Raw genomic sequence first — 57671 nt, 5'->3', positions numbered from 1 at the left:
CGAAATTGGCAAAGCATCATATGGAGCGCAGTGACGGTTGTTTCATTGCTATCTTTAATGACGCCTTTTATTATTTTCACATTTAGTTTTTTAATCATTCCAGTTCTAATGTTGTACGTGAAATCAAGCACGAGACGGTTCGTTATCAGTTATGTCGTTAGCTTGCTCGTCGTTTATTTATTAACCCAGTGGCATGGCATTACGCTGATCTCATTATCGTTGTTTCTGCTGCCGCCAGTTCTTGTCATGGGTAACTTATATAAACGCAAAGCAGCTGCAAGATCGGTGCTGACAGCCGGTATTATTACGATTCTGGCTGAATCGCTTATGAGTCTCCTGATCGGGTTCTCGCTAGGATTTAATCCGGTTGCCAAATTCAAGACGTTCATGATGGATAGCATTGCTAGTATGCCAGCAAGCATTCAAGAAGTATTGCCTAAGGACCAAGACTGGTATGTAAGTTTCATTGTGCAAGTAATCCCTCTGTATTTGATTTTTGTAGCTCTGTTCTACACCTTTGTCACCCATGGGATTACCCGGTGGTTGCTCAATAAGACAGGGGAAGGAATTCCCGGACTGCGCCCAATGCGCGAGTGGATGCTGCAGAAATCGCTTGTCTGGATCTACCTGGTTGTGTTTGTTTTAGACTTATTTACGGATCCGAATTCCAACTCTTTGATTTCCACTTTGTTGATGAATGCGATGCCGCTGCTTATGTTGGCTTTCACGATTCAAGCGATTTGCTTTTTATTCTTTGTCGCGCACGCCAACAAGTGGAAACCGATTTTGCCGATTGTGGGAATACTTATCGTTTGTTTCATGCCTCCACTTTTTATCGTATACAGCTTATTAGGGGTATTTGATGTTGCGTTTCCAATCCGTGAACGGTTCAAGAAAAATTTATAGGATTAGGAGCTAGTTTCGAATGCCGAAGTTCCTTTTAAAGCGATGGCACGGTCAACACATCGTGTGGATTTTTGTACTGCTCATCGTCATGACAGCGACTATTTATATGTTCAAATGGTGGTTGGGCCTTACAGCCTTTCTAGTTTGCGGGATCATGGCGTACTTTACGCTGCAAGCAGAGACGGCTTTTCGTAGAGAGCTGAACACATACGTCGGGACGATCACACATCGAGTGAAAAAAGCAGGCAATGAAGTGATGAGCGGCCTTCCTATCGGAATTATTTTATATAATGAAGAGAAGCGCATTGAGTGGCATAACCCTTTTGTGGCTAAAATGCTGGAGCAGGATTCGGTCATCGGAGAGTCGCTATACGACTATTTGCCTGACTTGAAAAGCAAAAAGGAAAAGACCGACAAGCTCGAGATGTCCATCGGCAAGTTTATCTATCAAGTATGGATTAAGCCTGAAGAGCGGCTGCTGTATTTCCGGGAAATAACGGAGCAAGCGAATTTGGCGAAGAAATACGAAGATGAGAAAACAGCGATTGGCATCGTAATGATGGATAATCTGGAAGAATCGACACAAGGATTGGATGATCAGACGCGCAGTATTATGCTCGCTAAGGTAACTGGTGAGATTACGGAGTGGGCGCAGAAGCACCAAGTTTATTTGCGCCGAACGTCCTCCGATCGTTTCCTGATTCTGCTCGACCAGAAGGCACTGCGTTCTCTGGAGCAGACGCGTTTTGAGATTTTGGATGATGTGCGCGATTTGACGATTGAAAATAAACTGCCGATGACACTAAGTATCGGGATTGCCTCAGGCACCGAACAGCTCATGGAGCTTGGACAAATGGCTCAAATGGGTCTGGATATGTCACTGGGCCGCGGCGGCGATCAAGTGACGGTTAAGGTTGGACAGCGGCTGTCGTTCTATGGCGGTCGAACGAATGCCGTGGAGAAAAGGACACGCGTCAGGGCGAGGGTCATCTCGCATGCGCTGCGCGATCTGATGAAAGATAGTGACAAGGTGATCATTATGGGTCACCGGTTTCCGGATATGGACTGCATTGGGGCATCCATTGGTGTCTTAAAAGCGGTGCAGGTTGTAGGCAAAGAAGGCTACATCGTGCTGGAGGGCGTCAATCCGTCCATCCAGAAAGTGATGGAGACGATTGCCGCGGATGAGCGGCTGCATCGTTGGTTCATCACACCGGAGCAGGCTATGCAGATTACGACCCAGCGCTCTCTGGCGGTAGTCGTAGATACGCATAAAGCATCGATGGTTGCCGAGCCCAAGCTGCTGCAGCAGACGCACAGGGTCGTGGTGGTCGATCACCATCGCCGCAGTGAGGAGTTCATCCATGACGCAACGCTCGTCTATATGGAGCCCTACGCGTCGTCTACGTGCGAGTTAGTAACGGAACTGCTCCAGTACATTAACGAGAAGTTGACGATGGAAGTGCTGGAGGCGACGGCGCTGCTCGCAGGTATCGTGGTCGATACGAAGAGTTTCAGTCTCCGCACAGGGGCCAGAACCTTCGAAGCCGCTTCGTATCTACGCCGCAACGGCGCGGATTCGGCGCTCATTCAGCGACTATTGAAGGAAGATCTCGATTCCTATCTCGAACGCGCGGAAGTCATTAAACATACAGAAACGATCTATGAACACGTCGCGCTGGCTGTTGCGGAGTCAAATCATAAATATTCTCAGTTGATGATTGCGCAAGTTGCTGATACATTGTTGAATATGACGAATATTATGGCTTCCTTTGTCATTGCGGAACGACCAGATGGATTAATTGGCATTAGCGCCAGATCATTAGGGCAAATGAATGTCCAATTGGTCATGGAGCGTCTGGGCGGTGGGGGCCATTTAACGAATGCGGCTACTCAGATTGATGGCACCATAGAAGATGCAACGAGCCGATTGAAGAAAGTATTAGCGGATATAGAAGAAGAGGAGGGACTTTTCGAATGAAAGTAATTTTTCTGAAAGACGTGAAGAGCCAAGGTAAAAAAGGTGAAGTGAAAGAGGTATCTGAGGGTTACGCACAGAATTTCCTGATCGCCCAAGGACTTGCAGCTCCTGCAACAAACGGCTCTGTGAAGGTGCTTGATAACCAGAAGAAAGCCGAGCAGCGCCGCAAGGATCAAGAGAAAGCAGACGCACAAGCATTAGGCGAGAAGCTAGGCGAAATGACCGTTCAAATCAAAGCCAAAGCTGGCGAAGGCGGGCGATTGTTCGGAGCGATTCCTAGCAAGCAAATTGCTGAAGTTCTGGAAAAACAATATAAAATCGTGATTGATAAACGTAAAATTGTTTTGGAAGATCCGATTCGTACGCTAGGCGTAACGAAAGTTCCCGTTAAACTGCACAGTGAAGTAACAGCTAGCTTGAACGTACAAGTGACGGAAGAGAAGTAAGAAAAGATAGATGGATAGATAAGAGTCCCTAAGGGGGCTCTTATCTATTGTCAGCCAAATATCCAGCAAGATATGATAGAATAAGAGAGTTAGACGAACATTGAAATGAAAGGCGGGTATAACAGCATGAGCGGAGATAATATGTTTGTGGATCGTGTACCCCCTCAAAATATAGAGGCTGAGCAGGCGGTACTCGGTGCTATTTTGATAAATGGCGATGCTTTGATTACAGCCATGGAGCGGATCTCCAGCGATGACTTCTATCGTGGGACGCATCAACGTATCTTCGAAGCGATTGTCGAGCTTGCTGAAGATCAGGAGCCTGTCGATCTCATTACGCTCACAGCGCTTCTTCAAAACAAGCAGCAGTTGGAAGAGATTGGCGGCGTAACCTATCTGTCGGAGCTGGCAAATGCCGTGCCAACGGCCGCCAACATTGACTATTACGCTGCGATTGTGGAAGAAAAGTCGATGCTTCGCCGGCTTATCCGCACGGCGACGCAGATCGTCTCCAACGGCTATGCCAATGAAGACGATGTAGGATCCATGCTCAGCGAGGCTGAATCCAAAATCCTTGAGATTTCGCAGCGCCGCAGCTCCAACGGATTCGTCGTCATTCGCGATGTGCTGATGGAAGTTTTCGAAAAGGTTGAGCTGCTCTACTCCAATAAGGGGAGCTCAACCGGGATTCCTTCGGGGTTTATTGATCTCGATAAGATGACATCCGGCTTTCAGCGTTCTGACCTTGTCATCCTGGCCGCTCGTCCTTCCGTAGGGAAAACCGCGTTTGCGCTAAATGTAGCGCAGAACGTCGGGGTCCGGGCGAAGGAAACCGTCGCGATCTTCTCTCTGGAGATGGGCGCCGCACAGCTCGTACAGCGTATGATCTGCGCGGAAGCCAACGTCGACGCCAACCGTATGCGGACGGGTTACCTGGAAGGCGACGATTGGGAGAAGCTGACGATGGCGATTGGCGCTTTGTCCGAAGCGAACATCTATATCGATGATTCACCATCGATTACTGTCGCGGACATTCGCGCCAAATGCCGACGTCTGCAGCAGGAGAAGGGGCTCGGCATGATCCTCATCGACTACCTGCAGCTGATTGCCGGCCGCGGCAAAGGCGACAACCGTCAGCAGGAGGTCTCTGAGATCTCCCGTACGCTCAAGCAAATTGCGCGTGAGCTCAACGTACCGGTCATCGCGCTCTCGCAGCTGAGCCGGGGTGTAGAGCAGCGGCAGGACAAGCGCCCGATGATGTCTGACCTTAGGGAATCGGGTTCCATCGAGCAAGATGCCGACATCGTCGCGTTCCTATACCGTGACGATTACTACGACAAAGAATCCGAGAAGAAGAACATTATCGAGATTATTATTGCCAAACAGCGTAACGGGCCGGTAGGCACCGTGGAGCTGGCTTTCTTGAAGCAGTTCAATAAATTCGTGAATATGGATCGAAGTCATCAGGAAGCAGCAGCCGGTCAGTACTGACGGCTGTTTTTTCTTTCACATTTTCCTCACAGATTCGCAGAGTGAATCGCTTAGTATGTGCAATATCCGAACAATTATACAGGCGCCTGTGGAATCGTTCGTTTTTCATTGACTTTGCTTGGGGGGACTGCTACACTAGAGACGGTGAAAAAAACCTTGTCGAATGCCTGCTTTCCAGCAGGGCAAGTTCGAAGTAAGGTCGTTTTTCATGCCGAAAGGTAGGTCCACTCCTGCAGATCACTGCCGAAGAGACCTGGTGTTCCTTCGGTGAGTAAGCCTTTGACCCGCGATGAGCGGTGTGCAGGGGGATTTGCATCGCCAGAGGGAAGTATGATGGACGCTGAATGCTTTAGCGCTTTAATGAAGTCCAACTTTTCTCTGTGGAATTACAGCCAACAAGGCTCATTATGGGTGACTCGTCACCGTACGGAGGTAAGTGCATATGTCAACGGTTGTTGTTGTCGGTACGCAATGGGGAGATGAAGGAAAAGGGAAAATCACGGATTTCTTAGCGGAATCTGCTGAGGTTGTTGCTCGTTACCAAGGTGGTAACAATGCAGGCCATACGATTATCATTAGCGGCAAGAAATATAAGCTAACAATGGTTCCTTCCGGTATTTTTTACAAAGATAAAGCATGTGTAATTGGGAATGGGATGGTTATCAACCCAGCTGCACTCATTGAAGAAATTAATTACATTCATGATAATGGTTTTACGACGACGAATTTGAATATCAGTGATCGCGCGCATGTCATTATGCCGTATCATCTGGTGCTTGACGGTCTGGAAGAAGATCGCAAAGGCGACAGCAAAATTGGTACGACTCGCAAAGGGATCGGACCTTGTTATATGGATAAAGCAGCACGTAACGGAATTCGTATCGCTGATTTGATGGATGCAGAAGAGTTTGAGTTGAAACTTAGACGCATTGTTGCTGAGAAAAATGTGCTGATCGAGCAAGTCTACGGTTCCACGGGTCTTGATGTTGAGCCTATTCTCAAAGAATACTTGGCATTCGCAGAAGTCCTTCGCCCTTATGTGAAGGATACATCCGTGATTCTGAATCAATACATTGATCAAGGCCGCAGAGTGCTATTCGAAGGCGCACAAGGCGTTATGTTGGACATCGACCAAGGTACATACCCGTATGTAACTTCTTCGAACCCAACGGCAGGCGGCGTCTGTATCGGTTCCGGTGTAGGACCAACGAAGATCCACAACATCATCGGTGTGGCAAAAGCTTACACAACTCGTGTTGGCGATGGCCCGTTCCCTACAGAACTTGATAATGAAATCGGTGCTTGGATTCGTGAAAAAGGCTTTGAATATGGTACGGTTACAGGGCGTCCGCGCCGTGTAGGCTGGTTCGACAGTGTTGTTGTTCGTCATGCAAGACGCGTTAGCGGAATCACGGGTCTTTCCTTGAACTCCATCGACGTGTTGACAGGGCTTGAAACTGTGAAAATTTGCACAGGTTACATGTACCGCGGCGAATTGATTGAGCATTACCCTGCTAGCTTGAAAGCTATCTCCGAGTGTGAAGCGGTATACGAAGAGCTGCCAGGTTGGACAGAAGACGTATCCGAAGCGCGTACGCTGGGAGATCTGCCTGAGAATGCGAGACATTATGTGGAGCGCGTATCCCAGTTGACAGGTATTCCAATCGCGATTTTCTCGGTTGGCCGTAATCGTGAGCAAACGAACTTGGTTCGTCCAATCTACGCATAAAATGAACAGAGAAGCGTTCTATTGCGCTTAATAAACAAAATCCTCTAGACTGCTGCGGCAGCTTAGAGGATTTCTTTTGTATATAGGGATTTAATGGCAATGATTTCGTCAATACTGGGGAGGAGGATCATGATTATGTGCCAGGAGTGATACAAAGGAATGAAATTAGTAGCGTGGTTGAGCAAAATCGTCATTGGAACCGTCCTTATTACATCCATAACGATGTTTACGACATGGTATGTTGTGAATATGTACGTGGAAGATATATTTCGACAATATCAGATTCCAGCCTTAGGTAAAAAGATTCAATTTAGTGAATTTGCTGCAAGATTGGGAGGCGAGCTGAATATAGTTATGCGTAGAGACGGGGGGAAGCAAGCTGCTCCAGTGGATGTACCCACCGATGCGAAGCCTGTTCCCAGTCCCAGCCCGTCAGGAAGCCAGCCTAGCGACGCTAAAAGCACACCCGGCACAGCAGTGGGAGCAAGTCCGTCTCCTGGCAAAGAGGATGCCCTGGCCGTGATGGGGCGTGTGCATAGCGATGCCAACGAGAAGAAAGAGTTGGTCATGTCGACCGAAGATTTCGCCAAGAAGAAAGAAGCCCTCTCCAGCGAGGATAAGATGAAAATATTTTCGCTTGTGGTCGCTAAGCTTCCGCAAACGGAAGTCCAACATCTATCTGCGATCTTGGAGGACGGAATTACCGCGGATGAGTTGGATCAGGTGAATGCTACGCTCAAGAAGTATTTAAGCGAGAAGGAGCAGAAGCAGCTAAGCGACATTCTTGGCAAGTATTAAGGGTGTACTAGTGCAGTTGGCCGCCATATTTCAAAATGGTATCTTCCGCTTGACGGTAGCGTGATTTCTCAACACTTACGGATAACCCATAGGTGGGCTCAGCGGAGGAAAGTTCCGCGGATTGCAGGTAGCTGTCTGCTTGAGAGTCTGCCTCCGTGGTGAAGCGGATATCGAGAACACCCTGCGAGCGAAGAACTTCAGCTGTCTTTTCCAAATGGTAGCGATCTGAGAATGTAGCTTCTAGATTAATTTCCATAACGGAAGTGCCCCTTTCTGTTTTCCAGAATTTTCGTCAAAAATAGGTAACATGTGCAGAAATCAATTGGATTTATGAACAAAAAAGTGACTCTTTAGCGTCTTCTTTTGGTGGTGGACACGAATCTATCACATGGATATCGAGTATTTTGTTGAAATAGGCAGAGAAAGTGTGTTAAATTTAACAAAAGGAAGACATCCTTAATGGATATTATGTCTAATCAAGGTTTATTTATGTATCTGTGGATGCAAAACCGTTCAAAGGGAGAAGATCATGACAGGTTTCAGGGGTATGCGCTTTGTGAAGGATCTCATCAAGAGATTTACACCTCAGCGAGAAAGCTTGACCGGAAATGAATCAGTATCAGACAAGCAGCTGGAAGAAGTAACACCAACACCAACGACGCTAACGGTAATGAAACGACATAAATGGTCTCTTGCATTGGGAGTTAGTGCAATTGCTCTAACAGGGGTAATTACATTTACTGGACATCAATATGTAGAAGCGGGCATGAATGACGTCTATCATGTTATGTTGGATGGCAAAGAAGTTGGTATCGTAAGCGATAATAAGATCATCGATGACTATAAGCAGCAAAGACCTATAGCAGTTCAGAAAGATTTTCCAGAAGTGCATGTTGTACTTGAAACAAATGGAGTCACCTACACGTCTGAAAGGGCTTACAATGTGAAAACAGATGATGAAGGCGTTTTGGCGTCTTTGAATCAACTGTTGATACCCCAACCGGTCGGGGTCGCATTGAAAGTGGACGGGAAGACGATGGCTATTGTTAAGGATAAGCAAACGGCTGATCTGATTCTTGATCAAGTAAGCGCGCCTTTCGCGCCCAAAGCCAAGGAAAACGCGAAAGTTGCTGCCCTGTCAGCGAGTATGGGCGAGGATATTGCTACGGCCCCATCTGAGCTGCAGAAGGTAGAGTTTGTTCAGCAGGTGGATCAGGTCGAAGTGTCGATTGATCCCAAGGATTTGGCTAAGCCCGAAGATGTGGTCAAGAAACTGCAAACCGGTGATGTTCAGCCAGCGAAGTATACGGTTGTCGAAGGCGATTGCGTCTCTTGCATCGCGAAGAAATTAGGTATTACGAAGCAATTCATTTATGATAAAAATCCTGGACTTCAGGATGATAAATTGAAGATAGGCAATCAGTTGGACGTGACGGTGTTGAAGCCGCCGCTTTCGGTCAAAACAACAGAAAGTATTGTGAAGAATCAGGAGATTCAATACGATACAGAGTACGTGAAAGACGATTCGCAACGCGTCGGGGTCGTAGAACCGATTTCGCCAGGCAAGAACGGGCTGAAGAAGGTTACAATTCAAGTGACGAAGGTCGATGGTTTATTGACCGAAGAAAAGCTCGTGGATGAAGAGATCATCGACAAACCGGTCACAGCCAAAGTGAAAAAAGGCACCAAAGTGGTTCAAGGCGAAGGCACTGGCAAATTTGCATGGCCTGTCGTTTCCCCTAGTATTTCGAGTACATTCGGCGTACGTTGGGGCAAACTCCACAAAGGGATTGATATAACGGGCAATAAGAACATTATGGCTGCTGATAATGGCAAAGTCATCGAAACCGGCTACAAATCCGATTACGGCAATTATGTTATCATTAATCATTTGAATGGCTACGAGACGTTATATGGTCATATGAGCAAGGTTACAACTACCGAGGGCACCATCGTTGAGAAAGGTGACAAAATCGGTATTATGGGAAGTACAGGCGATTCCACAGGCGTCCACTTGCATTTGGAAATTCATAAGAACGGCAGTTTGGAGAATCCATTAAAGTATCTAAATCGCTAAGAATACATAGGGGCAAGGTCAAACCGGACAACTCGGGAGGCCTTGTCTCTTTTTAGTAAAATATATGATAAAATAAGTGGTAGTATGCACGCATGTCCCAGAAGGACAGCGAAGAAGTTTGATCCTTGAGTAGGCGGTGGTAGGTTTGTTTGGCAAAATTCTCGTGGTGGATGACGAACAACCGATTGCAGATATTTTGAAGTTTAATTTGGAAAAAGAGGGCTATCAGGTTATTTGTGCCTATGATGGTGGAAGTGCGGTAGAGCTTGCGTTCTCAGAGCAGCCAGATCTAATCCTATTGGATCTTATGCTGCCTGTGAAGGACGGCATGGATGTGTGCCGGGAAGTACGCTCAAAGCTGAATACACCTATCATTATGCTGACAGCTAAAGATACAGAACTGGATAAAGTGCTTGGCCTAGAGATGGGCGCTGACGACTATGTGACCAAGCCATTCGGGACGCGGGAACTGCTTGCCCGTGTGAAGGCGCACCTGCGCAGACAGACCAAAGCACAGTCGGCGCCGAGCGAGTCGGACACGCAGCGCAATGGGATGCGGATTCATGCGCTTTTCATCGATAACGACATGTACATGGTGTATAAGGATGGCACGCCGCTCGATCTGACCCATCGGGAGTTCGAGTTGATCCAATACTTGGCCAAGAATTCGGGCAAAGTGATGACGCGCGAGCACCTGCTGCAAGCGGTGTGGGGCTTTGAATATTTCGGCGACGTGCGGACGGTGGATGTAACGATTCGTCGGCTGCGTGAGAAGCTGGAGACGGACCCGAGCCGTCCGGAGTATATTATGACGCGCCGGGGTCTCGGCTACTTAATGCGCAGCCCTAAGGCCGGAGGCTTCTAAGCATGAAGGGCATTCGCTTCTTTCAATCCATTCAGGCGAAGCTGATTATTATTTATGTCCTGCTCATTCTGATTGCGATGCAACTGATCGGCGTTTATTTCTATAAGACGGTCGAGACCTATTTCAAGAATGATTTCTTGGCTTCGCGCAACAGTCAGGTGACGCTGCTCGCCGGCTTCGTAGGGTCTTACCTCACCGGCGATCAAGACAGCAAGAATGTGGCCGAGGGTAAGAAGACCTATGCGGATTTGAACGAGTTCGTCAGCAATTTATTCTCGATTAATAACGCAGAGATTCAAATTATAGATGCGAACGGGAACGTTATCAGCACATCGGTTGCCAATCATTTGAAGCAAAAGAATACACAGCCGGAGGTTATCCGAGCGCTGCAAGGGATTAAGGATAACCAACGGATCTTCACGGACGAGGATGGTTATCGCAAAGTGATCATTGCCAAGCCTGTAGGCAGTGGTGTGCGCGTTTTGGGAGCCGTTTACATTATTGCGTCCATGGAGGACGTATATAAGACGATCCGTTCTATTAACCGTATCCTGATCTCAGGCACATTGATTGCCTTGGGACTGACAGCGATTCTTGGCGTGCTGTTGACCAGTACGATTACGAATCCGATCAAAGAAATTACGAAGCAAGCAACCGCTGTTGCCGAAGGGAAATTCGATCAGCAGCTCAAGATACAAGGGACAGACGAGATTGGTCAGCTGGGCCACACCTTCAATTTCATGATGAACCGGCTCAAAGAGGCGCTCACCTTGAATGAGGAGGAGAAGGAGAAGCTGGCTTCGATCTTGACGAATATGAATGACGGCATCATCGCGACGGATGATCGGGGTCAGATTATCGTGCTGAATCGCAGGGCGAAGCAGATCCTGCAAACCGAAGAGGAATCAACACTCGGTCATGACATCTCCGAGGTGCTGGGTATTCCGATGGAGACGATCCGGGGCTTCATTCAGGGGCAGGTCAATACGACGCTGCTGGATATTGAATTGCCCGATGAGGATGATCAGCTGTCGGTGCGGATCATCTTCACGCCGATTCATCGGCGTGGCGAAGGGCAGAACGGGATCATTGCTGTGCTCCAGGATGTAACGGATCAGGAGAAGCTGGAGCAGGCTAGGCGAGAGTTCGTCGCGAACGTGTCGCATGAACTGCGGACGCCGCTGACGACGATCAAGAGCTATCTGGAGGCGTTAGACGACGGTGCTATTGAGGAGCCGCAGCTAGCCTCGCGCTTCATTAGCGTGACGCGCAGCGAGACGGAGCGGATGATCCGGTTGGTGACAGATCTGCTGCATCTGTCGCGGCTTGATTCCAAGCAATCGATGATGAGCAAATCCACTACGTTAGTGAGTGAGATGCTGGAAGAGGTGGCGGATCGCTTCTCCTTTCAGCTGCAGCAGCGGAAAATTCAGATTGTGATTCAAGTGGAGCAGGGCGTCACCAGTTTGCGGTTGGACCGGGACAAGATTGACCAAGTCCTCGATAATCTGGTGTCCAACGCGATTAAATATACAGGCGATGAAGGGGCTATCCGTCTGGAAGCGAGGAAGCTCGAGAAGGATGTCCTGGAGATCTCTGTGCAGGATAATGGAATCGGGATTCCGAAGAAGGATTTATCTCGTATTTTTGATCGGTTTTACCGTGTGGATAAAGCACGTTCCCGCAATATGGGGGGGACAGGGCTCGGATTGTCTATTGCCCGGGAAATAGTAAAAGCGCATGGCGGCTCCATCAATTTGGAATCCGAATTGGGACATGGAACCCGTGTTGTGTTCACGCTGCCGATTCAACAAGAAGAGGAGGATGAGCTATGATTGAGAGTCTCAAATCGATCTTCCTTGTCGTTCTGATTGGGTCTAGTTTATATCAAAGCTTTCTGCTTGCCTCTTATAATCCTCCCAAAATTGAACCGATCCAGCAAAGCAATTATGTGCAGACCGAAACACTTGGCAAGCAGGCGGAGCTGCAGGATATGTTATTTCCCGATCAAATTATCGTGCATTTGGGTAATCAGCAGCACTCTGTTCTGTATCCAAGCAATTATTACTACACCCGATTGCTGGACAATATTAAACAGCGGAGCTTCAAGGGCTTCCGTAAAACCTCCATGTATTTGGTAAACGTCAACTGGGAAGAGGTTCGCTCGAAGCAGCAGGGGGTGGAGATCCGTTTTCGCAATGGCATTCCGTTCACGGTGCTTCAGCAATTGCTTCGCATTGAAGGCGAACTTCCCCCTGATAATGATAAGGTGACGCGCATTTGGATTTACTCCAAGGGCAATAACGAGGATGTGCGTGCGTTCTTTTTCACGGATTCTCCGGGTGTGGGATATGAGGTTATCGGGGCCGATTTTACAAGTAAAGACGTTGAGAATTTTGCAGCTTTCGGAGATTTAACGAACCTCTATAGAACGACCAACGGTGGAGATTACTATCTTCCGCTTAAACCTTTGCGGCTTCCGAACTATACCTTTACTTACAGCTTATTAACGGCAGATCAGTTGAAACAAAGCTTTTTCGTTGATCCGGGCATTACCCGCTATCTCAAAGAGCGCGATGGTTCCGAGATTTATACGGACAGCAAACGCGGTTTTCAGTTGAATCGAGATCTGCGATGGATGACATATTCCGATCCGGTTGCACCGGTGGAGAGCAAAAGCGAAGTGTTGGTAAACTTGCTGGCTGGCGTTAAGTTCATCAATCAGCATATCGGCTGGGATGGCAAATATGTCGTGTCTCAGACGCCGGAGAAGCAGCTGCTCGACAATCAGACATTCACCTTCCGTCAGTTCTATGAATCTTTGCCGATTCTTACGGCGCAGCCCGATGGTTTCGGAACGATGAAGATGCAGGTGCAAAAAGGGATTATATCCGGTTTCGAACGGTCGATGGTGATTCCGGATCTCAAGACAGCGCAGCGACGCGATGCGGAGTTAATCTCCGGCGAAGCTTTGGAAGAACGGCTGCAGTATTATCAGCGGAAGGCCAGTATCGTTTCCATTTTCCCAGCCTATCGGCCTGTTGTCTCAGATAAGACGGTTACACTAACGGCCTCATGGGCGTTGGAGCTGCGCGATGGCACGTATGATTTCATTGAATAAGGGGTTACTCAAGGAAAGAGAGGTGCGATCATGAATTGGAGCCGGGCTAAATCCATTTTGATTTGTTCTTTTTTGCTGCTGAATATGATACTTGGCTTCCAATTATGGTCCACCAATCGTTCCAATCAGATTGAGGTTGCATTAGATACATCTGGGACTGTAGAAGAGCTGAATCGAGCGCTCCGCAGCAAGAATATTCGCTTAACCGACGAGCTGCCGACGGATATTGTCAAGTTGAAGGTCATTACGGTGAAGTATGACGATAGTATCAAGCCGAGTGAACAGAAGCCATTGAAAACACCGATTATCATGAGCAATCTGCTTGGCAAAGGGGCGAGTAGAGAAGTACAAGCCCAATCGGAGATTCCCAATTTCAATCTCTATCAACTGGATTCTATCATGAGCAGAAAAGTGAATGAAAATTGGATATATGTGTTCACACAGTTGTATGACAAGCTTCCGCTCTTCGATGTGAAAGTAGAATTGAATGAGAAAAATGGAGAAATTACCAGTTACCGTCAAGCCTACGTTGAAGTAGAATCAGGAGTAGAACAGACGGAGCAGAAGCTGATCCCCGCGCAATTGGCGGTGCGCAGCTTAGTGGACAATTATTTGAGCGAAGGTTCGATTATTACAGAGGTTCGGTTAGGCTATCACGGTCAGCCGTATAATTCACAAACACAGCCGATGTTTCCGCATTGGCGGATAACGGTCGATAACAAAGATATTTATTATTTGCAAGCTTTCAATGGGGCTGTCGAGTCGCCGCCGAAAGGGTCGGAATTAACACCATTTGGTCAGCCTGCCGAGGGCGAGAAGGTTGAGAATAAGGATAATCCGGATAACAAAAGCAAGGACGAGAAGAAATAAGACAGCGAGAGCTATCGCCGGAGCGGTTAACTGAATGGCAAGCATAGAGGAGCAGGGAATATGGGAATGAGATTTACGGTGCTGTCGAGCGGTTCGACGGGCAATGCGACGGTAGTCGATAATGGGGAGACCAAGGTATTGGTCGATGTGGGTTTTAGCGCCAAGAAGATGGAGCTGTTGATGAAGGAGCGGGAGCTCGCGGCTAGCAGCATAGATGCCATCGTGGTTACTCACGAACATTCCGATCATATTAAAGGACTGGGTGCTTTTGCCCGCAAATACGATTTGCCCATCTATGCCAATGAGAAGACGTGGGAAGAGCTGGATCGGCAAATTGGTGTGATTGCGGAAGACAACAAAAAAGTCATGGAAACCGGTGGCGTCGTCGAGTTCGGCACACTGCGGGTGGAGTCGTTCGGCATTTCCCATGACGCAGCGGAGCCTGTGGGCTACTGCTTTTATGAAGGGGAACAGAAGTTAAGTGTTGTAACGGATCTGGGCTACATGAGCGAGAAAGTGAAAGAGAAGATTACGGATTCAGACGCTATGGTGCTGGAGACGAATCATGACGTAGATATGCTGCGTGTCGGTCACTATCCGTGGAGCATCAAGCGCCGAATTCTCGGTGACAAAGGACATTTATCCAACGAAGCCGCAGGGGAAGCGCTCTGTGATGTGCTGACGAATAAGACGAAATCCGTGTATATGGCCCATTTGAGCCGTGATCATAATTTAATGGATTTGGCCAGGCTAACGGTGAATAGCATAGTACAAGAGCGTGCCCCTGAGTCCAAACAACTGCGGCTGATGGATACATATTTTGACCGATCTACGAAATGGGATGTATTGGATTCGGAGTAAGCGCGGCATCGATTTCTTCGGACTTCTGCTGAATCTCTTGCGCTGTGATTAGACCTTTATCAATCAGGGTTTGAATAAGCGACGAGAGGACGAGGGACTGGTGATAGTGGCTATCTTTCAGGTCAGCGAGCTTGCCGATCATATTGATTTCGTCGAAATGGGAAGGAATACGATTCATGAGGGTCATTCTCCTTTATATTTCTGATTTAAAGTTCTAGTAAACTCTAGTAATTCGGTGAGAGATTTGGTTTACTATTATTGTAGGCAAGAAGCGAGCGAAACATTCCTATTATTTGCAAAGAAGGCAAGAAAGAATTGCGACATAGATGCAAGGCGAGAGTGGCGAAGCTTCCAACCCCGTCAGCGAGGAGGGACCCGAGATGAGTTTGTTTGATGATGATTTTTATTCGACGAAAAGGTCCAGACAGCGAGAGACGGCATGGCGTCCCAAAGGGTCGGGGACATTCACAAGCTTCACCGTACGTAGACGAAATGTAGCGCTTATAGCCGGGGTAGGCGGAGCATTAGCCATGCTGCTGCTGGTCGGGGTTGTAGGTGGCTTCCGTGGACATAGTGCTGAAACGGCGGCGGCTCCAGCGGCTGTAGCCAAAACAGAAACGCGTCCGATGAACGTCAACGACTCTGTCGTGGCAGCAACGGAGAAAATCAAGCCTGCGGTTGTTAGCGTAATCTCCTCGAAGAAGGATGACAAAGGCCAAGAAACCGGGCTTGGTATCGGTTCAGGTGTCATGTTCGCCAAGTCGGGCGATAAAGTACGAATTGTAACGAACAGCCATGTCGTCGAGAATGGGAACCAGTTCGAAATCGTGAATTTCCAAGGGGAACATCGCAAAGCGACGCTCGTTGGACGGGACAAAATTACGGATTTGGCTGTTCTGGAAGCAGACGGCAAAGATATTAAAGTGCTCGCTGAATTCGGAGATTCCGAAACACTGCGCGCTGGAGAAATGGCAATCGCCGTCGGCAATCCGCTCGGACTTGGGTTCTCTCCTACTGTAACGCAAGGTATCATTTCTTCGCCAAAGCGGACGATACCCGTCTCACTTTCACGCGAAGGGACGGACTACGACTGGGAGATGGATGTCATCCAAACGGATGCGGCTATTAACCAGGGAAACAGCGGCGGCCCGCTGGTCAATATCGACGGTAAAGTGATCGGTATCAATTCGATGAAGATATCCGATACTGGTGTGGAAGGATTAGGCTTCGCTATTCCGATTAACAGTGTTAAGCCGATCCTGGAGAGCTTGATTACGGATCACAAGGTCAAAAGACCTCTGATGGGCGTATCGACCCAGGAACTGCAAGCTTTTAAAGGAACGGATGTATTAAAGCTGCCGGCAGATGTGAAAACTGGAGTTATCGTCTTCGAGGTATCGGGTCCAGCCAAAGAAGCGGGTCTCAAAGCACAGGACGTGATCGTCCAGTTGGATGACCGCAAGATCGACAGTACGATCTCGCTTCGCAAATATTTGTACAACGAGAAGAAGATCGGCGATAAAATCAACGTGGTCTACTATCGCGGCGGGAAGAAGCTTACGACCGTGGTTACCTTGGTAGAAGCTGCAGATAAGTAAAGATGAGCGTATAGGTCAAAGATATATGGCGGATGAGAGGTACTTGCATGCATGTTGTTTGTAAAGATCATGTAGAAATCGCAATAGATGAGTTTGTTGATGAGTATGAGGAAGCTCCAGATATCGTGGATTTGGCGAAGACCCACTTCGCGAACTGGGAGCCACCGACGCATTGCGAGCATTGCCAGGAATTAGCGCGATTTCTAGTTGTTTGAGGAAGGCGGAAGCCTTCCTTTTTGTTTTTGTTGGGGGGTTGGTGTGGTGGGGGAGCAGGCGATTACATTGGATTAAATCCAGTGGATCGGGGCAAAAGGTGGGAATATGCTCGATTTGGATGTATTTTATCCAATGGAGCAATTGAGGGGAGAAATATCGTTCATGCATATACAGATATTAACGGTTGGGAAATTGAAGGAGCGCTATCTCGTGGACGGGATTGCGGAGTACGTGAAGCGCCTTGGGCCGTATGCCAAGGTGCAGATGATTGAGGTGCCGGACGAGAAGGCACCGGAGAACATGAGCCCTGCTGAGGAGCAGCAGGTGCGGGTTAAGGAGGGCGAGCGGCTGTTGGCCAAGCTCGCCGCGGACGTGTACGTCGTGGCGCTGGCCATCGACGGCGAGATGTGGTCGAGCGAGCAGCTGGCAGGCTCGCTCGACAAGTTGGCCACCTACGGGCGGAGCCAGGTGGCCTTCGTGATTGGCGGCTCGCTGGGGCTATCTGGCGAGCTGCTGCGCCGTGCGGATATGCGGCTGTCTTTTGGCCGCATGACGCTGCCGCACCAGCTCATGCGGCTGGTGCTGGTGGAGCAGATTTATCGCGCGATGCGGATAAATCGGGGGGAACCGTATCATAAGTAACGGCAACGCTCGTTTCAAATGTGCGTATTTCAGTTTATTATAGAATTTGGAAGTAATTGTAGTAATAATGGAGGTATATACTTGGAAAAAGAGCCGGAAGAAATTAAAAAAAGCATTGAATTAGAATGTATAAGTCGAGAGTATAAGGAGAAAAAACGCCGACTTCACTATAATTGGAGCATTGCTGTTCTAATTCTAATAATAATTACGATTTTATCATACAAATTTTGGGGTAAGTCCGGCACTCTGGAAACGCTAATTTCTACAGGAAGCGGCTTGGTATCAATTGCTTTGGCGGTAATTGCAATAATAATGACATTAGTTGAAGGGTTAAAAAAGAATAATCAAGAAGAGAGGGTCACTAGTGCTTTAAAAGAGATTATAAAAAATAGTAAGAAAATGAGCAAAATACTTGTAAAACTGGATGACTCAGTAGGGGCAGTCCATTTAAAAATGGATACTGCAATTGAGTACTTAGGAAAAGAATCAGTATTGGTTAATGGGTATGATGAACACTTAGTGTCAAAAAAGGAAGGTCAAGAAAATGGGGAAACTTCCAATAAAACAAAGACTCATGAATCTAGTTCATTTCCTCTAAAGGCAGGAACCTTTAGAGGAAATGTATACCTAGCAGACATGAGTCCTGTCAGTGGTTCTGAAATGGGTGGCATAAGGGCAGTTGTGATAGTTTCAAATGATATAAACAATAGATACTCTCCAGTAATGACAGTTATACCGATTACAAGTCAAATCGCAAAATCAAAGTTACCAACACACGTAGAGGTGGGGACTTCCCATGGTTTTGATCGGGAGAGTGTAGTGCTTTCTGAACAAATTAGGACAATCGACCGTAACAGATTAACAAAACTGATAACAACTCTTGATGATATTACAATGAAAAAAATTGATCACGCAATAAGGATTCAACTTGATCAAATAGATTTCTAGTTTAGGCTATGGAATTAAGCAAGTCATCAACAGATGCCTTTAAAACATGCCAACAGGTCTTGCAGGTTGCTTCGTCATAGTCAGCCTTTGTGGTTACGTGAGCCCATGGGTGTACGACATTTCGGGATTCTCTCAATGCATGTCCAAATTTGCCACGATCTGTTTTAATCCAGCCTAGCTCAACTGCAACATCAAGTAATGTGTTCAAATTCCAAGCGTTAATAGGAATGTTGGAGCCGTCCTTTTTTCTGGGTGCTGACTTTGATCTAAAAGCTTCGGGTTGACTCATAAGAGATCTTGATAATAATAGTGCCTCAAGAATGCTTCCCATCATAATAACAGAAGAGAGGTACGCTTTTGCATACTGGCATTTTTGGGCTTCTAACCATCTATCCTGAATGATAACATCTAGGTCAGGCAAAAAAGATGTAAGTTTAGATAAATCAGGTGCACTAACAAGTAATTTTTTCTCATGAATTACTCCGGTATCTAAAAAACGGAGTGCGGTATTACAGTAGTGAGCGAGTGCTTCTAATCTAACCCTTCGACTGTTAGCAGAAAAGTCAACGTCTTGTTCAAATTCATTAAAAATACTGTTCTTGTCACCTGGAAGATCTTTGAGGATCATTTTAACTTCTCTTACTTTTGCATCAACATCCCTTAGACTTGAAAACTTTTCAGTTGCAGCAGACCCATCGGGGTTTATAATACTTTTTAATATATCTTCAATGAGATTTTTTGCTGTTGATAAATTCAATATAAAGCCTCCATTCAAAGTGCTTGTATATATTAAGAATAAATGGAAATGGTAGGTTCTGCAAGCCGTGAAAAAGGTACTCCTCCGCATTTAGTAGAGTACCTTGGTATTATTTAATGTTGGTATGCTGTTGCAGTTTGAGCTACAAAGCTGTAGCCATCGTATCAAATTTCAACTCAATCTGATCAATTTTCCTATCCTCTGTGACAGTAACCCGCTTAATCACAGCATGCACAAGCTGTTTTCGCTTTTCATTACTAAGCTTATCAAACAGTTTTACAAACTCCCCTAATATGCCTCTTACAATGGCCTCGGATACCGTCTTACCAGCATTATTTTCACTTAGCTGCTCCTCAATTTCCACCTTCCTTTTTTGTAGCTGCTGCTTACTTTTATCGATATCAGCCAGCTTTTCCTTCAAAGACTGACTTGTTAACACGTCATCCTCGAACAACTTGAAGTACTTGTCCTTCTTACGGTCAATGTCAGCCATCTCTTTATCCACAAGCTTTAATTCTGCTTCGATTGAGGACTTATCAACATGTTGACTCTTATTAATCGACGTACATACATCATCTACAAGTTGTGGATGAGAAAGAATGTTCTGTAGCCGCGTCAAAATCTCTTGCTCTGCATAATCTGCTTGAACGCTATTGGCTCTACATACCCCAGCACCCTTATTGGCTAATTGACCACATTGATAGTAGCGTTGGTATTTGATCTCACCATTTTTGTTCTTACGAGTAGCACGTTGAGCAACCATGCCATATCCGCATTGGGGGCAACGCATCACTCCAGTGAATGCGAAGCTGCCTTGAAAGACTCTGTTGGGAACCTTACAGACAGCCTCATATCTAGTTTGTACCTTGTCCCATAGTTCCTGAGAAATGATAGCTTTATGTTGTCCATCAGTAATGATCGGAGCCGGATTCGTACCTTTACGTTTTTTGGTAGTCCAATCTTCCTGCTTATTGTAGCGTATCTTACCGATATATACAGGATTGAGAAGGATGGTCTTGACCGTAGTCACACTAAAGGTGCCACCTGTTTTGGTCTTGCAGCCAAGACGATTTATCTCATTGGTAATCGACTTGTAACCCTGACCGTCAGCGTATTTTTCAAAGATCATCCTAACTATCAAGGCCTCTGATTCAACAATCTCCAGTCGAGTTTCTTTCTTCTTTCGATGTGTGCTAGTCCCCACTTCGCTGCTCTTATAACCTAGCACAATACCGCCATTCCATTTCCCTTGATAAGCTCGCTGTTTCATTCCCATTTTGACATTATCGACAATAGTCTTGCGCTCTAGTTCACCTAGCGCACCACGGATGTAAAGCATGAAACGTGCATCTCCAAAATCTTCGGTATGACTTTTAAAGGCGATATTGTACTTATCGAGCACTTCCAGAATCTTTACCAAGTCGATCATGGAACGGGATATGCGGGAAATTTTCCAAACGATGACTTCCTCAAATAGCCGCTGCTTAGCATCACTCAGTAACTTTTGTAATGCTGGACGCTTGTCCATAGACTTCCCCGAAATGCCTTTATCAACGTATTCTAGAACCCGATACCCATTTTGCTTAGCATATTCATGAATTGTTTGAAGCTGTGCCTCAATGGAAAACCCCTCTATAGCTTGTTCCTCAGTACTAACTCGTGCATAAATTGCGATTGTTTTTGTTTCCATACAAACTGCCTCCCTTGGTTGCGAATCCGACCTTCGTTGCTGATGACTTGAACAAAAGCAATTTTTTTCAGCAACGATCAAAGTCTCAAGTCTGGTCGGATGAAGATTCGTATACCTAATAAAAGGGGCTAGGCACTAAGTTGACTCCGTATTATTGGCTATCAAACAGTATGAAAAGTGGGCTTTTTGTAATCGTGCGTATGTTGATAGGGAAATATAAAAATTTCTTACCCTTCATGGATTTTTATTGGTAGTTGGTGAATGGAGGGGACTAAGCGTGGCCTTAGTTAAAGCTAAACAACGATTTACTAGGTCATTATATCGAGATTGTATCGTTCTTGGCCAGCATGCTAGATTTCTATGTTTATATGCCACTGTGGGAGCGACAGGGCGATTTCGATCTTTGCTAAGGAGTGCTGCACATGGCAGGAATAAAGACTAGACTTGAACGAACGCAAAAGATGGTTAAGCGGCTGGAAGATGAGTATAGAGATGCTTTGCATAACAGAATCAATCAGCTCGGTTACAGGCTATCGGAAGTGCTAGAGACGTTCCCAATTGAAAAACAGGCTGCAAAGGCACGTCTAATGGTGGTTTTGGAATATGAGGAGATTACAGTGAATGGGGCAATGCAGTTGATCACGGAAGGGCATTATGCATGTGCTTTTTATCCAATCGTGGTTATTCAATATCTACATTACTTGCTTGACGAAATTGGTGTACCTCCTTTGGATGAAATTGGTCTGTTTAGGCAATTGATACTGGAAGCTCAGCCGGATTTGAAAGCTGATTTTCATGTACTTGAGCGTAAATGGAAGCATGTCGCGGCAGTGAATGGATAGGAAAGACCGAAGACGTGAAAAAGCCGCTTGCAGGCGACTTTGTTATATGATTTTCACTAGGTGCAATTTAACTGAATTTATAGACTGAAGCGGGAGTTGGGATGAGAGTCCCCTCCCGTTTTCTGGTGCCGAACAGGATAAGGAGAGCATAGTGAATTTTCGTCTGAGAAATTTACAGTGACAACAATAATCGGCACGTAGAAGCTTCATTTTGTAGACACTTTCTATTCTAAAGCAGAGGAGAACGACTATGGGTGAGATAGCGAGAATTCCGATAAAGACGGAAGTTAAGGCACGTAAGCGGAGCATATATGTGCAGGATGCAGGGGATGTTAAACGGCTTATGAACAGTATCATTAACGATCTGCGGAACGGAGATATTGATAGCAAAAGCGCTAATGCGATCGGTTACTTAACAAACATTATCTTGAAAACTATTGAGGTAGAGGATGTATCTGGAAAGTTATACGAATTAGAAAAGAAACTAGAGGAATTTGCTCGATAAGTATACGGAGAATTAGGATCTGACAGAATCAAGATAAAATATATAAGTAATATTTATTAAAATGATAAAAATTATTTATATTATTGAAAGGCTAACTTAGCGTTAGATGATCTCATGTTGGGGATCGTATGTTCTTTTTTGCCGTATTGCATAGTCTAAAAGCCTGTATTATATTGGTTTTACAAACCAGATTATTCCCGGGAATGAGCAATCAGGTTTCGGTTTAAATCGAAATTATTCAACCATCCAATCACAGAGAGGAAGAATATAAAATGGATTTGAAAAGCCTGATTTTTAAGGAAGAAGTGCTCCCACCGGAGAATAAATACGAAGCGATTATTATTGAGGCAAAACCAACCATTTATAGGTCGGGCAACTCAGGAATTAATATGAAGTTAATGATCAGACCGGACGTTGAACAGGATGCACAAGAAGAAGAAATTGATGATTGTCTAGTTTACACTGAAAAAAGTATTTACAAATATAGAATGCTTGGTAAGGCCATCAAAGCAGTATCTGAGCAACCTTGGAATAGTTTACCTGAGCTTGCCCGATTGTTATTTGGAAAGCCAGTAAGTATTCATGTCAAACATAAACAAGATATGTACGATCAAACTGTGGCTTACATTTCTATGTATGGAGAAGGTCAACCATTCGAGAGGCACCCTGTTGAGGATTTAGATGTGGATATTACTGGGTTGGAATCTGGTGAAGATCCCAATAATGCAGCCCTGTTGTAAAAGCAAGGTATAAGTAGTTGTACTGGTGTTCGGATACAGGGGCTTTGCCCCTGTGTCAAAATACTTGTTGCAAGACTACTGTTCAATCGAATCCAGTATATTTCAGGCGACTGTGAAAAAGAAGAACTATGGATCACAATCTGTTACTTTGACGGACAGAGTTAGCCAAACTTCAAATGGAGGAATCAAAATGAAAATTCAAAATGAATTTTATTATAAACAGTGGCTCCTTACTTATTCAACTAAAACTGTAGTTATTGCTCCAACAGAAGATAGATGGATATACCATGGCTCTGGTGAAGTTCAGAAAATCTTTATGCCAGCAATACCTATTCCGATACCAGTCACACTTGAGTGGGTTGATTTTCAAAAAATAAACTCTAGCATATATAGCATATACAAAGATTCCGGTAAGGCATTGGAGCATATTGAGTTTGCTCCTTATCCAATCCAAAGTAAATATTACTTTGTTGATATTCAAGCCTATCCTAACATTGAAGCGCATATACGAAGATTAACACAAACCCAAGAGGTGATTTGGATAACCACTTATTACTTTGATGGTGAGTCAGCCCAAAGTAATAGCAATTTACTTGGCGACTCATTGATCTCTATAGGAGGTGTCTATCTACAAGATGAGGAGCCGGAAGAAGCACTAGATGACCCGTTTAGCGTTATGAAAGAGAACAACAATGTGTTTAAAGTTGTAAAAGAGATTTTACAGTGACTTTTAGGCTAGGCGCTGCTCACTTAAAGTGATAATACTTCCAGACTGAGCTAATCAGGATAAGGGTGTGATGGTGGAGCAGCGATATTTACTCGTTAAGGGGCAAGTCCCGATGATTGGATGGTAGCTAGGAGGCTCGGGGCGTATCCTCTGTGTCTGAGAGGATAGCTGAGTGAATAATTAGCTGGTCTCTATGGTACCCAAAACCCAGTAAAGACATACAAAGGGTTAGATGGGGCACAGCCCCTCTGACGCGAAGCGGCAGTATAGGGTACGTCATTAATTTTCTTTTAGTATTCTTTTAAGGGTTCTTTTTAAGTTCTTTTAGCAGTTAACAATAGGCTCGCAAGTATGCCAAAAGGGGATTTTTTCCGCTTAATTCCCTCTTTCTACCGCTCAACTTCCTCGATGATCCGCTTAATGTCCTCGTTTCTCCGTTTAATTCCCTCGAATGGAGAACGAGTCAATTAAGCGGAGGGGGAATTGAGCGGTTTTTCATGGAATCAATGAATCTGGGAGTGTGAGGTGAGCATATGGAAGAGGCAGCAAGTCCTAACTGGGTAATCTACAGCGAACGCGCATTGGATACGCTCTGTCTAAGTGGACTACGTGGAAGATTGTCACGTGGAGTACTGGAGCCGGTACGAACTTACTACGCTCTAAACGGATCAAACGTCACTATGTATCGACCAGTTTTGGATAACAAAGTGGAGGATATTACACAGGCCGATTTGGACGTTTTACGTGCAGTGGTAACGCACTATGTATTTGAGCATGGTTACGATTCTAGGAATTCAAATGCACCAATGCCAGAAGACGATGATTTGTGGGCTGTCATTAAGCCAGAGCGCATTCGTTCACTGCTTCAAGTAAGTAGGCATGACTTACCGACTGAACAGATATCCCGCTCCTTGAAAAAGCTGCAAAGTTTAAGGATCGAAGCGGGTTATCATGTAAGGTCAGGTGGTGGGGCAGAAAAACGCCCTATTACGGGCAACTTATTCAAATTCGGTACAAGTTATTCAGCAAGCGGAAAACGTGTTAATGACTATGTTCTGTACTTTGATACTGAATGGGGCAGAGCATTTTTACATAATGTATGCTGTGGTAACTTTGTTGTTGTCCGGGACATTCCTTATCGAGAGTTAGACAATGGTGCAAAAAGTTTGTTCTACATGGTCATGGCAATGCAGAATGCATACTTTTACCGTAAACAAGACAAGCTGCTTCAATTGATGAACAGCAAAGATGGTCAGAATAGACCGAGAGCTATCCAAAGGCTGGAAGGCTATCTCAATCAGTTGTCAGACTTAAAACTGGTAACATGGTGGCTTAATGGTAATGTTTATCATGTAAATCGCCTGTACGACCCAATAAAGGGAGCTATGCCGGAGTTAGAGTTGGGAACGGGTAACACCACCATACAAATTGAATCGGAAAGTCATGAAACTGACGAAAATGCAAGGCAAATGGTGAATCAAGTCACTGTGGAGCCTCAAGCCGATCATGATACTTGGCAGCAGCATTTTGAACGCGTTCTTAACAAGCTATTGAGTAAAGAGCAACGGTCAGAGTTGGAAGAAATACAATTCAGAATCGTTCAAGCTGTGGATACTATGCAGGAACGCACAGAGAGGATGTCCGAGGAGAATAAGCAAGGTTATAAACAGACAATTCTTCGTAAGGATTGGGATTCGTTCACGCCGTATTATGTATGGACGCAGACAGATTTTCGGTTGTGGTTCGAAGCAAACCAAGCACAGGAAAAATGGAATGACGAATACGTACGTTTTCAAGAAGTTTTCAAGAAAATCGAAGCTGATCCTAAGCTTCAAGATGATCTGATGAAATGGACTGATGCATTGGAGCAGTTCTATGAGTTCCGCTTAACATGCTCGTTGTAATTTTGTAGGCCGAATTGGGAGTCGATTTTACCCTCACTCGCTTTATTTATATAGAATGGGTAAAGGAGTTGGCTTTCGTGGTACGTGAAGATGATCAGAACTATCAGACATTTGTGGAGTTGTTAGCGGATATTGTACTGGAACAAATTCGATTGGGGGAGTCACCAACGGTTGAGGAACAAGGTTTCGAGAAGGATTGAACAGAGCGGCGGGGCTTTTTCGGAAACCCCGCCTATCATCTTTTAGGTCAAAAATCGCTTTGAAATCTGTAAACAAGGAGAAATGACTCCCGCAGATTTGAGGATTTTTTTGGTAGCAACTTGCAGTATAGTCAAAGCTCTAATTGGATTCTTTGGTCTTCTGCTGTTGTAACTTGATTCGGTCGAGTACGTTATTGATCGCATTAATAGTCATTTTAGGATCATCACGCATGAGATAATGCCCAGACTTCTTGTCTACAATTAGAGTAGTGTTGTCGGAAAGGCTTTCGATATCTTTTTGCATGTCATTCCAGACCTTCATTGTGTCTGATAGAAATGCCTTCTGCCCTGCACTCAGTACATAGATTGGTATATTACGCAGGGGATCTAATGGTCTGGACGTGCTAGTTATTTGATCGTAGGTACGAAGTAGTTCATTATAACCGCCTTCCTCTACCATCTCAGTCTTATAGCGTTCTTTGACTTCATCCATGTCATCAGGAAATAGAGCATTCTCTTGGTACTCATGAGATGGGTCTAGGAACACTACACCTGCAACCTCATCTTGATACAAGGCAGCATACATTCGTACATTCAGAGCAGAAATACCGTGTGTGACAAAGACATATGGAGGATCAACCTTCAACCCCTTCAACAGCTTACGCAATTGAATAGCCTGATCTAGGGCGGTGTGCGTCGCTCCCACACTTTGCTGACTCCAACCTAGTCCAGCCCTGTCGTATAGGACAGTTTGTGTGCGTTTGGATATTGCACTTGCTACGCCAGTATCTGTCCAAATAGTGTATTGGTCACCATAACCAGGGTCAAACACTACAGTTGGTTCAGTATTTTTAGTTCCATTTACTTGTCCCCACATTTTGAACCCGCCAATATCTACCTTACTTCCGGCTACAGTATCGGGAAGTCCTTCTCGATCAGGTTCGGCATTCACACTGCCAGTCAGCACTGCGGCAATCATAATCGGCAAAGCTAAAGATATCCATTTCTTCATATCGTACACCCACCATCACTTTGAATTTTGAGTATGAATTTCTATGAATTGATCCAATTCATTCCATGAGTTGTAGTATTCATGTCGCATATTTTCATTTTTGTAAATACGCGCCGAGCCTTGGCTGTCATACACATTGACGGGGACACAGGCAAATGAATTATCGTATGGATTGTAACCTACTACAAAATCGACATTTTGTAGAGTGAAAGGATCGTGCCTTCCATTAATGAATGCTTTAATTTTATATACCTCATGAGCTGAAGGAGAGTTGCTAAAGTCTTCATCGTATTGTAGATGCCTAATGCGTATACGCACAGTAACTCCATCTTTACTGGCAGCCAAATGATAACCAGTTTCTTTAGACGAGCTTCGACAGACAGCAAATCCTTTTTCAATAAGCATAGCGGATACTATAGGTTCACTGGCTTCATTTGTGTATCGTTTTAGCATAAGGGTACCAACCTTCCATTGTGTTTTGATGAAACTCGTAATCCAACTGAGAGCATTCTAACTATTCTGCTGATATAGAAAGTACAACACCGTCATTAACGGTCAAATTAATAATTTGAAGATACTTACCATCAATATAGATTTCTCCTTTATTTGTGCTACCTTTTTTGAGGTCTTTCAGTTGCGCAGAAGTCCAAGCCATGGCTTCTTTCAATGCCTTCTCTTCATGGAATAGCCCTTTTAGAAATCGTCCTGTATAGACGACAGCCGCGTCAGAACTCATATCAATATTGGCGACAGCGCGGGTTAATTGATGTGTACTCTTACCGAATAGTGCGACTGAAAAACCAGCAGAAAGGGAGTTTTGGTGAGTTAAAGCTTCTGGTAATGGCTTGTCTTCTGTTAAGCCGTCTTTTTTGTAGAAAGAAAGCATATCGATTATATCCTGTTCATTGATGTTCATAAATTTCATTTTGTCCAACTTCTGTTGGGCAACTGGTTTTGTGACTTGAGCTGGAGGAGATAATTCACTTGTTGTTTGCATGTTTGCGTAGCTCAGTAAAAATAGAAACCAGCCAAGTAAGGCTACAATACCAACAAATACGGCAAGTTTGCTTGTGCCACCGCTTTTTATTAATTCCTGCTCAATGTTAGCGGGGATATTCTTGTGTATCTTCTTGATTTTCTTTGTTGCTGAAATGAGGTATAGGTAATTGGCGAAGATAGCCACAAGGATAGCAGTACCTAAATTTACGCATATAGCAACGACTCCTCGAAAAGCGGTAATAGAGAAGAAGAAAGATACTATTATCTGTAGTAACAAAACACTAAAAAGCTGTGTATACAATTTTCTGTAGCACATCCACAAAGGCCATACCAAAAGAGCCGACCAGTTCCAGCTAAAGTTTTTGCCTTGAGATATCATTTTGGACCACTTGGGCAGATAGTAGTCTGATTTTCTGCCTACAAAGATGGATAATTCCCTTAGGGTTTGATCTGCTTCATTTTCATAGAAGAGCCCTGATGAAGAATGGACTGGAATATTGACAGCGGTGGTTACAGCAATCTCATCTTTAGCTAGAATACTTTGAATCGAAGCGCCACATGAATGACAAAACAAAGCGTTCGTATTGAGTTCTGCGCTACACTTGGAACAATACATGCTAGTTTATTCCTTTCGACTATTATTTCTAGTATTTTCATTATCTTTAGTTGATTCTTCTTCCATAACATTTCTATGAAACCCGTGGTCAGAACCAGTTTCGAGGTCATAGCCTTCTTTACTGTTCATTTCGGGTTCCACTGTGCGGTGTACGCTGATAATTCCTTTAGGAAATCTCCCAGCTGGATCTGGTATTATGTGCACAGAATCATCCCTTTCTTAATAGATAGTATGAAATCCTAGTTCCCCTTCAGCACTAAGTCGCTGTTTCGGACATATTCCATTAGTACAGGGTACCTGCGGTAAAAATCAGCAGCAACTTGTATTGCTTCTTCACGGCTGATCTCTACATCAGATTTGCTCCAGCTTTTGCGTAGCTGCTCGATGTCCGTTTCTAGTTCGGTATCGAAGTCAAAGCCGTATTGAGTGAATAGCTGTTGTGCTTTTTTCTTATTACCATTTTGTTTGTTAGTGATTTGGATAATATTCGACAAGGTTTATTCCTCCTATGGCCGAGTTTTTATGTGTACGCCTTTAATTTCCTCAACTTCAAACCCTCTGGCAAACCATTGAGGTGAAAACTTCTCAGTACATTCAATTTTGGCTCTAGCAGGTTGTTTACCATTACATATATCTTTTGACCGGGTTCAAAGATTTCATTTGTCTCCATATGTATGACTCCTTCACTACTATAAGTTCGATTTTGTATATTTTTATTATCTATTGATGTTATCTGGTAGTCAAGTAACATCTTTAGTGTGTTAAGTAATTGAATTACCTCATTTAAGCTTGTAATGAGGTGATTACGTTGACTGACCTTGTATTAAAACTTGGTGAACGTTTACGGTACATAAGAAAAGAACAAAACCTTAGCCAAGAGCAGCTTGGTGAATTGGCTGGATTACATACAAATTACATTGGACAAGTTGAGCGCGGCGAAAAGAATGTGACTATAGAGAGCCTAGAAAAGATCGCTGCTGGACTCAACGTGTCTATGGAGCAGTTATTCCGTTATATTGATCCTATGGAGCGGGAGGACGAGTTGAGTCAGATTAACGAACTTCTGGCTACCCGCTCCATGCAAGACAAAGCAATGGTATTGAAAATGATAAAGGACGTTTTCGACTGGGAAGCGTCGAAATACAAGTAGCCTCAATCTCGCAGATTGAGGCTGTGTCTTTATATAGAGACATCATCTTGTGGCAAACCGTGGCTATGCTTGTAAGCCATAACCGTCTTTTCTAGCCGCGCATGCAAGAGTTCGGTTTGCAAGTCTTGCTGGATACGGTGGATAGACATAAGCACTTCTTCAACCGTCAAGGTATGTAACGATTGGGCTTGCTGGTACATCAGGTCAAGTATGGTAGCTGTGATCTCATTGCACGTATTGATTTGTTTCACTAGTTGATCTTCTTCAAGGACAAACTGTTCGTGTATTTCAAGTATGTTGGACACTTTCTTCACCTCCCAGAATCCGATGATTTCCGGCTTCTGGGTTCATTTTTTTGCAGAGAGACTTTTTTTTTCAAGTTATTGACGAATAATACATATGGGGGATGCTGAGCCTTCCAAAAAGATCTGCTCTACTTGTATGTTAATTTTGTGAGGGGATGTAAAATGTTGTGGACTATGTCTATTATGTTGATAATCTATCATGGCTGTATTAGTTGTATTATGATAAGGTGATAAATTATAAAATAAAACAGTAGTAGGTTTACTTTTTATATTATAATGTAGTATCATTAAGTTAATTTAAAATTGATATGCTTTGGAGGTGGATTATTAATGCTAGATCAACTAGGTTTGAATGGATCTATGGCTGAATTATTAGTTAGGTCCTTTACAGAGGGGACAGAAGGCGTCATAAATGAAATAAAGCAAGAGCACGGTATGGATACGGGGAACTTCAAGAATGGAGGTTCCTGGGATATACGATTTGACCGTATAAAACAAGCGGCCCTACAGAATGATTTGGTTGTTCTTACTAGAAAAAGGGGGGGCATATGGACTTTTATTTGCGCCTTAGATCTCAATACAGGTAGCCTATATATCTTTTCGAAGGAAAAGAACATAGATACAGTGATAAAAAATTTTGGGAAAAATAAGATACATTACTTTCATGCGTTTGTTTCGCTAAATAGCGGGCCTTTAGAGTTTGACACGCAACAAATGGTTTTGTTTGAAACACTAACAGATGAATATGAGAATAAAAGGCTTATGGAAGCACAAAGAATACTCGGTGAAGAGTATCCTTTAGTTAAGCAGGTAATCTTTGTAATCGCTCAAGAAGTTGATAAAAAAATGATAGGCGTGGAAGCACGGTTATTTAATCGGTATTTTGAATTAATCGATAAAGCTGATTGGTCAATGTATGTTTCTAAGGAAGAATATAGCGATTTAGCTGTTTTAAATGAAGATGTTGTGGAGAGCATAGATATTATACCGAAAGTCAAACCGTCGGTTAAGAAACGGAAGAAACATTTTGATCAAGAAATTGCAACGAAGAAATCGGATGAAAAAGATATTAAAGAGGAAGATAAAGGATAACATTCCTCGATACAAGGGGGAATTTTAATGATACAAAGGCAGTTTAACGGTTCCAGGTTAAGAGAGGGAAGGATTTATCGTGGCCTAACCATTACTGACTTAGCTAATGAATTAGGTGTTAGTAAGCAGATGATATCGAAGTATGAAAATGACAAAGCAGTTCCTACCTTAGATTCACTGTTAGTTATAACAAATATTTTGAAATTCCCTAAAGAGTATTTTTATGAAAATTCCGTTGAAGTTAAAACAGGTAGCACATACTTTCGATCATTGCTGACTACAGGGAAAAAAGAAAGAGAGATGCAATATGATCGAGTTAAGTACTTAACTATTATTCGCGCTTTATTAGAAGAATACGTGGATTTTCCTGAACTTGATGTGCCGGATTTTTCAGATCGGGACATAGAAAATGTGGAAGAAATTTCTATAAAGGTAAGAGATGCTTGGTCTCTTGGTGATAAACCAGTTAAAGACATTATCTACTTACTTGAAACTAAAGGTTTTGTTATTTCTTCATTGATGCTAGGTAATAAGACAATTGACGCATTTGGATCTCAACATGAGATAGGCGGGAAACAGTATTACTCAATTGTCCTAGGAAATGATAAAAAGTCTTTTTACAGACGTCAATTCGATGTGGCCCACGAACTAGGGCATAAGGTTTTGCATGATCCGTACTTGAATATTGATGATTTGAGTAAGGAAGAGTTTAAGCAAATTGAGCAGGAAGCAAATGATTTTGCAGCAGCGTTTCTTCTACCGAAGGAAAGCTTTTTGAGGGATGTATCTATTCATCCAAATGATCTTATGTACTATAAGCTTCTTAAGAAAAAATGGTGTGTATCTATTGGAGCAATGGTTATGCGAGCCTATAAATTAGGGGCCATTAGCGAAGGAACATATCAGTATATGCAACGATCTATAAGTCATAAAGGTTGGAGAACAAAAGAACCTCTGGATGATGTAAAGGATCTGAGGGACCCTGTTTCTATGAAGCAAGCTATAGAATTATTAATTGAAAATGATTATATTTCTGGAGACGGATTTATGCAAAAACTGTCTAAACATTACGGGCTAAGCTTGTTACGGGAAGAAGTCGAAGAGTTACTAGGATTAGAAGAAGGCTACTTAAAGACTGAAATCTCGTACACTGGTAATATTGTGAGTATAAAAGATAAACTTGAATCAAGATCAAGGGATATAACAAGCTAGCTGATCCTAATGAAGAATGCCAGCAGTGGAAATGAACTCTTTAGGGTGTATCTGAATTTATTGAATATGCAGTCTATAAAATATATAATAGAAATAGGGCTAAACACCCTAAACTAAACTACGAGGCAGTCCGTAGGCTAGTGGATCATTTTAAACTGAATGACTCACTTACGAGTCAGGAGAATTGCCCTGAGAATGGGTTATGTAGAACCAAGCCATACTTGGTTAAGCGCTCTCTATGAGTGATGGAGAAGACCGAAAGATCGGTCAATAGGAATATGAAACAATTGGATGGTAATAAAAAGCTAAAAAGCAGTTATTGTAACTGCTGAGTAGGCCATAGGAGATTATGTTCTGCCTAGTCTCGGTACGACACCTCTCGGAGGTCGTATGAGAAAAACCAGGAAGAGCAAAAGCAAGAAGCTTGATGTTGTAGCACCGTTTGTGATTGGGGTACTGATCAACGTAACTGCTGGTCTAGTGCTAATTCTAATTCAGAAGCTGTTGCAATAAGCGAGAAAAGGAGAGGGACTGATCACCCCTCTTCTTTTTTTATGGATAAAGGTACATATACGGACAAAAATCGTTGCCGATACACCAAACGAGGTGAACCGTATCATAAGTAACGGCAACGGTTTTGGCATTAAAGATTAGTCTATATTAAACAGAGACTTGTAAAGGCATATAATTTCCAAAAATTGCGATAAAAACAATTAAAATTTTGATTTTGTGTTATTATTTATAATAGAAACAAGCTTTGGGGTCTATTTTCTATTTAGAAGGAGAAGAGTTGTATTGAGGCCAAAATTAATTGAAATTGATGATCTTCACATAAATGAGGATAATCCCAGAGATGAATCTCAAGAAGATGAAGCAGCGGCAATAAAAATACTATTCAAGAATAAAAATGAAAAAAAACTTTTTAATCTGATGAAATCCATTGCGGAATTTGGTTTTGAAATATCAGAGCGGATAATTGTTATTGAGAGCGGAGTACTAAATAAATATTTAGTAATGGATGGAAACAGACGTGTCACCTGTATAAAATTACTGAACACTCCTGAGCTTTTACCCATTGATATTGAAAATAGAGATCGATTAATAAAACGTATAAAACAAATTAGTAAAGACTGCAATTATAAACCGATTGTAGCTGTCGATTGTGTTATATATGATAATTCTTCGGAAGAATCTTTGATGAAGAGAACAATTCAAAACAAGCATACTGGGGAGAATAACGGCGTTGGACGTCTCTCATGGGATTCTAAGGCTCAATATAGATTTAAGAATGATGATTATAAAAATTATTTAGTTGAATTTTTAGACAATATACTTAAAGTTGAACGTTCTCTTTCAACAATGGAACGTATATTTAGTAGTCCTGATTTGAGAACTCGTTTAGGGGTCATAGTTGATAAAAAGTTGCCTGAAATAAAGTTGGTTAATAGTGATAGCGAAAAAAAGATTTATTATATTCTATATCTTATAAAAACTAAAAAGGTTACTGTAAGTGATGTTTACTACAAAGAAGATAGGGAAAGCTTCTATACTAAGTATTTTATCGAAAATGAGAATTGGAGAAGCTTGTTATCAGAAGATAGCCCAGAAGAAGTAGAGGGACCAATTAAGCCAGAAGATGGTCCAGAAGAAGTAGAAGGACTAATCAAGCCAGAAGATAGCCCAGAAGTAGAAGGACCAATCAAGCCAGAAGATGGCCCAGAAGAAGTAAAAGGACTAGTCAAGTCAGAAGATGGTCCAGAAGAAGTAAAAGGACCAATTAAGCCAGAAGATGGTCCAGAAGAAGTAGAAGGACTAATCAAGCCAGAAGATAGCCCAGAAGAAGTAAAAGGACTAGTCAAGTCAGAAGATGGTCCAGAAGAAGTAAAAGGACCAATTAAGCCAGAAGATGGTCCAGAAGAAGTAGAAGGACTAATCATGCCAGAAGATAGCCCAGAAGTAGAAGGACCAATCAAGCCAGAAGATGGCCTAGAAGAAGTAGAAGGACTAGTCAAGCCAGAAGATGGCCCAGAAGTAGAGGAGCCTGTCTCCAGACAACTTGAGGAAGAAGGCGGCCAGGGAGATCAACTAATTCTGCAATCGACTCCTATATCACAGCCAAATCCGTTAGATAACTTAAAGCAGCATAAGCCTGAAAATATCTCTTACTTGTTTCAGGGTATTGTGTATCATGGAGAACATCCTGGCATTAAGAGGTCCCTCTACGAACTGCATAGATTAAGAGTTTCTACCTTTACTCTAAGTGCAACATATTTGACTCGAACTTTATTAGAATGTACATTACAAGAGTATTTAATGAAAAATCAACTTTTTAATGAGTGGAAGAAGCCGGAAAAGGACCCTTCTATAACTGATTTATTGAATTATTGCGTAAGCAATAGATCATTACAAAATATCAATCAAAATTATCAAAGAACCATAAATGTAGCTTTTGGAAAAAAGGATCATGACGAGTTAAACTCCATTACACATGGCAAGTATAATTTACCGTCGCCTGATATTTTATGGGACATCGAGCGAAGATGGAGGTTATTTGTAAAGAACATGATAGAAAATTTAAATAATCATATTAAGTTAGAAAAAATTTGATTAGGGCAATTACATGTCAGATGCATTGTCTTTTACAGTAAATCCTGTTGCTAGGAAGTAATATGCTTAAGAATTTTCTAGCTGTTTGCTACCATGCAATAAAAGGAGGGACTCAATTGCCAATTACACTTTCCCCACTTCGTTATCCAGGGGGGAAAACACAACTATATAAATTCGTCAGAAATACTATAGAACAGAATAATATTGCACACCCAATTTATGTTGAGCCTTTTGCAGGTGGAGCAGGGTTAGCAGTAGAGTTGCTTTTGAAAGAGAACGTGGAATCAATCATTATAAATGATTTTGATACTGCTATATATAATTTTTGGTATAGTATGCTTCATGACACAGATGTATTTATTGAGTTAGTTGAAAATACTCCGATAGATATTGATGAGTGGGAAAGACAAAAGGGAATCTATAATAACCAGGGAAATCATAGTATCTTGGAAGTGGGCTTTGCCACTTTCTTTTTGAATCGGACAAATCGGTCTGGCATAATAAAGGGAGGGCCTATTAGTAGGGACGACGAAGGTGATTATTCTTTAGATTGCAGGTTCAATAAAGTAGACTTAATAAATAAAGTTAGACGTATTTCAGCTTTGAGAGAGAGAATTAGTCTCTATAACCATGATGCAGTATATTTTATTAATAATATCTTACCTATGCATCCTCCAGAGCAACTTTTTGTCTTCTTTGACCCACCTTATTACAAGCAGGGAAAGAATCTATATACTAATTTTTATAACCATGAAGACCATGAGGAACTATCCCATGCAATTAAAGATATTATTGATAGTAAGTGGATAACTACTTATGATTATAATGAAAATATTGCTGAGATGTATAACGACGTACCGACAAAAATATACCAACTTCAATACTCAGCAAACAGAAAGCGGAAAGAAAAAGAATTTTTGTTTCATAATCCTAATACCATTGTAGCTTCTTTCGATAAGGTCCAATTCAGTGAATAAAACAGGGTGGTCAATATAAATGGCCATCCTGTTTTATTACACATCAAGTGTAGCTTGTCGTTCCACGCCGTAGCAAATCGTGGATTTCCTCCGCCAAGCCTCGATTCCCAGAACTCCTTTTCAAGGGTACCCTAAAGGGGGCCCTGAAATTACGATTCCAGTGAGTGCAGAAAGCTAATCATTACAACCACTCACCAAAGGTTTATTGATTTATGTATTCATCAAACTTCAATTCGATCATATCGATTTTTCTATCCTCTGATACCGTAATGCGCTTAATCACAGTATGTACAAGTTGCTTCCGTTGCTCACTACTCAACTTATAGAACAGTTTTACAAACTCCCCTAAAATACCCTTCACAACCGCCGCGGATACCGTCCCAGTATTGTTCTCGTTTATCTGACTTTCTATTTCTACCTTCCTCTTTTGTAACTGATACTTACCCTTGTCGATATCAGCCAATTTCTCTTTCAAAGACTGACTTGTTAATATGTCATCCTCGAACAACTTGAAGTACTTGTCCTTTTTACGGTCAATATCAACGAGCTCTTTATCCACAAGCTTTAATTCCTCTTTAAGCGGCGTCTTATCCACATTCTACTTGTTATTCATTGACGCACATACATCGTCTACAAGCTGTGGAGCCTCAAGCCGATCATGATACATGGCAGCAGCATTTTGAACGCGTCCTTAACAAGCTATTGAGTAAAGAGCAACGGTCAGAGTGGGAAGAAATACAATTCGGAATCGTTCAAGCTGTGGATACTATGCAGGAACGCACAGAGAGGATGTCCGAGGAGAATAAGCAAGGTTATAAACAGACAATTCTTCGTAAGGATTGGGATTCGTTCTCGCCGTATTATGTATGGACGCAGACAGATTTTCGGTTGTGGTTCGAAGCAAACCAAGCACAGGAAAAATGGAATGACGAATACGTACGTTTTCAAGAAGTTTTCAAGAAAATCGAAGCTGATCCTAAGCTTCAAGATGATCTGATGGAATGGACTGATGCATTGAAGCAGTTCTATGAGTTCCGCTTAACATGCTCGTTGTAATTTTGTAGGCCGAATTGGGAGTCGATTTTACCCTTACTCGCTTTATTTATATAGAACGGGTAAAGGAGTTGGCTTTCGTGGTACGTGAAGATGATCAGAACTATCATACATTTGTGGAGTTGTTAGCGGATATTGTACTGGAACAAATTCAATTGGGAGAGTCACCAACGGTTGAGGAACAAGGTTTCGAGAAGGATTGAACAGAGCGGCGGGGCTTTTTCGGAAACCCCGCCTATCATCTTTTAGGTCAAAAATCGCTTTGTAATCTGTAAACAAGGAGAAATGACTCCCGCAGATTTGAGGGTTTTTTTGGTAGCAACTTGCAGTATCGTCAAAGCTCTAATTGGATTCTTTGGTCTTCTGCTGTTGTAACTTGATTCGGTCGAGTACGTTATTGATCGCATTGATAGTCATTTCAGGATCATCACGCATGAGATAATGCCCAGACTTCTTGTCTATAACTAGAGTAGTGTTGTCGGAAGGCTTTCGATATCTTTTTGCATGTCATTCCAGACCTTCATTGTGTCTGATAGGAATGCCTTCTGCCCTGCACTCAGTACATAAATTGGTATATTACGCAGGGGATCTAATGGTCTGGACGTGCTAGTTATTTGATCGTAGGTACGAAGTAGTATGAAAATCGAGTATGCAAAAGATAGATATAATCAATATGAAGCAATCGACTTTAGTATCTTCTATTAGAAGAGAAGTTGTACCTGAATTCATTGAATATACAGAATATATAGTATATAATGGAAGAAGGGCTAACCCCCTACACTAAACCGCGGGTCTTGTACTTGTGGGCTAGTAGAGCATTAGAGGATAATGACTTACACGAGAGTCGAAGAACTCATGTGTCGAGACATTTCGAAAAAACCAATGCTTTTCTTTGGTTTAATGCACTCTTTAAGAGTGCAGGAGACGTATATGACTACTTAATAATGGTCAGTACGAATATGTAAGAATTTGGTGGAAATAAAAATGAAATGGCTGATGTTTCGCATCTGTCATGAGGAAATTATTAAATTATGTTCTGCCTAGTCTCGGTACGACACCTCATGGAGGTCGTATGAGAAAAACCAGGAAGAACAAACGCAAGAAGCGCAATGTTGTAGCACCGTTTGTGATGGGGGTAATGATCAACGTAACTGCTGGTCTAGTGCTTATCTTAATTCAGAAGCTGCTGCAATAGATGCATGACGAAGAAGAGGGGCTGCAGCCCCTCTTTTTTAATTAAGTTCCATTATTATTTCTTGATTTCCAAACACATTGGGGTGGCTATATTGTCAATATCCGTAGTGGATAAGTTCCTAAACCGATATTCTAGAGAATATGATTATTATAGCAAGTTAGCTTTTCTATGTGCTCAGAAATGTGAAAGCCTGCTAGAGGAAAATGGGATTAGAGCTATTGTCACGAGTAGAGCTAAAAGGCCAGACAGACTAAGAGAAAAGTTAGAAAAAAGAGATCAAGAGCGGCCTTATACGAGGGTAGAAGCAGTCTATGATGACATTGTAGACCTTGCAGGAGTGCGAATTGCAATTTACTTTCCAAAAGACAGGGAGGAAATAGACAAGATTATCAATAATACTTTTTATGTACATAAGAAAAAAGTGTTTCCAGGAAGTACCGTGTCGACATATGAAAAACGTTTCTCTGGATACTGGGCCTATCATTATAGGATAAGCTTAAAAGAAAACTCAACAGAAGCTTTTACACGATATGATGATGGAATAATAGAGATACAGGTTGCCTCAGTTTTAATGCATGCTTGGGCTGAAGTTGAGCATGATCTAGTATATAAGCCGTTAAGTGGAATTCTTTCTGATGAAGAGTATAAAATACTTGATGAATTAAATGGATTAGTACTAACAGGAGAAATAGCCTTAGAACGATTACAAGATGCTGCAAAAAAAAGAGTTGCTGAGAAGGGCAGACCCTTTAATAGTCATTTCGAACTTGCTTCGTTTTTATACGAAGCGATGAAAAACGATGAGAAAAAGGGGAAACAAGACCCTATTCTAGGTAACACGGAACTACTCTATAGCTTTCTTGAAAAAGTAAGCCTTAACGAACCAACTAAACTTGAAGTATATGTACAAAGGCTAGATCCCGATACAGAGAAAAGAAATATAGTGGATCAAATAATCGATTATATTATTACGGGAAATGAAGAAGGATATACAATATTCAATGAGACGAAGAGAGAGTATAATAAAAAATCACAGTCACATATCCTAAGGGAGGATTCACAATCTTTAAACAGAAACTCCGCTTTTGGCCACTTCATGTCTACTTGGGTTGCTCTTGAATATCTAATATCTGAGATTGCTAAAGAGAAAGGTTTAAATGCAAGTCTCCCAGTATATAATTCTAACACCTTAAGAGAAATGAACATAATGAGTAAAAAAACATTATACGAGTTGGATAGCCTCAAACGTCTACGGAACGAAGTAGTACATGGGATAAAGGTTCCTGAAGAGGAAGCCTTATTATCAGCAGCAACCTATATTGAGAACCTTATAAGGCAAATGAGAGATGAATTAGATGAGAGATATAAAAATTTGGTTGATTATGTAGTTGAGAAGTTTAACTTAAACATTGAACTGTAAGGGCCAATTCAAATTGGCCCTTTTTCGTTGCCGAAGCCTCAAACGAGGTGAACCGTACCATAAGTGACGGCTAAAAATTACCTGATGTTATAATAAGTGAGAGTAAATTTGTAAATAATTGGGACAGGTCGCCTCTTCAACGTTACCACATAATTGCTCGTCAATTTGGTGGAGAAGATATCCCGGATAATTTATTTCTGATGTGTAAAAGCTGTCACGACCGGGCTCCGAATCCAAAATCTCGTGAGGCGTTTTTGGATTGGGTAGAAAGGCAAGATTACACAGTCTTAGTTCAAGAAGATATCATGAGAGAGTTGAGAAATTTTTAACTCTCAGACCGAATTGATGATGTAAATGAGATGCTTGCAGATAAAGAGTTGATGAAACGCTTTTTTAGTAATTCAGGTTTACATATGAATCAAGCTAAAGGCGGCTCGGAGATTACCCTTTCAAGTATATTTGTTCAGATAGTTGAGGAATTAAAAAGACGTAAGTAAGACGCATAGCCCTACACGCTCCACCAAGCCAAAACAAAGGACAACGTCCAACACAGCGGTCACGAATGATCTTCCATTGTCTCTCTTGCTACTTGCTGCGTATAGGCTTCACCCAGGCCAATGGATTCGTAATACTCCCGCGGCACAGTTTTCACAAGCTCAATCACAGCATCTTGGAGTAGCAAGAAGAGGATTAAGAGCACATAAATAAGTAGAATGGGCCATCTAATTTGATGGCCCATTCTGCGTTTAAAAGTACACTTATGAAGCTAAATTTTGCCCTATTTTTGATTCGGAGAAAATAACAAAAGAGTTAACTGAGAGATATTACGAGACACTTATCATACTGTTGTAGTCTCAGAATTAAAAACTAAGTGCAGTACTGAGGTTGATATTACTTGTCAATTTCAATAATCCCGTTCTTGTGTTCAAATTCAGCGATGTGTTGCTCGATGAGATACTCAATTTGCATGGCAATGGAGCGTTTGTTTTTATCCGCAATCATTTTGATTTTCTCGAAATTTTCTTCTTCTAATCGTAAGGTAAAGACCCGTTTATTTGTGGCCATAATAATCAATACCCCTTCAAAGTGATGTCAATATTATACCAATATGAATAGGGCGGATATACGTTCACATTGACATCTAAGTGATTTCACCTTACTATATTAATAATTGAAAATTCACTTTGATGTCACTTTTTTGAGGGGAAGTGTTGAATTTGATAAAGAGTCTTAGAACCTATTTGTATGATTTTATCGCTATGAGAACAGAAGAAATTGGGAATAACGTTCTGAAGCAAGATGAGGGATATCGAGAATTATCTAAAGAACTTCAATCCTTATTAAAAGAGATTTTTAAGTGTGTTCCAATAGACCGACACCCAACAATTTTTTCTTATGAAGAGAAAGAACAAGCTCAATTGGCACTAGCCATTGAAATTATGTACAGGCAAGGATTGATAGATGGAGTATTCTTAAATCGAAGACTGTCAGTAGTGATGGAAAATGAGGATGAATTCTAAGCGTACGTAAGAGAAGCTTGGTATCTATAAAAACCAAGCCGTGGTAGGCCTTATCGCCTTTTTCGCCGATAGACCCGTTAAGCTGAACCTTACCACAAGTGTCGGACCACTTTTTAGTGAGTGAATTCGGAGTGATATAGGTTGAAACAAATTGGATTGGGGGGAATTGAAAAAGCCGATCATACAGATCGGCTTTTTCAATTCCTTATTTAACCGCCAATTTTAAAGCCTGCTCTTCAGCATTTTTATATCCTTTTTGTAATACTTCATTTCTGTCCAGGAAGGCTGTACCTTGTATGCGAACTGCTTCAAAATCTTCGATTCCCATTAAATCAAACATGGACTTCAAAAATTTGTTCGAGTACTCCAGTTCAGAATAAAAGTCATTATTGGTGTAAATGGACCCACTGGCTTGAATGGTAACAACGCTTCTTCCATCATCTAGAAGTCCGACGGATGCTCTTCCGTTACTCATTGGGGGACTGATATATTTAAATGTTTCCCTTGCAATCATAACATTATCTATATAATCCTTTAGTTTCGAAGGGATACTGAAGTTATGCATTGGAAATACAATGACGTATTTATTAGCACTTTTGAATTGCTTTAACAGGGTATTCATACGATCTGTTACTTCTTTTTCTTCAGTAGTTAATTCTTTACCTTCCGCTTGTTTCGACCATGCGCTCAATACATTTTTATCAAGCGCGGGTACTTCGTCGTCATATAGATTAATTTGTTCAATAATCTCGTCATTCGAATGATTCTCTTTGTATACTTTCAGAAAGTAGTTAAACACATCGAGACTTGCAGAGGTTTTGGAATCAAAATCCGGGTGTGCATTGATGATAAGTAATTTACTCATGTATATTTCCTCCTAGGTGTTTATTATAGATACTAGTAATCGCCGATTTATATAGTCCATCTTCCCCAGTTACATGTCAATTTATTAAACCAAGAAGTTTATGTAAATAAGTTGGCCAAGCTGCAGGACATATTTTGCCTACTTTCTTTTAAATACGACGCCAGAAAATTATGGTAAGATAAAAGAAGAGTACCATTCCTATCTCATAAAATGGAGGCGCTTACTTATGGACCAACAATTGAAGCAAGAGGGATACTTTGGGGAGTTTGGCGGCAGCTTCGTTCCGCCGGAATTACAGGAAGTGTTGAGTTATTTGAGTGAGCAATTTTATAAGTTTAGAGACGATCCGGAGTTTAAGGAAGAGCTTCGTTATTATCTAAGCGAGTATGTTGGACGTGAGAATCCATTGACGTATGCGGAGCGGCTGACCAAAGCTTGGGGAGGGCCGAAAATATACTTAAAGCGCGAGGATTTGAATCATACCGGAGCGCATAAGATCAACAACGCAATTGGCCAAATCCTGCTTGCTAAGCGGATGGGGGCTAAGCGGATCATTGCTGAGACCGGTGCCGGACAGCATGGTGTTGCTACGGCAACGGCTTGCGCTATGTTTAAAATGGAATGCATCATCTATATGGGAGCTGAGGATACACGTCGGCAGGCACTTAATGTGTTCCGTATGGAGCTGCTGGGTGCGACGGTTGTACCGGTTCATAAAGGACAAGGAAGATTGAAAGATGCGGTTGATGAGGCACTGGATGATCTAGTTCGCAATTATAAAAATACATTTTATTTGCTTGGCTCCGCTGTTGGTCCGCATCCGTTTCCAACGATGGTCAAGCACTTCCAGGCCATTATTAGTGAAGAATCGAAGCGGCAGATTGTGGAGAAAGAAGGCCGTTTGCCGGACGCGGTGGTGGCCTGCACAGGAGGTGGCAGCAATGCCATTGGTGCTTTCGCTCATTACATCGACGAGCCGAGTGTTCGCTTAATCGGTGTCGAGCCTGATCAAGCACCATCTTTGACGCAAGGCGTTCCGAGCATCATACACGGCTTCAAGTGTTTAGTGCTGCTGGATGAGGAAGGGCAGCCGAAGAAGACTTATTCCATCGCCGCAGGACTGGATTATCCGGGTATTGGGCCGGAGCATAGCCACCTGAAGGTGTCGGGGCGGGCTGAATACGCAACGGTCACGAATGAGGAAGTGCTGGAAGCCTTCCAGGAACTGTCGCGCACGGAGGGAATCATTCCTGCCTTAGAGAGTGCGCATGCTGTTGCCTACGCCAAGCAGTTGGCGCCGACGATGAGCGAGGATCAAATTATTATCGTCAATCTGTCGGGCCGCGGGGATAAGGATGTCGAACAAGTGTATCAAATGCTCAAATAGAGATACGGAGGGCGCCCAATAGGGCGCCTTTTAATTTTGCTCTGCAGACGATGGACAGGTAGATACTGCTATTACTCAAATAGGATTGAAGTTAGTTGTAAACAGTGTTACTCTAACAACGGTAAGCTCAAAATCTATGTTTTGCAATACATCTAATAATAGTCGCTATTTTAGTTATAAAGAAAGGTAATACTATGATAAAAGTTGATAACTTATCCTTCTCATTTCCGCAAAAAGAACTATATACAAATATTTCATTTACGCTTGAAGAGGCACAACATTGCGCTTTTATAGGAACAAGTGGCAGCGGGAAAAGTACATTGATCGATATACTGATGGATCCAGAAAGATATTTGTTCGAGGGCAAGTTAGAAATAGATCCCACTTGCAAAATTAGGCATGTAAGTCAATTCCCACAATTCGACAAAACCAAAGAAACAACCGTTTTTGAATATATAGGGGAAGAATTTATTAAGATACAAAATGAAATAACAGCTATTTGTACGGAAATGGAAACATCATCGGATATTGAGTCGTTATTAGAAAAGTATCAATTAGCTTTAGACGCATTTGATTCAATCGGTGGGGATGATTTCGAAAGCAAGATTAATAAGAAACTAAATCTAGCAAACCTCATGAAGCTAAAAGACCTTAGGGTATCCGACCTGAGTGGTGGGGAATTCAAACTTATTCAAGTGATGAAGGAAATGCTTAGTAGTCCAGACTTAATGATTATGGACGAACCCGATGTATTTTTAGATTTTGAAAACCTAAATGCGCTTAAAAATCTTATTAATTCTCACAAAGGAATGCTGTTAGTTGTTACGCACAACCGATATCTGTTGAATCATTGTTTTAACAAAATTCTACACCTTGAAAATAGGGAGATCCAAGAGTTTGATGGGCGGTATATTGAGTATAATTTCTCATTACTTCAGACAAAGATTGAGTTGCAAGAAATCGCAGTCGCTGAACAAGAAGAAATTGAGAGATACGATAGCATTATTGATAATCTTAGAGCTATCGCAACGTATAATTCAGAAGCCTCTAGAGGTAGAGCGTTAAAAGCTAGAGTTAGGTTTCAAGAGAGATTGGAAGCGCGTAGAATTAAAGCGCCATTTGTTGATATTAAGCAACCGAATATTAGTTTCGGTATTGAGAATGAAATTGAAGACACCATTGTTGTAAATGTCAATAATTATAGTGTTACGTTTGATGAATTACTTTTAGACAATGTTAACTTTGAGATAAAATCTACGGATAAAGTAGCCATTATTGGCCCAAACGGTACCGGGAAAACAACTTTACTCCGAGATATCTTTAAAAATAATCATGCTTCAATTGAAATAAATGCGGATGTTAAAGTGGCTTATTTATCTCAGATTCAAGGCGAAGTGCTAAAGGATTCTAATACAATACTAGAAGAATTCATCGATGCTGGGTTTAAAACGTATGATGAGGTTAGATCGTATATTTCAAACTATGGCTTTGAAGGCGAAATCGTTAATCAAAAGATAGCATCTTTATCTGGTGGAGAAAAAAATATGCTTCAATTGGCTAAGGTTTCTGCCAGTAAAGCAAACGTTTTGCTTCTTGATGAACCGACAAGCCATTTAGACACCTATACACAAATAGCACTGGAGAAAGCCATTGAGGACTATAAAGGTGCGATTCTCATGATTTCTCATGATTTCTATTCTGTTGTAAATGGGATGGATTATGTTCTGATCATTGACGATAAGACGATTAGAAAAATGAGTATGCGGAAATTTAGACAGATGATTTATGCTAGTCATTTTGATAGAGACTATTTAGAAACTGAACAAAATAAAAAATCGGTTGAAATGAAAATAGAATTGGCTTTAAAAGATACTAATTTTGAACTTGCAAAAGTATTGGTTGATGAGCTAGAAGGGCTGATTAAGTTGCTTTAAATTACAGCCCTCTGATCGAAATATGAAGGTATGAACACAAAGGAGTAAAGCAACCTTAAAAGGGTTGCTTTACTCCTTTTGAATTTCAACAGATCATTCAAGATAGTTCGTCGCAGAAACATAAGGATTCTGATCGAATCTACATTGATTTTGATAGAGAAGTACGCCGTTTTAATAAAAAAGACAGTAGATTTTAACGACGGATCCAAAAAGTACAGTTATTTTCTGATACTTAAGAAAAATGAACAGTATATTGCTTCACTCCCCTGTGATATATAAAGTGTGTGGCCATGCAGCAATCAACACGATTCAATCAAACAGAAAGGGGTTCAAAATGAGTCAACGAGGTAATCAGACAAGCTAGTATTGAACTTCAGCGTATAGATCCAAGTATGAGCTTTGCAAGTTGGAAACAATTATGGAATGTTAAATCATGAAGTGTATAGTATCGTGAAACTTAAGCGTTCACTCAAATCACACGTAAATTTGAAAGCGTATCCATTATATGGAAATGGCTAAGTAAGATACTAATTTCAAGGAAAACGGAGAGGAGAGGTTTAGATTGTTGAAGATGAAACGGAGAATATCTGGCTTCATGGTTACTTGTTTGACTGCATCGAGCCTTTATATAGGTGTAGGCGGATGGATACCTCAAGCTTCAGCTGCACCAGCACCAATATCAATAGCTGGAGCAACAGATGAATGGACAGAACTATCTGGCATACTAGATAGCTACAAGGGTGTGTATACGAAGGACACTAAGCTAGGATCGCCATGGGATACTAATTACAGCCCAGATGGGCCGCTGATGGGCAACGGCACCGTATTTGCTTTTATGGCAGGGGATCGCAGGGAGCAGAATATTTACATATCCAGAAGTGATATGTGGAGAGATCGCGCATCGAACAACGGTCAGCAATATACCACACTCGGAGGCGTCACGATTCGTGCCACAGGAGATACCGCAGCAGCATCAGCATTCAGATATGAGCAGGACATGAAGCTTGCAGAGATTGTTGCCCAGTCTGAGGAGGGCTTTCAGACGAAGAGTTGGCTGTCTGCCAAAGAAAATCTCATTGTTACCGAGATCGTGAATAAGACAGATGCTCCATTAGCGATGGAAGTCGCGGCTTGGACAGCTAATAGCAATACGACGGCAAGTGTCGATGGCAAGCTGATGATCGCCACCAAGACAGGAATCAGCGAGGCTAGCAACCGTGCGAGTGGAACGGGTACATGGAAGGGCTGGAGGGCCAATGCTGCGATAGCCTCGATGATTGTTGATGATATCGACGTTGCCGTGCAGAATATCGACTCCAAGCGTAATACAACTTCTTTCACACTGCCAGCAAGCGAGAAAGTGACTTTAGTGTCTGCTGTTGAAGGCAGCATGCAGGATGGAGATACGGATAAGCTCAGTGAAGTCATTCTTCAGGCGAAGTCAAAGGTTGAATCCAGAAGCACAGCGGAGGCAATTGCTGCGTCCAACGAAGCACACCGAAATTATTGGAAGCAGTACTGGCTGAAGTCCTATATTAATATCCAAGATGAGAGTGTAGAACGCATGTACTATGGCATGCTCTATATGCTCGGCTGTGCAACCTCCGTGTCGAGTGAGAACAATGCGGGATTGCCAGCAGGTCTATTCCCATGGTCTGCCGCGGATAATCCTGCATGGCAAGGGGACTATACGACCAATACAGATATGCAGCGCCAGATTCATCCACTCGTAACAGCCAATCGACTAGAAGGCATACCGAACTATGTGAATGTCCTGGTAGACTTCTGGCCAGAGGCGATGAGACGGTCGAGTCTTGCCGAACATCTGAACTGGGTCATCATGGGGACGGGAAGACCGGACCCATTTACAGAAGGAATACAAGGCGGAGCCCTATTCCCGACTCACATCGGTCCAAGAGGAGCGTCCACAGAACAGTTTAATAATGAAAATGATTATTGGCAGTCACCAACCAATGCAACCTCTGTTCTTATGCCGATCGTGAAAATGTGGCAATTCAATCAAGATGAACAATTTTTGAGAACAACGCTTTATCCGATGATGAAGTCGGCTTCGATATTTTGGGAGAAGTATGTCACTAAGGAGAATGGAAAGTATGTTGTGTATGGAGCAACACATGAAGGAAATCCGGGGAGAAACCCTATCCTGGATGTGGATGCCTGTCTCTATATGTTAAGAAATACGATCGAGGCTGCTAAGGCACTTGGCGTAGATCAGGACAAGATAGCCATATGGCAGGACATTATAGACCATATGAGCCCTGTTCCTACCTTCATCTGGAATGGCAAGGAAACGATAAAAGAGCATGAGGGACGTACGCCTTGGGATCCCGGAGATACGTTCAGCACAGGGAATCCAGTTACGATCCAAAGTGTCTACTACTTCGATTCGATCGGGATGACAGCTTCTCCTGAATCGAAAGAGAAGTATTTCAATTATTTAGATGTGAGAAATGCGGAAGGTAATGCGAGACGATTAACTAGTGCAACTCGCTTGGGCTATGACATCGACAAGATCATGGAGCAACTCAAGGCTGGCAATATTGATCTTGAGGCTGGAGATTGGCGTGGGCTGAGAGCGAATAATACGATAGGAGATATCGGTGGAGCCAACACATTAGGTGTAGTGCAAGATTCATTGTTACAAAGCAATGAGGGCTTTATTAATATTTTTGCGAACTGGTATCATAATCAGGAAACTACGATCAAGAGAATGCGTGCAAAGGGTGCATTCCTGGTTGACGCGAATCAGAGTGAGTTTGGACAAATGACTTATGTACAAATTCTAAGTGAACAAGGCAAGCAATGTGTTGTTCTTAATCCGTGGCAGGGTAAAGAATTGGAAGTCTATGAAGATGGGACTCTGATCGGAAGCACGATGTCAACGAACCTGCTAGGAGAAGTATACACATTTGCAACGAAGCCAAATACAAAATATGAACTAAAGCCAAAAGGTGGATTGAATAGTGCTTTAAAGCTGGATATAAACGAAATGAAGCTATACACGCAAGACTCTCAAAAGCTGACTGTCAGGTCTGCTCGGCCTGACAGCATCATTAAATGGGAGTCTGATAACAAGCAAGTTGCAGTTGTAGACATATTCGGTAAAGTTACAGCAATGCGTGCGGGAAGCGCCAATATTAAAGCGTATATTGAAGGCGATCCTAGTGTATATGTAATTTGTCATGTTGTAGTTAGGGATATTGCAGGCGAGAATGTAGCGGTCGGTGCAACAGCAAGCGCAAATAGCACGCATGACAGCTATGACCCTGGCAGAGCAATCACAGGTAATTGGGATGATAACAGCGAGGGCTGGGTAAGTGCAAACACCTCATATACGACACCTCGATGGTGGATGGTTGATCTGGGACGAGAGTTCACGATCAATCGCTGGGCTGTCAAGCATGATGGATTTAGAGGTAATGTGCAGAATACCACCAAGGACTTTGTGCTGCAAAGCAGTCCAGATGGTTTAACTTGGAATGATATAGACCCCGTAGTTGGCAATACGGCTAATGTGACAGATCGTCTGCTGGAAGAACCCGTTACTGCTCGCTACTTCAGAATCTATATTACGGTTGCGGATCAGTACAATGGTCAGTGGCCTAACAATATGGCGAGAATTAATCAGGTTGGGCTATATGCGACAGTTGCCGCTCAGGCTCAGTTAACAGGACCTGATGAGGTTATTAGTGGTGATGCCTTTGCAGTAGGGGTAAATCTTGCAGGGGTAAAAGAGTCCGCGTACGGGCAAGATTTGACGATAAAGTATGATGATACTAAGTTGGAGCTTGTCTCTGTCGTCTCAGATTTTGAAAAGACAGGAGTGAAGATTAATCAAGCCACTAAAACAGCTCCTGGCGTAGAGAGAGTATTATCCTATAATTTGAGCGAGGATGAAGCACTAAAGAAGAATCATCCATTAACCTTGAATTTTAAGGTTAAAGACGGATTAGATGCTGGATCGACAGAAATCATAGTGTCTGATGTTATGGTCAGTAATATCATGGGAGTAAAGTCGGCACTCAAAGGTACTGCACATAGCTTGAGCATTAAGCCAGACATAGTGAGCGTAAGCACAGATGCAACGCTGACATCCACTATAGGAAAGGTAAGCACCGGCCATACCGCGAATGAAAGCATCACGAACATTCCATACGAAACAACGTTAGCTGCGCTCAAGGCAGCGATCACACCGGCAGCGAATGCAACGTTTGATGTCTATGATACAGATGGAATAACGGTAGCGACTGTTTTGGCAACTGGCAAAAAGGTTATTGTTACCGCGCAGGATGGAACCACGAAAATAACGTATACGGTAACGGTGATGACCGTAACGGAGATTCCGTCGTATACGGTGACGTATAACGGCAACGGCGCTATATCTGGCAACACACCGACCGACAGTGGCTCATACGCGCAAGGAGTTACCGTTTCGGTATATGGGAACACCAGAAATTTGTTGAAGACAGGCTATACGTTCGCAGGTTGGAATACGGAAGCGGACGGAAGCGGAACGAGCTACGCCGAAGGGTCGCCTTTCATCATGGGTACGTCTAACGTGACACTGTACGCAAAGTGGATGGCCAACACGTATACTGTCAGCTTCAATAGTAACGGCGGTTCAGCGGTGGGCAGCCAGCCAGTGCACTATAACAGTACGTCCACAAAACCAACTGATCCGACGAGAAGCGGGTACACGTTCGGCGGGTGGTACAGCGACGGCATGTTGACGACACTGTTCAATTTCACCATTTCGATCACGGCAGACACGACCCTATATGCAAAGTGGACGATCAACAACGCGGGCGGCTCTTCTAGCGATGGCGGCACTCCATCATTAACTCCATCAAACAATACAGTGATCTCGACCGACGGTACGCTAACGCTTTCCATCGGTAAATCTGGCGAGGTTAGCCTGGGTGATGGAGTCAAAATTATGATTCCTGCCGATGCGACAGGCAAAGAATTGAAAATAACGATAGAAAAAGTGGCAGACACACAAAAGCTGCTTACAAGCAAGGATGCTCTGGTCAGCCCGGTATTCGAAATTCTAAAAAACTTCCCGGAAAACTTCAACAAGGAAATCACGATGACTTTTACCTTCGATCCGAAAAGGTTAAAGGGCAATCAAAAACCTTCTGTATTTTTCTACGACGAAATAAAGAAGGTATGGGTGGAAGTCGGCGGCGAAGTAAAAGGAAATACCATCACCATAAAAGTTAACCACTTTACGAAGTATGCGGTACTCGCAACAGGTCAAGGCGGAGATTCAGCGACAGTCACGAAGCAGCCAGTCAACTTCAGCGATATCTCCGGACACTGGGCTGAGGCGAGCATCAAGCAAGCGGTAAGCTTCGGGATCGTCAGCGGCTATCCGGACGGTACGTTCAATCCGAACCGTACCGTAACGCGTGCGGAATTTGCGGTTATGCTGATAAATACGCTCAAGCCGCAAGGGAATGGAGCCGAGCTGACGTTTACGGATAAAGGAAAGATCGGAACATGGGCGCAGAAATCGGTCGCGCAAGCGATACAAGCGGCCATCATTACAGGCTATGAAGACAGCACCTTCCGGCCGGATGCCGAGATTTCACGTTCCGAGATGACAGTGATGATCGCAAAAGCGCTTGGACAGTCAGTTGAAGCTGCAACGGAAACAGGCTTCGCGGACGACAAAGACGTTCCGGATTGGGCGAAAGGTGCAGTGGGGGCTATGAAAAAGCTGAGTATTATCGGAGGTAAAAGCGCGAATGCATTTGCTCCGCACGATAAAACGACAAGAGCAGAGTCAGTAACGGTGCTACTGAAGATGTTGGCGCAAAAGGGCAAATAAATGAAAATAAGCAAGGCTGCTTTGAAGTGACTTTCAAAGCAGCCTTGTTTTTGTGTTCGGTAATAGTAATAATCCATTTTAAAAACTTGCCGTTACAGACAGCGCGGAGAAAAACATCACAAATGACTATACAAAAGGGGGAAATATTAAGCGCCGCGGTGTAGAAAATTTCCCCCTAGAGATGATGAGCTAAACCGTATCATAAGTAACGGCAACGGTTTTCAACCAGAGCATGCTGAATGGAAACAAGCTTTTTACTTAGGCAGGACTATTTATTTGCTAGAGATGCTAAATGTAAGCAGTTGTGATCTAATACGACAATATAGTCACACCTGTCCAGCACAAAGAGCCTGCCTGGAGTGTCGATGTCTAGAAATGTTAACTACCCACAGTAGATCACCCTTGTGGGTTCTTGAGACCTATTTTTATATGGAACATACTCCCAATAAATGGTATAATTATATTTAATTAGTAAAATATACCCATTGGAGTGATGGAAATACCACCGAAAAAGAAAGTTCAGGAAGACTCAGAAGATTTATTTCTATGGTTTGAAGCGAGCCGTCCAAAACTTAGAAGAATGATTATAAGAAATTTCCGCTCTATCGGAAGTAATTCCGTAACAATTGATTTGGATGATATCGTAGTTCTAGTTGGACCTAATAATGCTGGTAAAAGCTCAATACTAAAAGCTTATGAAGTAGTTATGAGTCATGGTTCAAAGAAGGCTCAGCTCTCCGAAGCCAATTTCCCTAATGGGATTGTCAATCCGGACAAGCTTCCTGAAATTGAACTCCATACTATTGTAAATGGTGATACCTCTCCTGCGGTTAGATGGGTTCAAAAGAATGTGGAAAATGAAGAGGCAATTGTACGGGAGCGTTGGATTTGGAGTTCACCTAATACTGATCCTAAACGTCAAGGGTTTGATGTTGAAAAGAAAGATTGGGATAACCAAGTTCCATGGGGAGCACCCAATGTTGCGAAGGAGAATAGACCGCAGCCACATAGGGTAGAAGCCTTTGCTCATCCTTTAGAACAAGAGAAACAAATTGTCGATTTGCTCACTGCAATTATAAAAGATCGTGTTAAGGCACTGCAAATGACGACTTCTGAAGAGGGAGAAGAAACGGAGTATGCTAGATTGCTCATACAGCTCTCAGGGATTAAAAAGAAGATTTTGGACGAGTCAAGATCAGAAATAGAATCAATTGAAACAGAGCTTTCTACTGCAATCTCAGGTATTTTCCCTGGTTACGTAGTAAAATTTGATTCTAAGGCAGAAGATAATATTGAAAATGATGTTTCTTTGTTCAAAAATTCAGCTAAGCTCTTAATGGGGCCTGAACTTGGTTATCAAAGTGCTATCGATAAACAAGGTAGTGGGGCGAGACGGACATTATTATGGTCTGCTCTTAGATTAATTGCTCAAGCTGAAAGCGCTAAAAAATCAAAATCAACTCGTCCACATGTTCTTTTATTGGATGAACCAGAACTATGTCTCCACCCTAATGCCGTGAGAGAAGCATGTAAGGTGTTGTATGATCTCCCGACAAAAGGGGATTGGCAAGTTATGGTTACAACTCATTCTCTCTGATCAATTTTCCTATCCTCTGTGAAGGGTTGCTTTACTCCTTTTGAATTTCATCAAATCATTTAAGATGGGGTGTGCTGAAAATGCGACGTCTTTAATTTTTAAAAAGGTGGCTGCCATTAATAAGAAGAGCATTAAAAGAGAGAAGAATGTAGGCAGGAAAGAGCTATACTCACTGTACACACACCTTGGAAGAAGATATAGGGGTTCAAAGAAGACTCTATATTAATAACTCAGCTTCAATAAAGCCGTAGTATACCTTTTGTAACCGGTGCCCCTCTATGACCCATGCAGAGGGGTCTTTTGCTATGCATTGAAGCGGGATTTGGCAGGGCGGAGGATATTAAAGTGCTATCATAATATCACTTTAATTATAAATACGTTATCATGATAGCATATTTTAAGGTCTCGTGTGATATAATAAGTAACAAGGAGGTGAGAAGGGTGGAAACGGATGACTTTCTGGCGGTAGCAATACCTTTGATGGCAGAAACCAGTACGCGGCATTTTGTGAAACGAAAAGAGCGTAATTGGGAGCAAGATTTAATGGACTTAGGAGTAGATGGATTGGATAAGTTGTGGAATATGATGATGACGCTTGATAAAGAAGAGGAGCAAAAGCCTCCTGAACTGGATCATGACGGGTCTGGAGATTTGGTTTACGCGTTTGAGAAGGAGATGCCGAATGGCATATGGGCATATATTAAGCTCAAAATTAAGAGTAGCAATGGAAAATGTGTGTCGATTAGCTGTCATCCGGTCGAGTTTGGGCCGAGAGCTATGAGGAGTAGTGAAGATAATTGAGGTCAAAAACAAGTACATAGGGGGAGAATTTTGTTATCAGCTCCCCTTATTATTTCAAATAAATTTACTTAGAATTCATGATTAAGTGTAGGAAAGTCTTAATAACCTAGGTTATTTACAAAAAAATGGACGATGTCGTAATGGATGAATAACACTAGATGAGTGTAAATTATTTAAGGAGCGATGCTAAATGTTCAAATACTGCGATGAGTGTGACAAAGAGCACCTGTCGGAAGAATTGATCGTGCCAAAGACGGTTAAAGTTCAAGGTAAAGAAATCAATGTTGAATTAACTAAGTTGATCTGTAAAGAATGTGGCAATGAGGTATCTGATGAAAGCTATATGAATACACAATTAAAGAAAATCCATGATACTTATGTAGATCTTTACGGGATACCGGTCGATGAGATCCGCAATGTTCGAATCCAATTTAAAGGTTTAGGGTTACGGCCTTTTGCAAAGATTCTCGGGATTGGTTCAGCTAGTGTTAGCCGACATGAAGCGGGAGACCTACCTAGTGATAAACATGTAGCTATTTATAGGGAGCTTCAAGAGGAGCCGCGGCGGATATTTGAATATTTTTCTAATAATAAACATGAGTTATCTCCAAGGGAGTTAAAGAAAACTGAAGAGATATTAAATGCTTGGCAATTAGAACAAGGGGGTAAGAATGAACAGTATGTAGAATTTATGCAAGATGATGAAGAAATTATCGAGTCGATTTATAAGCCTTTTGAACGAACTCAATTGAGTGGATATTTACCCTTTAATTTAGAGAAATTTGTAAATATGGTTCTTTACTTTACCAATAATGGTGGAGTGAATAAAACTAAATTAATGAAACTATTATGGTATGCGGATTTCCTTAAATTTAAAAGACATACAACTTCAATGAGTGGAGCGGTGTATACTCGATTTCCATTTGGCCCGGTACCAAAAGATCATGAAATAACGATAGCGCATCTAAAACATATGGATGTTATAGATATTGAGGAAACATTAATTAATGATGAGGGCTGGACTAAGATGACTGTAAGGGCCAATCAAGAATTTGATCCCTCACTCTTTAGTCCTGCGGAAATTGGGATTCTTGAAGAAGTGAAAAGTGTATTTCGTGACTTCGGTTCACGTAGAATAAGTGACTATTCACACGAAGAATTGGCATGGAAAGAAACGAGGGAGGAACAGCCAATCGATTATAAATATGCGAAAGATCTAAGGGAATTTGATCTTGTATAATTTTGAAGGCTAGTAAAAGCCCTCTTGGTCAGAGGGCTTTTTTACTTTACGCAAAAATTAGCCGATATAGCGTTTATAGTGAAACCGTATCATAAGAGCGGCTAAAAATATTGTAGGCAAAATACATATTGCCATATATTCGCCCTGCTCCCAATCAGCTAGGATCGTAATGGCAACCTATTGGTGCACTCATAACTCCTGTTTCCGACAGCCGTATAAGAAGTTTATTCTGGCTTCAATTGTTCCCTAAAATATCCATTCTCTCCTGCAAGCCCTCCAAAACCTCTTTCGGCATCTCCCTAACCTTGATGTCTTCACCTAGGAAAAGCAGCCAATTTGTTATTTCTGCCAATTCTTCCGCATGATGAACATTGATGAATGTTTTTAGAACAGCTGTGGCTTGATAAGGATTCGTGTATGAAATGGAAATATTTAATGGATAATACTTTTTATACTGGGCAATCGCTTTTGGGCCGAGTTCGAGGACTAGGTTAATGGCTTCTTCCTGCTTGCTTAGTTGTTCGACAATGGTCTTCTTGCTTATTCTTTTTTTCTCAGGGTATGGTTTGACATCGGTAAGATTGTCGACAGGAATTATCCGCCTCTTTTTCTCCTCTAGGTCAAAGCCTTCAATTTGCCAGGAGCTTTTTTTACGATATAGATGCATGAGGTAAATGGGATAAGACTTTATTTCCCTTCCTTCTTCGACGGAAACCACTAAATAGCTGTCCTTAAGAAGGATTTGGATGAGTTTTTCTAACATAGGGTGGGGCAGATCTGACAGATCAAGCAGCTCGGGATTATGGGGGTTGGTTCCTTCGAACAGCAAAACTTGATTTAACAGAACAAGATCATCCTGCTGGTTTTCCGAGATGAGGCCTAGTAATTTCTCCGCTAAAGATTGGCGACTCTTAAGATAGGGAAGCTGTTGATTTCTTGTGGCCATGAAGGCAATAAAAAGAGCTTTAATCTCATTATCAGTAAAGCGGACAGTGGGTAGGACAGAGTTGTTCATGACAAAATAACCCCCGTCCCTCCCGACTTCGGCGACAAGCGGCATTCCCATCGCCTCAATTTCTCTGACATCTCTAATCGCTGTCGAACGAGATATGTTGAATTCTCTCATAATTTCAGAAATGGTAAAGTGGGCGCGGTTGTTGATGTACCGCATGATGATGTTAATCCGTTCAACTTTTTTCATGGGGCCCCTCTAAACAGTATCATTTTTTGACATGGTTTATAGGTATTATAAACGTATCAAGTGGAAAAACAAATCATTTGATCAATTCAAAATAAGGAGTGTTGATTATGGCAATGTATACCCTTGAGGAAAAAGACAGCTTTATCGTTCTAGGTATTGGCACGGAGCTGAAGAGCGATTACACAGATTATGCCGGCATGAACAAGGAGAAGGAAAACTTTTGGCTGGCAGTGGAACAGGATGGAAGGCTTAGCGCTTTAAAGGCCATTGCCACGAATGACTACGTTTTTGCCGTGAACGAAGCTGTCAATCACAAGATGATGTATTATGCTGGTGTCATGACAGAAGCATCGGTACTGGAAGAACACAGAGTTATTGAATTCCCGAAGGGGCAATACCTTGTCGTTAAAGGCGAAGGGAATACGGCCGAAGAGATGAGCAATAAGCTTACCGGCATTGCCTTTGGTCAAGTCTTGCCAGAAGCCCAAATTTTTGCCTATGTTGGCGGACCCAACGCAACGGTTGAGATGGGGCAGCGAGACGGCCTCGTCTATGGTGAAGTATGGATTCCCGTTGTTAGGAAATAAACGAGATCATTGGAGGGATGAGAATGTCCTATATCGTTGATTTTAAAAATGTATCTACGGTTGGTTTAGAGTCTTCACCTGTAGTAGAAGCGCTTGCTGGTTTACGTGCTAATGAAGCTCGTTACTTTATGAACAAATACAAACATGAATTTACGGTCGTACCCGCTAGCGAAAGTCAGGAGAACCTTGATTATGCAAACCAAATTTTGAAAGAACGTGATATTGCGTTTGCGGCTAAGCCTTTAGAAACATCGCGTTTTCAAGTGGGAAATATCCAATTTACCTACGTCTTTTATGAGGATGGTCTTGGGATCAATGTCATGTATACGGTTGATGACCCTAAGAAGCGGGCTGTTGGTTTTAAGCTTTCTGAGGGAATGGAGATTCCCAAGGAGTTGGAAGGGAAGTTTAAGTTTGCTAGGCAGAAGTCTAAACTAGCTGGAACTATTCGGGGCTCATTTTTTGTGATTAAAGGAGAATATTAAAGTAAGCAAAAGCGAAATGGGAGTTATCCATTCGCTTTTTCTTTTTGTAAGAGAGAGGCGAGATCAAAGAGAGGGCCATCCTAAACGGGATGGCTCATAACTTGCCGTTTTGCTGTTTCATCGGCTAGGAATGATAACGGCGTCCGTTCATATAGAAATTGTCCTCGCGGCCAACCCGGAATGAAATCTCCAGATCGGGTATACCGAGCGATCGGACATACTTATCAATCGCTTCGGCCATCTTATCGCGCACTTCGTCCCCGCGTTCAAACCACCATACGTCGATGAAAGGATACGAATCGGTATATTTACCGTCGAATATAGCGGTGACGTGAAGGCACTCTAAGGTGAAATTATCCGTTCCGCATTGGCATATTGTGGCCATCTCCTCTACGAGAGGTATGCTAATTGCGCGTATGCCCTCGGCTGGAATTCCTCTAAAAATTAATTGCGGCATCTAATATCCTCCTGTTGATATAGCCTTTATTATTTTCTTATTTTATATGTACAAGTTTGTTTGTGGCAAATGGAAAAAATTTTCCGGATTTAGATACTCCATTTACGCCGATAGCCCCGTTACGCTGAACCTTATCACAAGTAGGGCGAAATTTTTAGTCTCATTTTTTATCAGCTGTATTAGCACTAATT

At 42.6% G+C, this 57671-nt stretch carries 55 protein-coding genes and 1 pseudogene (1 of these 56 only partly in view); 42 read left to right on the top strand and 14 right to left on the bottom strand.

Annotated elements, in window-relative coordinates:
- The 6 genes from IEY34_RS18155 to IEY34_RS18130 all read left to right on the top strand — a co-directional run.
- On the top strand, positions 1-906 hold the 3' portion of the coding sequence (locus IEY34_RS18155; protein ID WP_189013720.1) for a DUF2232 domain-containing protein. The gene continues 9 nt to the left of window position 1, outside the view; only the last 906 of its 915 coding nucleotides appear in the window; its start codon lies beyond the left edge, outside the window; its stop codon occupies positions 904-906.
- Between the two features lie 19 nt (positions 907-925).
- Positions 926-2887, top strand: a complete 1962-nt coding sequence (locus IEY34_RS18150) for a DHH family phosphoesterase (protein ID WP_189013717.1) — start codon at positions 926-928, stop codon at positions 2885-2887.
- Positions 2884-3333 (top strand): 50S ribosomal protein L9, encoded by a 450-nt coding sequence (rplI, locus tag IEY34_RS18145; RefSeq protein ID WP_189013715.1) that lies wholly within the window; start codon positions 2884-2886, stop codon positions 3331-3333. Before IEY34_RS18150 ends, rplI begins: the two co-directional genes overlap by 4 nt.
- Positions 3334-3459: 126 nt before the next feature.
- Positions 3460-4824 carry a replicative DNA helicase gene (gene dnaB / locus IEY34_RS18140; protein WP_189013713.1) on the top strand — a complete coding sequence of 455 codons (1365 nt, stop codon included), beginning with the start codon at positions 3460-3462 and terminating at the stop codon, positions 4822-4824.
- Between the two features lie 442 nt (positions 4825-5266).
- On the top strand, positions 5267-6553 hold the full coding sequence (locus IEY34_RS18135; RefSeq protein ID WP_189013711.1) for an adenylosuccinate synthase: 1287 nt from the start codon (positions 5267-5269) through the stop codon (positions 6551-6553).
- A gap of 159 nt (positions 6554-6712) precedes the next feature.
- Positions 6713-7351, top strand: coding sequence for a hypothetical protein (locus IEY34_RS18130; protein WP_189013709.1), 639 nt, complete (start codon positions 6713-6715; stop codon positions 7349-7351).
- Between the two features lie 7 nt (positions 7352-7358).
- On the opposite strand, the gene IEY34_RS18125 is transcribed toward IEY34_RS18130, so the two are convergent.
- The gene (locus IEY34_RS18125) at positions 7359-7607 is read right to left on the bottom strand and encodes a hypothetical protein (RefSeq protein ID WP_189013707.1); all 249 of its coding nucleotides are present in this window, start codon (positions 7605-7607) and stop codon (positions 7359-7361) included.
- 273 nt (positions 7608-7880) lie between these two features.
- Between IEY34_RS18125 and IEY34_RS18120 the strand changes: the two genes are divergently transcribed.
- The 6 genes from IEY34_RS18120 to IEY34_RS18095 all read left to right on the top strand — a co-directional run bounded on the left by IEY34_RS18120 (position 7881) and on the right by IEY34_RS18095 (position 15145).
- Complete coding sequence (locus IEY34_RS18120; protein ID WP_189013705.1) at positions 7881-9428, top strand: M23 family metallopeptidase; 1548 nt, start codon at positions 7881-7883, stop codon at positions 9426-9428.
- A gap of 145 nt (positions 9429-9573) precedes the next feature.
- Entirely contained in the window at positions 9574-10293 is a 720-nt protein-coding gene (gene yycF, locus IEY34_RS18115) for a response regulator YycF (RefSeq protein ID WP_029196128.1), read from the top strand.
- Positions 10294-10295: 2 nt separating this feature from the next.
- Entirely contained in the window at positions 10296-12128 is a 1833-nt protein-coding gene (gene walK, locus IEY34_RS18110; protein ID WP_189013704.1) for a cell wall metabolism sensor histidine kinase WalK, read from the top strand.
- Complete coding sequence (locus tag IEY34_RS18105) at positions 12125-13414, top strand: YycH family regulatory protein (protein ID WP_189013701.1); 1290 nt, start codon at positions 12125-12127, stop codon at positions 13412-13414. The genes walK and IEY34_RS18105 overlap by 4 nt, the downstream gene beginning before the upstream one ends.
- A gap of 30 nt (positions 13415-13444) precedes the next feature.
- Positions 13445-14284, top strand: coding sequence for a two-component system regulatory protein YycI (yycI, locus tag IEY34_RS18100; RefSeq protein WP_189013699.1), 840 nt, complete (start codon positions 13445-13447; stop codon positions 14282-14284).
- 60 nt (positions 14285-14344) lie between these two features.
- Positions 14345-15145 (top strand): MBL fold metallo-hydrolase, encoded by an 801-nt coding sequence (locus IEY34_RS18095; protein ID WP_189013697.1) that lies wholly within the window; start codon positions 14345-14347, stop codon positions 15143-15145.
- Here IEY34_RS18095 and IEY34_RS18090 read toward each other — a convergent pair.
- Positions 15114-15323 (bottom strand): hypothetical protein, encoded by a 210-nt coding sequence (locus IEY34_RS18090; protein WP_189013695.1) that lies wholly within the window; start codon positions 15321-15323, stop codon positions 15114-15116. The two genes, IEY34_RS18095 and IEY34_RS18090, sit on opposite strands and share 32 nt — an antisense overlap.
- Positions 15324-15525: 202 nt before the next feature.
- Between IEY34_RS18090 and IEY34_RS18085 the strand changes: the two genes are divergently transcribed.
- From IEY34_RS18085 to IEY34_RS36860, 4 genes and pseudogenes are all read left to right on the top strand, one after another.
- Positions 15526-16743 (top strand): S1C family serine protease, encoded by a 1218-nt coding sequence (locus IEY34_RS18085; RefSeq protein ID WP_189013693.1) that lies wholly within the window; start codon positions 15526-15528, stop codon positions 16741-16743.
- A 47-nt stretch (positions 16744-16790) separates the two neighbouring features.
- On the top strand, positions 16791-16958 hold the full coding sequence (locus IEY34_RS18080; RefSeq protein WP_189013691.1) for a CxxH/CxxC protein: 168 nt from the start codon (positions 16791-16793) through the stop codon (positions 16956-16958).
- Positions 16959-17121: 163 nt separating this feature from the next.
- The gene (gene rlmH, locus IEY34_RS18075) at positions 17122-17601 is read left to right on the top strand and encodes a 23S rRNA (pseudouridine(1915)-N(3))-methyltransferase RlmH (RefSeq protein WP_189013761.1); all 480 of its coding nucleotides are present in this window, start codon (positions 17122-17124) and stop codon (positions 17599-17601) included.
- Between the two features lie 612 nt (positions 17602-18213).
- Positions 18214-18549, top strand: a pseudogene (locus IEY34_RS36860) (type II toxin-antitoxin system PemK/MazF family toxin); the annotation flags it as partial.
- Between the two features lies 1 nt (position 18550).
- Here the strand turns inward: IEY34_RS36860 and IEY34_RS18065 are convergent.
- Together IEY34_RS18065 and IEY34_RS18060 are read right to left on the bottom strand one after the other, a co-directional pair.
- Positions 18551-19306 (bottom strand): hypothetical protein, encoded by a 756-nt coding sequence (locus IEY34_RS18065; protein WP_189013689.1) that lies wholly within the window; start codon positions 19304-19306, stop codon positions 18551-18553.
- 142 nt (positions 19307-19448) lie between these two features.
- Positions 19449-20996, bottom strand: a complete 1548-nt coding sequence (locus IEY34_RS18060) for a recombinase family protein (RefSeq protein WP_189013687.1) — start codon at positions 20994-20996, stop codon at positions 19449-19451.
- A 422-nt stretch (positions 20997-21418) separates the two neighbouring features.
- On the opposite strand from IEY34_RS18060, the gene IEY34_RS18055 reads away from it, so the two are divergent.
- From IEY34_RS18055 to IEY34_RS37330, 6 genes are all read left to right on the top strand, one after another.
- Positions 21419-21838: a hypothetical protein gene (locus IEY34_RS18055; RefSeq protein WP_189013685.1), complete on the top strand. Its 420-nt coding sequence runs from the start codon at positions 21419-21421 to the stop codon at positions 21836-21838.
- Between the two features lie 250 nt (positions 21839-22088).
- Positions 22089-22343: a hypothetical protein gene (locus IEY34_RS18050; RefSeq protein WP_189013683.1), complete on the top strand. Its 255-nt coding sequence runs from the start codon at positions 22089-22091 to the stop codon at positions 22341-22343.
- Positions 22344-22615: 272 nt separating this feature from the next.
- Positions 22616-23083 (top strand): DUF669 domain-containing protein, encoded by a 468-nt coding sequence (locus IEY34_RS18045; RefSeq protein WP_189013681.1) that lies wholly within the window; start codon positions 22616-22618, stop codon positions 23081-23083.
- Positions 23084-23273: 190 nt separating this feature from the next.
- Positions 23274-23810: a hypothetical protein gene (locus IEY34_RS18040; RefSeq protein WP_189013679.1), complete on the top strand. Its 537-nt coding sequence runs from the start codon at positions 23274-23276 to the stop codon at positions 23808-23810.
- A 533-nt stretch (positions 23811-24343) separates the two neighbouring features.
- Positions 24344-25714, top strand: coding sequence for a hypothetical protein (locus IEY34_RS18035; RefSeq protein WP_189013677.1), 1371 nt, complete (start codon positions 24344-24346; stop codon positions 25712-25714).
- 77 nt (positions 25715-25791) lie between these two features.
- The gene (locus tag IEY34_RS37330) at positions 25792-25914 is read left to right on the top strand and encodes a hypothetical protein (protein WP_268240142.1); all 123 of its coding nucleotides are present in this window, start codon (positions 25792-25794) and stop codon (positions 25912-25914) included.
- A 139-nt stretch (positions 25915-26053) separates the two neighbouring features.
- On the opposite strand, the gene IEY34_RS18030 is transcribed toward IEY34_RS37330, so the two are convergent.
- The 4 genes from IEY34_RS18030 to IEY34_RS18015 form a co-directional block, all read right to left on the bottom strand.
- Positions 26054-26926 (bottom strand): alpha/beta fold hydrolase, encoded by an 873-nt coding sequence (locus tag IEY34_RS18030; RefSeq protein WP_189013675.1) that lies wholly within the window; start codon positions 26924-26926, stop codon positions 26054-26056.
- Positions 26927-26941: 15 nt separating this feature from the next.
- Positions 26942-27379 carry a group I intron-associated PD-(D/E)XK endonuclease gene (locus IEY34_RS18025; RefSeq protein ID WP_189013672.1) on the bottom strand — a complete coding sequence of 146 codons (438 nt, stop codon included), beginning with the start codon at positions 27377-27379 and terminating at the stop codon, positions 26942-26944.
- Between the two features lie 61 nt (positions 27380-27440).
- Positions 27441-28541: a DUF2628 domain-containing protein gene (locus IEY34_RS18020; RefSeq protein ID WP_189013670.1), complete on the bottom strand. Its 1101-nt coding sequence runs from the start codon at positions 28539-28541 to the stop codon at positions 27441-27443.
- A 239-nt stretch (positions 28542-28780) separates the two neighbouring features.
- Positions 28781-29035 (bottom strand): hypothetical protein, encoded by a 255-nt coding sequence (locus IEY34_RS18015; RefSeq protein ID WP_189013668.1) that lies wholly within the window; start codon positions 29033-29035, stop codon positions 28781-28783.
- 314 nt (positions 29036-29349) lie between these two features.
- On the opposite strand from IEY34_RS18015, the gene IEY34_RS18010 reads away from it, so the two are divergent.
- Positions 29350-29691 (top strand): helix-turn-helix domain-containing protein, encoded by a 342-nt coding sequence (locus IEY34_RS18010; RefSeq protein WP_189013666.1) that lies wholly within the window; start codon positions 29350-29352, stop codon positions 29689-29691.
- A 29-nt stretch (positions 29692-29720) separates the two neighbouring features.
- Here IEY34_RS18010 and IEY34_RS18005 read toward each other — a convergent pair whose 3' ends face one another.
- On the bottom strand, positions 29721-29996 hold the full coding sequence (locus IEY34_RS18005; protein ID WP_189013664.1) for a hypothetical protein: 276 nt from the start codon (positions 29994-29996) through the stop codon (positions 29721-29723).
- Between the two features lie 330 nt (positions 29997-30326).
- On the opposite strand from IEY34_RS18005, the gene IEY34_RS18000 reads away from it, so the two are divergent.
- The 5 genes from IEY34_RS18000 to IEY34_RS17985 all read left to right on the top strand — a co-directional run bounded on the left by IEY34_RS18000 (position 30327) and on the right by IEY34_RS17985 (position 35884).
- Complete coding sequence (locus tag IEY34_RS18000; RefSeq protein ID WP_189013661.1) at positions 30327-31088, top strand: DUF5986 family protein; 762 nt, start codon at positions 30327-30329, stop codon at positions 31086-31088.
- A 27-nt stretch (positions 31089-31115) separates the two neighbouring features.
- Positions 31116-32300 (top strand): helix-turn-helix domain-containing protein, encoded by a 1185-nt coding sequence (locus tag IEY34_RS17995; RefSeq protein ID WP_189013659.1) that lies wholly within the window; start codon positions 31116-31118, stop codon positions 32298-32300.
- 390 nt (positions 32301-32690) lie between these two features.
- Positions 32691-32813 (top strand): hypothetical protein, encoded by a 123-nt coding sequence (locus tag IEY34_RS37325; RefSeq protein WP_268240141.1) that lies wholly within the window; start codon positions 32691-32693, stop codon positions 32811-32813.
- A gap of 282 nt (positions 32814-33095) precedes the next feature.
- Positions 33096-34907: an ICP22 family protein gene (locus tag IEY34_RS17990; protein ID WP_189013657.1), complete on the top strand. Its 1812-nt coding sequence runs from the start codon at positions 33096-33098 to the stop codon at positions 34905-34907.
- Positions 34908-35023: 116 nt separating this feature from the next.
- Complete coding sequence (locus IEY34_RS17985) at positions 35024-35884, top strand: DNA adenine methylase (protein ID WP_189013655.1); 861 nt, start codon at positions 35024-35026, stop codon at positions 35882-35884.
- A 202-nt stretch (positions 35885-36086) separates the two neighbouring features.
- Here IEY34_RS17985 and IEY34_RS17980 read toward each other — a convergent pair whose 3' ends face one another.
- Positions 36087-36443 carry a hypothetical protein gene (locus IEY34_RS17980; protein ID WP_189013653.1) on the bottom strand — a complete coding sequence of 119 codons (357 nt, stop codon included), beginning with the start codon at positions 36441-36443 and terminating at the stop codon, positions 36087-36089.
- Between the two features lie 230 nt (positions 36444-36673).
- Between IEY34_RS17980 and IEY34_RS36460 the strand changes: the two genes are divergently transcribed.
- The 5 genes from IEY34_RS36460 (at position 36674) to IEY34_RS37875 (ending at position 39881) form a co-directional block, all read left to right on the top strand.
- Positions 36674-36940: a hypothetical protein gene (locus tag IEY34_RS36460; RefSeq protein WP_194455257.1), complete on the top strand. Its 267-nt coding sequence runs from the start codon at positions 36674-36676 to the stop codon at positions 36938-36940.
- A gap of 77 nt (positions 36941-37017) precedes the next feature.
- Positions 37018-37140, top strand: coding sequence for a hypothetical protein (locus IEY34_RS37320; protein ID WP_268240140.1), 123 nt, complete (start codon positions 37018-37020; stop codon positions 37138-37140).
- 869 nt (positions 37141-38009) lie between these two features.
- Positions 38010-38132: a hypothetical protein gene (locus IEY34_RS37315; protein WP_268240139.1), complete on the top strand. Its 123-nt coding sequence runs from the start codon at positions 38010-38012 to the stop codon at positions 38130-38132.
- A gap of 91 nt (positions 38133-38223) precedes the next feature.
- The gene (locus IEY34_RS17970; RefSeq protein WP_189013649.1) at positions 38224-39552 is read left to right on the top strand and encodes a GTP pyrophosphokinase; all 1329 of its coding nucleotides are present in this window, start codon (positions 38224-38226) and stop codon (positions 39550-39552) included.
- Positions 39553-39641: 89 nt separating this feature from the next.
- Positions 39642-39881 carry an HNH endonuclease gene (locus tag IEY34_RS37875; protein ID WP_189013757.1) on the top strand — a complete coding sequence of 80 codons (240 nt, stop codon included), beginning with the start codon at positions 39642-39644 and terminating at the stop codon, positions 39879-39881.
- A 562-nt stretch (positions 39882-40443) separates the two neighbouring features.
- Here the strand turns inward: IEY34_RS37875 and IEY34_RS17960 are convergent.
- Positions 40444-40617 carry an Arc family DNA-binding protein gene (locus tag IEY34_RS17960; RefSeq protein ID WP_189013647.1) on the bottom strand — a complete coding sequence of 58 codons (174 nt, stop codon included), beginning with the start codon at positions 40615-40617 and terminating at the stop codon, positions 40444-40446.
- A gap of 152 nt (positions 40618-40769) precedes the next feature.
- On the opposite strand from IEY34_RS17960, the gene IEY34_RS17955 reads away from it, so the two are divergent.
- The gene (locus tag IEY34_RS17955; protein ID WP_189013645.1) at positions 40770-41072 is read left to right on the top strand and encodes a hypothetical protein; all 303 of its coding nucleotides are present in this window, start codon (positions 40770-40772) and stop codon (positions 41070-41072) included.
- 205 nt (positions 41073-41277) lie between these two features.
- On the opposite strand, the gene IEY34_RS17950 is transcribed toward IEY34_RS17955, so the two are convergent.
- Positions 41278-41937: an FMN-dependent NADH-azoreductase gene (locus IEY34_RS17950; RefSeq protein ID WP_189013643.1), complete on the bottom strand. Its 660-nt coding sequence runs from the start codon at positions 41935-41937 to the stop codon at positions 41278-41280.
- 226 nt (positions 41938-42163) lie between these two features.
- Between IEY34_RS17950 and trpB the strand changes: the two genes are divergently transcribed.
- From trpB to IEY34_RS17920, 6 genes are all read left to right on the top strand, one after another.
- Entirely contained in the window at positions 42164-43324 is a 1161-nt protein-coding gene (gene trpB / locus IEY34_RS17945) for a tryptophan synthase subunit beta (protein ID WP_189013641.1), read from the top strand.
- 194 nt (positions 43325-43518) lie between these two features.
- The gene (locus IEY34_RS17940; protein WP_189013639.1) at positions 43519-45258 is read left to right on the top strand and encodes an ABC-F family ATP-binding cassette domain-containing protein; all 1740 of its coding nucleotides are present in this window, start codon (positions 43519-43521) and stop codon (positions 45256-45258) included.
- Between the two features lie 571 nt (positions 45259-45829).
- The gene (locus IEY34_RS17935) at positions 45830-51112 is read left to right on the top strand and encodes an S-layer homology domain-containing protein (protein ID WP_229757709.1); all 5283 of its coding nucleotides are present in this window, start codon (positions 45830-45832) and stop codon (positions 51110-51112) included.
- A 493-nt stretch (positions 51113-51605) separates the two neighbouring features.
- Complete coding sequence (locus IEY34_RS17930; RefSeq protein ID WP_189013635.1) at positions 51606-52709, top strand: ATP-dependent nuclease; 1104 nt, start codon at positions 51606-51608, stop codon at positions 52707-52709.
- A 441-nt stretch (positions 52710-53150) separates the two neighbouring features.
- Positions 53151-53510, top strand: a complete 360-nt coding sequence (locus tag IEY34_RS17925; RefSeq protein WP_189013633.1) for a hypothetical protein — start codon at positions 53151-53153, stop codon at positions 53508-53510.
- A gap of 190 nt (positions 53511-53700) precedes the next feature.
- Complete coding sequence (locus IEY34_RS17920; RefSeq protein ID WP_189013631.1) at positions 53701-54750, top strand: type II TA system antitoxin MqsA family protein; 1050 nt, start codon at positions 53701-53703, stop codon at positions 54748-54750.
- 235 nt (positions 54751-54985) lie between these two features.
- Here the strand turns inward: IEY34_RS17920 and IEY34_RS17915 are convergent, their stop codons facing one another.
- On the bottom strand, positions 54986-55951 hold the full coding sequence (locus IEY34_RS17915; RefSeq protein ID WP_189013629.1) for a helix-turn-helix transcriptional regulator: 966 nt from the start codon (positions 55949-55951) through the stop codon (positions 54986-54988).
- A gap of 107 nt (positions 55952-56058) precedes the next feature.
- Here IEY34_RS17915 and IEY34_RS17910 point away from each other — a divergent pair, with 107 nt between their 5' ends.
- A complete protein-coding gene (locus IEY34_RS17910; RefSeq protein ID WP_189013627.1) occupies positions 56059-56538 on the top strand; it encodes a GyrI-like domain-containing protein in 480 nt (159 codons plus the stop codon).
- Between the two features lie 23 nt (positions 56539-56561).
- Positions 56562-57023, top strand: a complete 462-nt coding sequence (locus IEY34_RS17905) for a DUF8821 family protein (RefSeq protein ID WP_189013625.1) — start codon at positions 56562-56564, stop codon at positions 57021-57023.
- Positions 57024-57147: 124 nt separating this feature from the next.
- Here IEY34_RS17905 and IEY34_RS17900 read toward each other — a convergent pair whose 3' ends face one another.
- The gene (locus tag IEY34_RS17900) at positions 57148-57480 is read right to left on the bottom strand and encodes a DUF1904 family protein (protein WP_189013623.1); all 333 of its coding nucleotides are present in this window, start codon (positions 57478-57480) and stop codon (positions 57148-57150) included.
- Positions 57481-57671 lie beyond the last annotated feature (191 nt).

The organism is Paenibacillus marchantiophytorum (genome assembly GCF_014640555.1).
Taxonomy (GTDB): Bacteria; Bacillota; Bacilli; order Paenibacillales; family NBRC-103111; genus Paenibacillus_E; species Paenibacillus_E marchantiophytorum.
The sequence above is the reverse complement of the archived record's forward strand: the minus strand, read 5'-3'. Positions and strand labels throughout refer to the sequence as shown.

Excerpts from the sequence above, each read along its gene's own strand:
- IEY34_RS18105 (WP_189013701.1), top strand. The coding sequence starts at position 12,125 with ATGATTGAGAGTCTCAAATCGATCTTCCTTGTCGTTCTGATTGGGTCT.
- IEY34_RS18080 (WP_189013691.1), top strand. The coding sequence starts at position 16,791 with ATGCATGTTGTTTGTAAAGATCATGTAGAAATCGCAATAGATGAGTTT.
- IEY34_RS17995 (WP_189013659.1), top strand. The coding sequence starts at position 31,116 with ATGATACAAAGGCAGTTTAACGGTTCCAGGTTAAGAGAGGGAAGGATT.
- dnaB (WP_189013713.1), top strand. The coding sequence starts at position 3,460 with ATGAGCGGAGATAATATGTTTGTGGATCGTGTACCCCCTCAAAATATA.
- IEY34_RS17905 (WP_189013625.1), top strand. The coding sequence starts at position 56,562 with ATGTCCTATATCGTTGATTTTAAAAATGTATCTACGGTTGGTTTAGAG.
- IEY34_RS18135 (WP_189013711.1), top strand. The coding sequence starts at position 5,267 with ATGTCAACGGTTGTTGTTGTCGGTACGCAATGGGGAGATGAAGGAAAA.
- IEY34_RS18055 (WP_189013685.1), top strand. The coding sequence starts at position 21,419 with ATGGCAGGAATAAAGACTAGACTTGAACGAACGCAAAAGATGGTTAAG.
- IEY34_RS18125 (WP_189013707.1), bottom strand. The coding sequence starts at position 7,607 with ATGGAAATTAATCTAGAAGCTACATTCTCAGATCGCTACCATTTGGAA.
- yycI (WP_189013699.1), top strand. The coding sequence starts at position 13,445 with ATGAATTGGAGCCGGGCTAAATCCATTTTGATTTGTTCTTTTTTGCTG.
- IEY34_RS18085 (WP_189013693.1), top strand. The coding sequence starts at position 15,526 with ATGAGTTTGTTTGATGATGATTTTTATTCGACGAAAAGGTCCAGACAG.
- IEY34_RS18020 (WP_189013670.1), bottom strand. The coding sequence starts at position 28,541 with ATGTATTGTTCCAAGTGTAGCGCAGAACTCAATACGAACGCTTTGTTT.
- IEY34_RS37315 (WP_268240139.1), top strand. The coding sequence starts at position 38,010 with ATGAGAAAAACCAGGAAGAACAAACGCAAGAAGCGCAATGTTGTAGCA.
- IEY34_RS18045 (WP_189013681.1), top strand. The coding sequence starts at position 22,616 with ATGGATTTGAAAAGCCTGATTTTTAAGGAAGAAGTGCTCCCACCGGAG.
- IEY34_RS17920 (WP_189013631.1), top strand. The coding sequence starts at position 53,701 with ATGTTCAAATACTGCGATGAGTGTGACAAAGAGCACCTGTCGGAAGAA.
- IEY34_RS37325 (WP_268240141.1), top strand. The coding sequence starts at position 32,691 with ATGAGAAAAACCAGGAAGAGCAAAAGCAAGAAGCTTGATGTTGTAGCA.
- walK (WP_189013704.1), top strand. The coding sequence starts at position 10,296 with ATGAAGGGCATTCGCTTCTTTCAATCCATTCAGGCGAAGCTGATTATT.
- IEY34_RS18060 (WP_189013687.1), bottom strand. The coding sequence starts at position 20,996 with ATGGAAACAAAAACAATCGCAATTTATGCACGAGTTAGTACTGAGGAA.
- IEY34_RS36460 (WP_194455257.1), top strand. The coding sequence starts at position 36,674 with ATGTCCGAGGAGAATAAGCAAGGTTATAAACAGACAATTCTTCGTAAG.
- IEY34_RS17940 (WP_189013639.1), top strand. The coding sequence starts at position 43,519 with ATGATAAAAGTTGATAACTTATCCTTCTCATTTCCGCAAAAAGAACTA.
- IEY34_RS18150 (WP_189013717.1), top strand. The coding sequence starts at position 926 with ATGCCGAAGTTCCTTTTAAAGCGATGGCACGGTCAACACATCGTGTGG.
- IEY34_RS18120 (WP_189013705.1), top strand. The coding sequence starts at position 7,881 with ATGACAGGTTTCAGGGGTATGCGCTTTGTGAAGGATCTCATCAAGAGA.
- IEY34_RS17960 (WP_189013647.1), bottom strand. The coding sequence starts at position 40,617 with ATGGCCACAAATAAACGGGTCTTTACCTTACGATTAGAAGAAGAAAAT.
- IEY34_RS18025 (WP_189013672.1), bottom strand. The coding sequence starts at position 27,379 with ATGCTAAAACGATACACAAATGAAGCCAGTGAACCTATAGTATCCGCT.
- IEY34_RS18000 (WP_189013661.1), top strand. The coding sequence starts at position 30,327 with ATGCTAGATCAACTAGGTTTGAATGGATCTATGGCTGAATTATTAGTT.
- IEY34_RS18090 (WP_189013695.1), bottom strand. The coding sequence starts at position 15,323 with ATGAATCGTATTCCTTCCCATTTCGACGAAATCAATATGATCGGCAAG.
- IEY34_RS17900 (WP_189013623.1), bottom strand. The coding sequence starts at position 57,480 with ATGCCGCAATTAATTTTTAGAGGAATTCCAGCCGAGGGCATACGCGCA.
- IEY34_RS18030 (WP_189013675.1), bottom strand. The coding sequence starts at position 26,926 with ATGAAGAAATGGATATCTTTAGCTTTGCCGATTATGATTGCCGCAGTG.
- IEY34_RS18050 (WP_189013683.1), top strand. The coding sequence starts at position 22,089 with ATGGGTGAGATAGCGAGAATTCCGATAAAGACGGAAGTTAAGGCACGT.
- IEY34_RS17935 (WP_229757709.1), top strand. The coding sequence starts at position 45,830 with ATGAAACGGAGAATATCTGGCTTCATGGTTACTTGTTTGACTGCATCG.
- IEY34_RS18095 (WP_189013697.1), top strand. The coding sequence starts at position 14,345 with ATGGGAATGAGATTTACGGTGCTGTCGAGCGGTTCGACGGGCAATGCG.
- trpB (WP_189013641.1), top strand. The coding sequence starts at position 42,164 with ATGGACCAACAATTGAAGCAAGAGGGATACTTTGGGGAGTTTGGCGGC.
- IEY34_RS18035 (WP_189013677.1), top strand. The coding sequence starts at position 24,344 with ATGGAAGAGGCAGCAAGTCCTAACTGGGTAATCTACAGCGAACGCGCA.
- IEY34_RS17930 (WP_189013635.1), top strand. The coding sequence starts at position 51,606 with ATGGAAATACCACCGAAAAAGAAAGTTCAGGAAGACTCAGAAGATTTA.
- rplI (WP_189013715.1), top strand. The coding sequence starts at position 2,884 with ATGAAAGTAATTTTTCTGAAAGACGTGAAGAGCCAAGGTAAAAAAGGT.
- IEY34_RS18130 (WP_189013709.1), top strand. The coding sequence starts at position 6,713 with ATGAAATTAGTAGCGTGGTTGAGCAAAATCGTCATTGGAACCGTCCTT.
- IEY34_RS17915 (WP_189013629.1), bottom strand. The coding sequence starts at position 55,951 with ATGAAAAAAGTTGAACGGATTAACATCATCATGCGGTACATCAACAAC.
- IEY34_RS17950 (WP_189013643.1), bottom strand. The coding sequence starts at position 41,937 with ATGAGTAAATTACTTATCATCAATGCACACCCGGATTTTGATTCCAAA.
- IEY34_RS17910 (WP_189013627.1), top strand. The coding sequence starts at position 56,059 with ATGGCAATGTATACCCTTGAGGAAAAAGACAGCTTTATCGTTCTAGGT.
- rlmH (WP_189013761.1), top strand. The coding sequence starts at position 17,122 with ATGCATATACAGATATTAACGGTTGGGAAATTGAAGGAGCGCTATCTC.
- IEY34_RS18040 (WP_189013679.1), top strand. The coding sequence starts at position 23,274 with ATGAAAATTCAAAATGAATTTTATTATAAACAGTGGCTCCTTACTTAT.